The following is a 40,689-nucleotide window of genomic DNA, read 5'->3' on the forward strand; positions in this document are numbered from 1 at the left end:
CCAGCAGCACCCGGTCCGGCAGAGGCAACGCCCACGGCCGTCCCGGCCGCCCGTCGGCGATCCGGTCCCCGCCGCGCTGGGCGACGAGACGGACCAGTCGGCGGAACTGGGTCGGCTTCAACCCGGTGAACGGGAAGATCCACTGAGGGTCGGCGGCGGAGATGACCTGCACCCCAACATGATCTACCAGGCAGCCCCGAGGCCCGGCATCCGGGTTACGAAACAGCCTTTAGAAGCAAGACTATTCATTACCGCAATCAGTCAGAACAGTTCCCGGCCACCCAGACGCATGTTTGGAGAATCGCATGACCATGGTGATGCAGGGTATTCGTGTCCTGGAGGTCGCCGAGCACACGTTTGTCCCGGCGGCCTCGGCACTGCTGGCAGACTGGGGTGCCGATGTCCTCAAGATCGAACACGTGGAGCGCGGCGATGCGATGCGGGCGCTGGCCTCCACCGGAGTCGCGGTGGTGCCCACGGACGTACACGCGCTGCTGGAGCATTCCAATCGAGGGAAACGCAGCCTGGGTCTGGACCTGACGTCACCGGATGGGCTGGACATCCTCTACAAGCTCGCAGCGACGGCCGACGTCTTTCTGACAAACAAATTACCGGGGGTGCGGAAGAAGCTAAAAATCGGTGTGGAGGAGATACGCGGGCACAACCCGCGAATCGTCTACGTACGAGGCACCGGGCAGGGCGAGCGGGGGCCGGATGCGGACAGGGGCTCGTATGACTCGCTCGCGTTTTGGCCCGCGCCGGAACCGCGATGGGGATCATGCAGCCGGAGTACGGGCATGTGCCGGTTCCTCCGGCGCCGGGGTTCGGTGACTCGCTCGGCGCCATGACCATCGCCGGCGGCATCATGGGTGCGCTGCTCCACCGGGAGCGGACCGGCGAGGCCACCGTGGTGGATGTGTCGCTGCTGGGCACCGGTATGTGGGCGATGGGCCAGGCGTTCGCTCTGTCGATGCTGCTGGGCATCCCGTGGACGCCGCCACCGGTAGACGCGCCGAGGGCCAACCCGTTGGTGGCCAACTATCTGACCAAGGACGGCCAGTGGCTGGCGTTCTGCTGCTTGCAAGCCGGCTACTACTGGCCGCCTCTGTGCAAGGTCATCGACCGGCCGCAACTCGCCGACGACCCCCGGTTCGCCAACCACGCCGCTCTGACGACCAACAGTGGTGAGGCGATGCGCATCCTTCAAGAAGCATTCGCCAAGCGGACCGTCGACGAGTGGCGACAGCGGCTGGCCACCTTCGTCGGCCAGTGGACCGTGGTTCAAGACACTCTGGCGGCCGCCGCCGACCCGCAGACGGTCGCTAACGGTTACATCCAGGACTGCCAGACCGCCGCTGGCGTCCCGTTCCAGCTGGTCGCCGCGCCCGTGCAGTACGACGAGAAGCCCGCTGTCCCGGGACGGGCGCCGCGTTTCAACGAGCACGCTGACGAGATTCTCGCCAACCTGGGTCTGGACGAGACCGCGGTCCTGGACCTGAAGATCCGCGGCGTTGTTGCCTGACTGACACGGTCCGTCAGCATGGCGCGCTTCAGGCGGTAGCTCGTCGAGGACCCGTGGGTCGACGGGTGCCGTATCCGCGATGACCTTGACCGGCCGGTGGGCGCCGGCCGGTCAAGGTGGTCACCTCTCAGTCCGGGATCGGGGTGGTCCCGCGTACCTCAAAACCTGTGGGCTGGCCCTGGCCATCCAGCGTGGTGGACAGCCCACCCCGCACGCAGACCGCTGGAGCTTCGGGGTTGGCCTTTCCGTTGCACCGGAACCGCAACCCTGCCGCGCCCGGCAGCTCCGTCTCCGGCATTGCTTTGATGGCGGCGATCACTGTTTTCGGCGTAATCTCGCCGGAGATGTCCTGAAGTGCCGCCTGGAGGCCGGCGAGCGTCATGAACATGCTCCTGCCGGTCGTCGAGCCGATGTCGATGTTTTTCCCGTAGGTCTTCATCGCGGCCTGGTAGAGGACGGCGGACGGGTCGGTACCGCCGGCCGGTGCGAGTGCGGCAACAACCATCTCAGCGAGAACGTCCGAGGGCACGGCCTTACGGGTCGCGTCTGTGATGCACTGCGAGATGGCGCTGATCTGGCCGTCGTACCCGACCGCCTTCAGACCGTTGAACGCGCTGATGCAGAAGGAGTCGTTCCCCACGACGAACACGAGCCCGGGATCCCCATCGACGGCGCTCTGCATCTGCGGCGTCATGTCGGCGGTGCCAGGTGGTACTCGCACGAGCTCGTAGTCGAGGCCCGCATCCTCGAACACCTTGGGCGCGAGATTCTGCTGGATGTCGAGCGCCGCGGGCACGTCGATCACGACGGCGGTGACCTTCCTGATGCCTTTGTCCTTCGAGAGGTCGATCGGCAGCTGAAGCACCGAGAACATCGGATCGCTCAGAGTGAAGGTCGATTCCGTGTCAGCCAGGAGCGCTGGGCTTCCGGCGGCGAAGAACATCACCGGTATGTTCGCGTCAGCCAACGGCTGCCAAATGCTCTCGGCGACGCCTGACTCGGCGACGGTCACGGCCACCACATCTTCTTCGATCATCTGGTTCGCGCAGTCGGCGCCCTTGGCCGGATCCGCCAGGGTCTCGCACTCCACCAGTTCGATGGGCCGGCCACCGATGCCCGAGCGGCGCTCATTGAGGTAGCTGGCGGTGGCTTCGGCGACGTCGAACTGGATGGAGTTGTCGATCGCGGCGGACTGCCCGTCCGAGATCACTCCGATTTTGACGGGAGCTCCCGTGGCCTGTGCTACCGGTCCAAGCGCGTCGGCGTTTGCCACCGGGTCTGGCGATGTGGAGGTTCCGGAGTCGTCGGATCCACACGCGGTGGCGACTAAGAGGACGGCCATTAGCGCGGCTAAGAGTGCGCTCGCCGAGCGCCGTCGTCGTGGATGTCGTGGCGATCGGCCGATCGAGCGCAGTGGATTCCGCATGGTGCTCTGCCCCCCAGAGTTGTCAGCCCCGCAGCGTGATGCCTGCCGGGGCGCTGTCGTTGTTGTCGTGATCTCGTCAAGGCCCGGAATATGCCGCGGGTCCGCGCTCTGCATCCCGGCCGTCCAGCTCCGCCTCACCACGACCGCGGGCGGGATCCGGAGTCAGAAGGCGGGTGGAGCCTTGAGCATGGCGCCCGCGTCGAGGCGAATGTTGAGCCCGGTCATGTATCGTGACTCGTCGCTGGCCAGGTACACGATCAGCGCGGAGACGTCTTCGGGCTCGATGTAGGGAATCGGCATCGCCTGCATGACGGGGAATGCGAGCTCGGCGTCTTCCCTGGTCGGGTTCTCCAGGTCTGGGCGGAACGCCCGGTAGATGTCTTCGTTGTGGAGCAGCCGGGTGTTGACGTTGGTGGGGTGGACCGCGTTCAGGCGGATGAGGTGGGGGGCCAGCTGTAGCGCCAGCACCTCGATGTAGCGGGCGATGAGCTGCTTGGCCAGTGAGTAGCCGACTCCGCCCGGGGAGCCCATCGCGTCCGTCGTTCCCTTGATCATTCCGGCGGTCGAGCCGGTCACGATGATCGATGAGCCCTTTCCCAGCTGTGGCAGGGTCACCGCGACCGTGTTCTGGACGCCGACGAGGTCGACGTCCATGGCATCGATGAAGCTGCTGCAGAGCGTCTCGTCCTCGGTGGGGCAGATTCCCGCGTTCGCGCACACCACATCGAGCCGGCCGAGTGCGGCGAGGCCCTGGTCCAGGGCGGCCCGCAGCTGAGCGCGGTCACGGACGTCGGCCTGGACGGCCACGATGCGGCGGCCGAGCGCCTCGACCTCCTTGGCTGTCACGGCCAGGTCGTCGGGCGTGGCGAGGGGGTAGCGCACGCTGGCGATCGGCCCGCAGATGTCGATGGCGATGATGTCGGCGCCCTCGGCGGCGAGCCGGACCGCGTGGCTTCGGCCCTGTCCTCGTGCCGCACCCGTGATGAGGGCGACCTTGCCGTCTAGCTTGCCCATTCGCTGCTCCTGTTCGTAGGCACTACATGGTTCCTGGTTCGGCTGACCGGTCTCCGCTCGGAGTACCGGGTTTCAGACAGTGGCCGGGGCGGGCCGCCGTGGAGGTAGTGGGTTTGGCCTGACCGGCGGCTGGTGGCATCGAAGGTGAAGAAGGGACCGGCGTAGCCGATTTCCCAACTTCTCCGAGGTGTCCAGGGAGTGTCGATCATGCCGATCACTTCCGGGTCCAGGCATCGCGGCCTGCACGTGGTCAAACGCCGTGCCGCCGCGGCCTGATCTACGACGTCCCACCTGCCCCGCGGCCGTGCGCACACCTCGTACGCGCAGGTCGGAGGCTGCCTTCTCCGCCACGTTGGCGTCCAGGTCAAGCATCGCAACGTGTGTCGCACCTAGCTGGCCAGGTGCTTGCAGATCGACAGGCCCCGCGCAGACGCGCCCCCGGTCGCGACCGCCACCCGACTCAACCGTTCCTCCGTTCATGCAGCACGACCGCTGACCGCCGGACAGCGCCTGAGCCTCCCTCAACCTCTATACGGATGTATGACACAGTGCTATACATCTGTAAAGACCACGCGAGGAGGGGCCGTGACCCAGGACGATCTCTACTACGATCCGTACGACGTCGAGATCGATGTCGACCCGTACCCCACCTACCGGCGGCTGCGAGACGAGGAACCGCTCTACTACAACGAGCGCCTCGACTTCTGGGGCCTGAGTCGCTTCGCTGACGTCGGGGCCGCCCTGAAGGACCAGAAGCGCCTCAGCTCGGCGAAGGGGGACATCCTCGAGGTCATCAAGGCCGATCCCGTCATGCCGCCCGGGGTGTTCATCAACGAGGACCCGCCGCTACACACGGTGCACCGCGTCCTGGTGTCGCGCGCCTTCACTCCGAAGAAGATGAAGGCGCTTGAGGACAAGATCCGTGCCTTCTGTATCGCCTGCCTGGAGCCCCTCGATGGAGCGGACCGGTTCGACTTCGTGGCCGACCTCGGTGACGAGCTTCCGATGCGCGCCATCGGCATGCTCGTCGGCATCCCCGACGCGGAGCAGCCGACGGTCCGCGACCACGCGCAGCGCGGGCTACGCAACGAGCGGGGCAAGCCACTGACGGTTACCAAGGACAAGTATTTCGACGGCGACTTCTACGCCGACTACGTCGCCTGGCGGGAGAAGAACCCCTCCGACGACCTCATCACCGAGCTGCTCAACGTCGAGTTCGAAGACGTCTCAGGGACCACCCGGCGGCTGACCAAGGAAGAAATCCTGATCTTCCTCGCTGTGATCGCAGGCGCCGGGGTCGAGACCACGGGCAACCTGTTCGGCTGGCTCGGCAAGGTCCTCGCCGAACATCCCGACCAACGCCGGCAGATCGTCTCCGACCGCTCGCTCATCCCGAACGCAATCGAGGAGCTGCTGCGCTACGAGCCGCCCGGCCCGCACGTCGCGCGCTACGTCACCGAGGACGTCGAATACCACGGACAGACGGTGCCGGCCGGAAGCGCGCTGCTGCTCATGCTGTCCTCGGCCAACCGCGACGAGCGTCAGTTCACCGACCCCGGCCGCTTCGATATCCACCGCTCCATCAGCCAACACGTGACCTTCGGTATCGGCGCGCACTTCTGCCTCGGCGCCGCCCTCGCCCGCATGGAGGGACGCATCGCCCTCGACGAGGTCCTCAACCGATTCCCCGAATGGGACCTCGACATGGCCAATGCCCGCCGGAAACCCACCACCACGGTGCGCGGCTGGGACTCCATGCCGGCAATCGTCGGCTGACCCGGTACGGCCTGACCCACGACCTCCCGCACCACGACGGGCGCCACCCGCGCTCCTGTCGGCACATGACCCCGCGCACGACACGAAAGGGCTCGGCCTCGTGACCCGCTGTCCGGGCCCCTTCCCGGACCATCGAAAGGATCACCATGCGCTACGACGACATGATCCTTGTCAGCATCGACGATCACATCATCGAACCGCCCGACATGTTCGCGGACCACCTCCCCGAGCGGTACAAGCAGGACGCGCCGCACGTGGTGCGCCTGCCTGGTGGCGCCGACGCGTGGAAGTTCCGGGACACGGTGATCCCCAACGTCGCCCTCAACGCGGTGGCCGGCCGACCCAAGGAGGAGTACGGACTCGAACCACAGGGCTTAGACGAGATCCGTCCGGGGTGCTACCAGGTGGACGAGCGGATCAAGGACATGAACGCGGGCGGCATCCTCGCGTCGATGAACTTCCCGTCGTTCCCGGGGTTCGCGGCCCGGCTGTTCGCTACCGAGGACCCAGACTTCTCCCTCGCGCTGGTGCGGGCGTACAACGACTGGCACCTCGACGAATGGTGCGGCGCGCACCCAGGCCGGTTCATCCCGATGGCACTGCCCGTCATCTGGGACGCCGAGTTCTGCGCGGCCGAGGTACGCCGGGTCGCCGCGAAGGGATGCCACTCGCTGACCTTCACCGAGAACCCCGCGGCGCTGGGATACCCCAGCTTTCACGACGCCTACTGGAACCCGTTGTGGCAGGCAGTGTGCGACACGAACACCGTGCTGTCGATCCACATCGGCTCGTCAGGCCAGCTGACCATCCCCGCTCCCGACTCGCCGCCCGACGTGCTGATCACACTCCAACCGATGAACATCGTCTCGGCCGCCGCCGACCTGCTGTGGTCACCGGTACTCAAGAACTTCCCCGACATCAGGATCGCGCTGTCCGAGGGCGGTACAGGGTGGATCCCCTACTTCCTGGAGCGGGTCGACCGCACCTTCGACATGCACGCCACCTGGACGATGCAGGACTTCGGCGGCCGGCTCCCGTCCGAGGTGTTCCGCGAGCACTTCCTGACCTGCTTCATCAGCGACCCGCTCGGGGTCGAACTTCGCCACCGGATCGGCATCGACAACATCGCCTGGGAGTGCGACTACCCGCACAGCGACTCGATGTGGCCGGGCGCTCCAGAGGAGCTCGGCGAAGTGATGAACCGACTCGCCGTGCCGGAACCCGAGATCAACAAAATGACCTACGAGAACGCCCTGCGCTGGTACTCCTTTGACCCCTTCGCCCATGTTCCGCGGGAGCACGCCACGGTGGGGGCGCTGCGGGCCCAGGCCGCCGGGCACGACGTCTCCATCCGGGCTCTGAGCCACCGCACCTACGAGCGCGGCGAGAAGCTTGCGGCCTACCAGGCGATGGCAGCCTCCGCACCTGAGCGGTAGCCAGACCCCTAGCGGTCGAGCGCGACGCTGGTACAGCTCCGGTCGGCGGTGGTACCCAGGTCAGGTGGTGGCGGGAGCTGTTCCGGCCGCTACGACGGTGCGTGGCTGGGAGCGACGGGTGCGGGGGCCGACATCGACGGTGCGGTGGGGGGTGGCACCATCGGTGACCACGTCGAGCTCGGTGGCGATGGTGCGGCGGATGGTGGCGAGGAGGCGGACGCCTCCTTCGGGACCGGCAACATCGCGGTGACAGCGAAGCCCCCCTCCGCGTCGGGACCGGCGTCCAGCCAGCCACCGACGGTCCGCGCTCTTTCTCGCATCCCCGCGATACCGTGGCCACCTGGAGTGCGTCCCGTTTCCGCCGTCCCGTCCCAGCCGGGGGTCATGAGGCGTGAGTAGCCGACGGTAGGTGCGACGCCGCCGGGCCTCGTGTTGTGGATGCGCAGGCGCACTTCGGCGCGGAAACGGTCGACCTGGACCGACGTCCGGGCATCGGGAGCGTGCCTGCGGATGTTCGTCAGCGACTCCTGCACGATCCGATAGGTGGCGAGATCCACCAGTGGGGGCAACCCGGATCCCGCCGCGGTCACGGTGCAGGACACCGTCATGCCGATCGCTTGAAAGGCGGAGATCAGCTCTGGAAGCCGGGCCAGCCCTGGAGGCGGCTCGGTGGATGTCGACTCGGGGGTGTCGCGCAGCACGCTCACCAACGACCCCAGCTCGTTCAGGACGGTGCGGCTGGACAGGCGGATGTGTGCCAGCGCCTCGTCCGCCTTGGCCGGCTGCTCGTACAGCAGATGCGAGGCGACGGCCGCCTGCGACTTGACGAGAGTGATGTGGTGGGCGACAACGTCGTGCAACTCCCGGGCGATCCGCGTCCGTTCCTCGACCACCCGGCGCCAGGCTTCCTGCTCGCGGCTCTGCTCGGCGCGCAGCGCCCGGTCCTCCACCGCGGCCTGATAGGCCCTGCGATCACGCACCGAGCAGCCCGCGGAGGTCACGGTGACGACCCACAGGAACGCCCCCGCGACGGCCTGGATGACCGCGTCGTCGCGCGTCAGCGCAGGCGGCAGTAGTAAAGCGATGGTGCCCGACGCGGCGATCCACGCAGTCTTCCGCGGCCGGTACGCCGCGACGCTGTACAGCGCGACCCAGATCGCGATCAGCGACGGCCCGTCACCCTGCCTGCCAACGACGACAGCCACGAGGGAAGACCACCCAAGGACGAATCCGAGGACCACCAGCGGCCTGCACCGGCGGGCCACCAGCGCAGCGCAACTGATCGCACCTGTGACCAGATAGAGCCCGCTCGACCAGGAGTGACCGGTCGCGGTCTGGGTGGCGATCAGGACTCCCAGGCCGAAGGTCACGAGCGCGACAAGAACGTCAGCCAGACTTGGACGCCGCCACAGGCCGCCCTGGCAGACATCCCGAAACCGTGAGAACCAGCCGAACACGAACCCACAGTACCGAGGGAATGCGATTCCTGCCGTCGAACCTGCCCCAAAGTACCGCCGTCTACTGCGGACGCAGTAGACGGCGACAGGGAACCCGGGCAGCCAAGGCAAGATGACCGTCACCGTCCGGCACCCTCCCGCACTGCCGCACAGTCGGCAAGTCGACTCACAGGGCAGAACCGTGGGATGGATAGCCCGACGCCGTAATGACATCGGATCGTACCGTACTCGGCCCGATCTATTGGATTCATGCTACCCCGGCGTTAACCCGTCGCCCCCGCGGCCTGACGAGCGGTTACCTAATATCGTCGCAGCGTCCCCAGCGCATCGACGCGTCCAGATTCTTCCTGCACACCGTCCATTACGATCTTCGTTTTGATCACGGCTTCTTTGGCAAGAAAACGATCTTCCGAAGGTCGTTTCACGCTACGGCTACACGCCAACCCGCCTCGCACCATCAGCAGGTATCACACGGCGCGACAGGTGGCGAGCGGAGACAACTTTTTCAGCAACGGCAGTAGAGGCGAGAGCCGTAGACGCGACAATCCAAAGTCCGAGCCCATTGGGCTACACGAGCCCAGTGCAAGAATGGTACACTTGTACAGCACCAAGGGGAAACCCGCGGGGCCCACTCGGCGACAAGTAGTTGCGATCATCTTCGTGCTCGTCAAGCCCCCTGGTGTCGGGCTTTCTCCCGGGCGGAGGAGTAGCGCATCGAGGGAAACTCCGCGCACCCGCTTCCCGTCGCCCCGTCCGCCGGTTCGCCCGTGGCTGGCTGGGCTACAGGTCACCACTCCACGGTCCTTTCATCACCGTCCCCGCCGAGGTTTTTGAGGAGAAAGCCATGCGGAATACAAGACCCACCCCAGCGCGTCCACGAACACGGTCGTCGCGATGGTTGCTTCCGTGCCTGGTGGTAGTCCTGGTGGCTGTTCCCGCGTGTTCGGACTCGAAGAAGGACAAGCCGGCCGCCGCCGAGGCCCCGGGCGCAGCAGTCCCCGCGCCACCGAAACCGGAACCGATCTCCGTGCGTGAGCTGCCGCTGCCGCCAGTGGCACCCAGCGACGAGCCGGGCGCGTGCACAGCCGCCATCAATCCGCACGGCACGGGGTGTCATCAGCAGGAGCGGGGGCTTCCAGTCAGGCGGCTACCTGCCGGACGGTGAGCATGTCACCGCACGGGTCTCGTTCGTCGGCGCGCCTGCCGCGCCCGATCCCGCGAGCGTCTACAGCGGGGACCAGCTGATCATCGTGAGGACCGATGGGAAGACCTTCCCCGACGGCGACGCGTGGAAGTGCGTCACCTGCGGGGTACCGGCAGCGAACGCGAGGAGCACCAACCAGGCGATGGACTACCCGCAGCCGTTCCGCGACGGCAGGCGGGTGCTGGTCGGCACCAACATCATCGATTGCGGGGACCATTCACTCACCGACGATGCATGCACCCCGGCCAAGACCCACATCTACCCGATCCGGTGGAACGACACTGCGGACGGCGCTGGCAAGGGGGAAGTCTCCGGGAGCTGCGCATTCACCCGGACGGCGTGCACCTCGGCTTCAACAGCTTCACGATCGCGAACGGACGGTTTGGTCAGTTCGCCTACCTCGGGCGTCTGGAGTTCACTCCGGCACCGACCACCGGTACACCGCTGGCGCCACGGTATGACGTGGTCAACGTGACCCGGCTGTTCGACCCCACCGACATCCAGCCGGTCTCCGTCGACCCGAAGAACCCCGGGGTGCTTGTGTACGACCGTGACGCGCTGTCCGTGGGTGAGCTGCGGGGCTTCAGCGCGGATGGCAAGGAGGTCACTTACATCGGGTACCCGGAGGAGTCGTCCAACATCGACGTGTTCGCCGCCGACCTAACAACGGGCACGGTGCGCCGGCTGACCGCGAACCCGGAGTACACCGACCCAGTAGACCTCTCGCCCGACGGCAACTGGACAGTCGCGATGGACACCTGTGGCTCCGACCGCCAGATGTTCCTGGCCGCCATGCGTGACGTCCCGCCCATCACCGACGTGATCGCTACCAGTGTGACGTCGTCGACCCGCAACAACGGGCCGCGGCGGTTCTTCCAGCCGATCCTCATCGACCGCTACGGCGACCGCGGCGACTACCAGGGCCAGCGGATCAACGCCTCCGGTGACGGAAGCCCGGGAAGCGTCAACGACCCCAACTGGAACGGCATGGCCGACCCGAAGTGGTCACTCGAGGGCACCAGCATCGTCTACTGGCAGGCCCTCGCCGTCTCACCGGCCTGTGGCGGTGAGAACCCGCTGCCGTGCGAGACGCCCACCGCGCAGGGCGGCCGGACCTACCGGATGATGATCGCCGAGCTCACCAGCCGCAAGCCCACGCCGGCGCCGAAGGTCACGCCGATCTCGGACGATGTCCCGTGGGGCCTGAAGTACGAGCCAGGCAGCGAGATCCCGACCCCGCTGCACGTACCCGCGGGCGCCTACACCTTCGCCGGCGCCAGGGGCGGCTCGGCGAAGGTAGTGGTCACCGAGACCGCGGACAAGATCGCGATCGAGACCGTGGAGATCACCTACACTGCCTACACCGATAACGGTGTCAGCACGCTCAACGGCACCGAGAAGGTGACGGCGACAGTCCCGGCCCTGACCACATCGAAGGTCGACTGGTACTCCGACCTCACCCAGACCGTCCACGCCAAGGACGGGACCACCACGACGAACACGAAGAAGACCAGCTCTGACGGCTTTCACCTGAGCATCGACGTCCTGACCAACATCTTCGACGCCACCGGCACGCTCACGACCATCATCGATGGCAAGGCCTACCGGCAACCGGCGAACCACAGGTAGAACCGTCCGGCGCGCCTTTGATCTCACCGAAGGCGGACTTCCCACCTCGTGTCGAGGGCGGCCCGTCGACGGTGGCGCCGCGACTTGCCAGGCGGTGTCTCCTGGGTCTCGGCGCCCCGCCCGTACCATGGGCTGCGGGCGGGTGCTCCTCGTCGAGGCGGTACCGCTCGACGGGATGTTCCGGGACCGCCCCGGGCCCTGAGCGCAGGGTAGGCCCGTACGGTGCGGCGCACCGTCCTGCTGGCATGGGAATGGCCGTAAAGTGGCGAGAGATCAAGCGACCACGTCGAACCGCCGAGTCGGTTCCCCCACGTCCAAGACCCGGAACACCCTGCTTGACTGCACCCAGTCAATGATGATCGATCAGGGTTACGCGGCCGTTAGCTATCGCGCCCTGGCCGCGCGGGCCGGTGTTGCGTCGAGCCTCGTCCAGTACTACTTCCCGACACTTGACGACCTGTTCCTGGGCCTCTTGCGCAGAAATACCGACGCGCTCCTGCGCCGACTCTCCGACGCCAGCGAGACCGACCAGCCGCTTCGCGCGGTGTGGAAGTACGCCAACAGTCGCGCCGGCGCCGTCATACTGCTGGAGTTCATGGCTCTGGCCAACCACCGCAAGGCCATCCACACCGAGATCGGTCGCGGAGGCGAGCAGGTCCGTCAGGCCCAGCTTCAGGCCGTCGTCAGAGCGTGGGCGCGGTACGGGCTGGACGAAGAGGACATCACGCCGGCGGCGCTGCTGTTCATGATGAACGCTATCCCGCGGATGATGCTGTTGGAGAAGACGTTCGGCACCCACACGGGCCACGCCGACGCCGTCCAGATCATCGAGCGGTTCCTCGATCGGATCGAACCCGCTCCCCGCGCGGCGGCGGAGGGCTGATCGCCTCGCCCCCGGGCGCCGGGGCTGGCCACCCCCGCCTCTTGGCCCGTCGCCGCCGCGGCACGACCGAATCGGCGGCCTACCCGTACGCCAACTGATCGCGTCCAGTTGTCGGCTGCCGCGTTCTGGTGCGTCCGCGATATCCCTGCTGTACAGTCGTACCTACTCTAGGTACGACTGTACAGCGACATACTGCGGAAGCCTGGGAGCGTCATGTCCGTCACTGTCACACCTCTCGGCCCCCACCTGGGCGTGGAGATCACCGGTATGTCCGGTGGTGATCTGCCCACCACGGCAGCCGCCGCCGCGTGCCTGGAGACCCTGGCGCGGCACGGTGTCGTCATCTACCGGGAAGCTCACATCAGCGACAGTGACCTGGTCTCCTTCAGCAGGCTCCTCGGTCGGGTCGTTCCGAACCCGACCGGCGAACACGAGCGCGCCGAGATCGCCACCATCACCCTGGATCCGGCGAAGACCGATGCGACCCTCGCGTGGTACCGCAAAGGCAATTTCCTCTGGCACATCGACGGAGCCACCGACCAGCTACCGCAGAAAGCGACGCTGCTGACGGCACGCGAGGTGGACGAAACCGGCGGCGACACCGAGTTCGCCAGCACATACGCCGCCTACGAGGCCCTGCCCGATACCGAGAAGGTGGCGCTTGCCGAACATCACGTGCTGCACAGCTTCGCCGCCGCGCAGAGACGCGCCCACCCCGATGCCACGGACGAACAGCAGGCCAACTGGGACCGCGTGCCCACGCGGAAGCACCCCCTCGTCTGGACCCGGGGCAACGGCCGCAGATCGCTCCTCCTCGGCGCGACCGCTGGTGAAGTAGTCGGTCTGCCGCCAGCGGAGGGCGAGGCGCTACTGCAGCGCCTGCTCGAATGGTCGACCCAGCCACAATTCGTCCTGCGGCATCGCTGGCGCGCCGGTGACCTGGTGATCTGGGACAACACCGGCATGCTGCACCGGGCTCTGCCGTTCGCCGCCACATCACGCCGGCTCATGCATCGGACGACGCTTGTGGGCGAGGAGGCCGTTGCGTGAACCGCGTGCCTCGACAGCGCTCGAACGCCGCGTGATCCGTCCACGTGATCGACGCCATGAACTGGTCGGACAAGGGCAGCGTGACGCTGGCACCGCACGGCCGGGTGCAAAACCTCGAAGGAACTGTTGCATACGTCGAGGTCGGTCGATCTTGACAGCAGATCTTCCCGCGAGCGTTCCTTCTCGTGGCCTCGTCAACTTGGTCACGAGATCACTCTTAGATTCGTATCCAAACACGGCCGAGTGTGACGGATGTGCGCGGCTGACGCCAAAATTGAAGGAGTCATACGCTAATATTCCGGGGCAATATCACGGAAGCGCCGTACGCGCCTGATCTTCCTTGAAATCGACGCCCACACTACCAGCGATCTTCGCGCCCTTTTCGGCTCTCACCCGATAGATCGCGCTGCAGAGTCGGATAAGTACGGGGCGCACACTTGAGATCGAGGACGGTTAGATCTATGGCCTCCCTGCGCCACCGAACTTCATATCGACCGAAAGTCACGGCAACGCTGCTGACCGTTGTTGTCGTGGCCGTTGCGGCCTCGTGTTCATCTGATGAAAAGGCTGCAGCCGCCAAGTCACCACCCCCAACGAAAGCCGACGCAGGGCACTCGCTGAAGATCGACTCGAAACCACTCTCGGGACCAGTCTGCAAGACGGGCGAGGGTGGCACGCTGTTCGTCACCACGTCGTGCGACGACCCGCTTCTCAACCAGCCGTACGTAGATAAGGACGAACGGCGAACTGTCACCGATAAAGACACGGGTGTCACGGTTGGCTACCGGTATGTTCACGGTGGATTCCGAGAGAGTAAGGGTAAGTTCTCTTTCTATTTCCCCAGCGAGTACCAGGGACGCTTCTTTCAGCCCACCTACCCGACCGTTTCTGTCGAGGATGCGGCGCCGAACGACATCGCGTTCGCCATCTCGAATAACGCCTACCTGGTGACGACCAACAACGGTGGGGGTCTCCCGCAGGCCGGCGAGATCGGGGGCGTCCGCGTCAATGCGGCGGCCGCGAAGTTCTCGCGCACCGTCGCGGCGCAGGTGTATGAGGACTCTGCCCGGTCACGGGGTTATATCTACGGCGCGAGTGGCGGTGCCTACCAGACTCTCGGCGCTCTGGAGAACTCCGAGGACGTTTGGGACGGTGGCGTGCCCATGGTCCCCGGTACTCCGAACGCCATCCCGAGCAGCCAGACGGTGTCGCTCCTCGGCCTGCGTGTGCTTCACGACAAGCTCCCCCAGATCGTCGATGCGATGGAGCCAGGTGGCAGCGGGAAGCCCTACGCCGGGCTCACCGACGAGCAGCAGGCGGTACTGCGGGAAGTGACCCGGATGGGCTTCCCGCCGCGCGGCTGGTGGGACTACAAGAACATGAACACCGACTCGTTCGAGGCGGTGGCCGGAGGCGTCCGCATCCTCGATCCGACCTATGCCGACGATTTCTGGACCAAGCCCGGTTATGCCGGCACGGATCCGGCCTCATCCGTCGGCGCCTCCCGAATTCAGGCTGAGGCCGACGTCAGTGGCATCACTGGCAGCCCGGTCACTGGGCTGACCCTCTCCAGCGTGCCCCAGGGGGACCTGACGGGTGTCGACCTCGTCGTCCTCACCGGAGCGGCAGCCGGGAAGACCATCCCGTTCGTGAAGGTGAGCGGCACCGAGGCCACCTTCGGTAACGGCGCGGACACCGCTGTCACTGGTGCGCTCAAACCGGGCGACCGGGTCCGCCTAGACAACTCCTGGTTCCTCGCGATGCAGTATTACCAGCGCTACCAGGTCCCCTCGAAGGACATGTACGGCTGGAACCAGTACCGCGATGTGAACGGGAAGCTGCTATATCCACAGCGGCCGATACTGGCCGGCCCGACCTTCGCCTCCGCGGCCAGTGGCGGCGTACCCACCGGAAAATTCCACGGGAAAATCATCATGCTGGCGTCACTGCTGGACACGCTGGCTTTCCCCTGGCCCGCCGACTGGTACCACCAGCAGGTAAAATCCTACCTCGGGGCGGAAACGGACAGCAACTACCGACTGTGGTACATGGACAATGCCTGGCACGGTCCCACACCCACCAGGCAGGAGTCCACACCCGACAAGGGGGCCGAAACACACGTTGTCGGCTACTGGGGTGAGCTCCAACAGGCCCTGCTCGACCTCGATGCCTGGGTCGCCCAGGGAACCCCACCGCCGCCCAGCTCCGCGTACACAGTGGACGGCGATTCCCAGGTGCGGCTGCCGGCCAGCGCGGACGAACGCCACGGCGTGCAACCCGTCGTCAACCTGAAAATCGATCAGGTGGGGTCCCGCGACATGAACGCCGCCGTACGCGTCGACGCCGGAGTCGGCCAGGAGGTGACGTTCGCTCTGACCGCGGAAGCGCCATCGGGCACAGGAAAGATCGTAGGGGTGGAATGGGACTTCGCCGGGACCGGCGAATACGCAGACCGTTCCACGGTCGACCAGCCAGACCGCTCGGCGCGGCTGACCGCCAGCCACATCTTCAGTCAGCCCGGGACCTACTTCTCGACGGTGCGGGTCACCTCCGAACGCAACGGTGACCCGAAGACGCCATTCGGTCTAGTGAAGAATCTTGGCCGTGTCCGAGTCATCGTGAAATAGCTGAAGCGATCGCGGCGCCGGCCGGGGCGGAAATGTTCAGTACCAATCGTCCGGTCGACGCCGCGATCCGTCTTCTAGCATCTACGCACAGTTCCGTTGTGGCCACTCATTAATTCTGACGGATCGGCGCCGGCCGTGGCGCGGAGAACCGTCTAAGAGGGTGTCTCATGTGGGGTGTGGGAGTTTCTTCCAGCAGGTGAGCGCGGCGGCCAGGGCGAGGAAGCCGAGGAAGTTCCGGCCGTGGCGTTCGTAGCGCACGGTCAGCCGGTGGTACCCGACCAGGGTTGAACTCCCCTCTGGGAAACGACCCAAGGCACTGCTGTGGACGACAGAACGCGTCGCCCGCTGGCACGCCACCGGCGAGGTCCCCTCACCCGTGATGGTCTGGACCCCGGCCCAGACCGGGGCTTTCCTCGACCTCGCAGAAACACGGAACGACCGCTACTACGAGCTGTATCACCTCATCGCGCACCGCGGTCTTCGCCGGGGCGAGGCCTGCGGTGTCCACTGGACCGACCTCGACCTCGACGAGGGCAGCCTCACCGTCCGCTGGCAAATCACCCAGCACGGCGGGGAAACCGTGATGGGTGCCCCGAAGTCCGACGCCGGAGACCGGCAGATCTCCCTCGACGCCGACACCGTCACCGTTCTCCGGCACCGCCGCTCCCGCCAGAACGCCCACCGTCTCTCCCACGGGCGGCACTGGACCGATAACGGCCTGGTCTTCACCGAGCCGAACGGTGCGCCGCTCATCCCCGACGACGTCACCTCCCACTTCAAAGAACTCGTCACCGCCGCCGGTCTACCTCCGATCCGGCTGCACGACCTCCGTCACGGCGCCGCCACACTCGCCCTCGCAGCCGGCGCCGACATCAAAACCGTGCAGGAACTCCTCGGACACGCCAGCATCGCGATCACCGCCGACACCTACGCCCACATCCTCCCCGAACTCGCCCGCGAAGTAGCCGAGAACGTCGCCCGCCTCATCCCCCGCCAGAAAAACGCACGCCCCATCAAGGCATAGACAGAAAGGGCCGAGGGCCGGGTACCACGCCAGGTGCCCGGCCCTCGGCACGCTGCCCATCGGCAGACCCCACCCGTGCAGGACGAGCCACCGTGGGATGGGTTGTGTGTCACGGCGGCACCGATCCCCCCGGAAGGAGGTGCGGCGCGGGCCCCGGCCCGGTCAGGCCATCAACGGGTGCGTCAGGAAACTGCACACGCGCGGCGGCGGAGCTGCCAGGATGGTGACCATCCAGGTACCGCGGCGCAAGGTGATCGACCTGTCATCACCGATCCTCGCGTGAGCGCCGAGGAACGGACTCCTACCGTGGCGGAGCCAATCCTTCCGGACCTCGTCCAGGATGACCCAGAGCCGGCGGGGCCCACCCTGCTGCACCGTCGGTGGTTCGACCCCGACCGCAGTGGCGCGGGCCCAGGATCCGTCCGGGTGGGCCATCAACGCGGCGTGCCGGCCACCGCAGTCCCGCAGTGGTCGTTCGGGCGATGGGCCTGGCGAGGGATTCCTGTGACACCGGTCAGGCGCGAACGGGACGATCCGACCGGCCGCAGACCGCGCGGGCACCACGAATACCTTCCACGCTGCGGGAATCTTCGGCATCCGACCAGCTCCGCCGCCCTGTTCACACCCACGCCACCACCATCGCCCCTGGACGCGCCGCGAACGTCCGATCGCCACCCCGGCGGAACACGGGATGGGACGGCGCAACAGCCGCCGCCAGCCGGCACGCATCGCTCTTACCGGCCCCAGCCGGCCACAGAACCACAGATGATGACGGAGCGTGACCATCCTCCGAGTGGTATCGCAGCCACAGGTTCCGCCTCAGGCGCCCGAAGAGAACGCCCCATTCATGATCTTTTGAGCACGAACCTGCCGAATGCGCTCACAATGCGCTCACAAACCCATTTCGATCTTGAAAAGATGATCTCTGACTTTGCAAAACCGCAGGTCAGGGGCCATCTGTCTGGAGCCGGCGAGGGGACTCGAACCCCTAGCCGCTCGATTACAAGACGGATCACCGCGTATCGGAGCATACCGGAACGTGCCGCCCCGTGCCGCAAAATCCGAGGTCGGGGCGTTTTCCGTGCCGGAACGTGCCGGCAAATGCCGCGCCGTGCCGGGACATCCGCGCACACAATGCGCACACGCGCGGCCGGCACCCCCCACATAACAGTCATATCAGTTGATACAGGACACAGAAAGCGTGTCGGTTACAGCAGGTAGTCGATCGCGAGCCAGGGAGAGTCGGCCTGGTCTGTCCGGGACAGACCCAGCGGGCAACCGACGACCGCGTGCGGGCCGGGCTGCATCGACGGTTACTGGTTGAACTCGTCATCGGCGCCCCCGGCGAAGGCGTCCAGCTCACCGGCGGGCGTGAAGACCAGGACGGGGACCGCAGTGCCACGCCTTCCGCGTCACGCTCAGATGCGGCGCCCGCTGGACCCTCGCGAGTTCTGGCGCCGCAGTCCAGCGCGCCGGGTGTGAAGACCACAACAGAGCCTGCGATGTTACGGGATGTAGACAAGGGCCTCGGCGTCGGTCGGGCCGTCCGGGGAGCGCCCGGTCGTCCCCGCACGCGGCGGATGCGAGGGCGACTGGTAATTCGTGGTTTCGAGGTCCGACGTCACCCCTGCGCCCTTGCGGCCTGCGGCGGCGGGCACGATGAGGTGTGTACGAGCCGACCACGAATGAGGAATTATATGGTTCCCCGGTCCGCCCGCCGCCCCGCCGACGCCAAGATCGCGATGCCCGTCGCGGATTCGGGCGGGAGGACACAGTGCTCAGCGTCGACTTGGCGCGGCCCGGCGTACCAGTCAGAGGCAGGCGATCAGGCGGAACCCGTCACCGTTAGAGTTGCTGCCACGCGGATGATCGGGGGGATCATGAGGCAAGGCTGCTGCGTGACGCTGGCGACGATCGCCGGCACGGGCTTGATAGCTGGCTGTGGATCGTCGCCGGCAGCTGGGACACCGCCAGGGGCGCCGAGAACGACCGCGACGACGTTGATCGTGGCAGCGGCGGACCAGCCGGGCTTGGAGGCCGCGGTCCGGGCATACTCGCAGGCATATCTGGGCGGGCAGGGGTCTGCCGCATATGGCCTTCTGTCACAGCGTTGCCAGGCACGTATCAGCGCCACGGACATGGAAGCGTTGACCGCAGCGGCCCAGACACAGTACGGCCCTGAGCCCATCACCACTCTGACTGTGAACACCCATGTGGATACCTTGGCCCGGGTCAGCTACACCTACCCCGACCCGGCGATCAACCAGCGTGAAGAACCATGGGTTTTCGAGAACGACGCCTGGCATCAAGACGACTGCTAACCGCAATAGCGCGATACTTGGTGGTGGCCGTCGTGGCCAAGCCCTACGGGGATCGACCGCGACCAGCTCCCGGTCCGTTTCCTGGACCGCCCACCATGCCGGGGAGGTACTCGCTCAGAGCGCAGGATTGCTGGAGTAGTAATTCTCGAGCTTGAAGGATCGAATTGACTATCGCAACGGGCCAGGATCTGGACGCTGCGCCGATGGCTACTGAAATGCGATAGTCTGATCGCCGCAGCGCGGCGCCGAACACAGAGCGGTAGGGATCAATGAGGATTTCACGGCTGCAGATCACGAATCATCAGCGTGTCACAGATCTCGACATCGAGGTTCGGCGCCATCTTGTGCTCGTCGGTGCCAATGACATCGGCAAGACAACGATCTTGCGATGTGTGGACTCGGTGCTGCGGGCATCGATGAGTCAGCTACACGCATGGTTTGGGGCGGACCATTTCCGAGACCCAGCACGTCCACTGGTGGTCGAAACATCACTAGTCGACATCAAGGGGCAGGACCTGGGAAGATTCGCCGACGACATCGAGGTCATCGGCAGCGGGGGTGAGGCGGTGCATCGCCTCACTGTACGATTGACTATCAACCTGGATCCAGAGGACCCTGAGTCGAAGTCGGTGGTCCGGCATTTCGTGAAGCCGGGTGTGGAGCGGCCAGTCCCTTACCGGGACTTGGAGGCGCTCGGTTGGACATATCTACCCGCCGGCCGCTCCGCCGACCACGAGCTAGGATCCGGACGAACCGGGGCGGTACAGGCGCTGCTCGGCGAAGTCGATCTCGGCGACGACGAAGAGGTGCTGCGTACCGCCTTGGTCGACTACCAGACGGGCCTGAACGAGGCCAAGTCGCTGGCCGAGCTGCGAAACGATGTCGCGACTGCGTTGACTGCGGTGTATCCGCGGTCTGTCAGCGACGACGCTGTATTGGTAAAGGCGCGAGATGCCAGTGACACGCTTCTCGGCCACGTGGACATTCATGTCGGCACGCCACGAGGTCAGGTGCGGTTAACTGAGCAGTCGGATGGCATCCGAGCGTTGACGACGATCGCGCTGCACCGCCTCGCCCGCCGGGCTGCCGGTATTATAGCGGTCGATGAGCCGGAACTACACCTTCACCCCCGCAGCCAGGCGCGTGTCGGTGCGGTGCTGGCCGCCGGGCCGGGCCAGACTGTAGTAGCGACCCACTCGCCGCAGGTTCTGGCCTCCTTCCTGCCGTCCGACGTGGTGGCATTTGCGCCTGGCGGGACCAGCAGGCAGGTCGCCTCTACGGGGCTCGACAGAAACTTGAAGTTCCTGCAACATCATTGGCTGGACTCGGCGCTGGAACCACTGACGGCCCGTGCCGTGGTGGCCGTCGAGGGCCCCTCGGATCGGACCATGCTTCATGCGGCGGCTCGGGCGCACGGCCTGGATCTGGACCAGTCTGGTGTCAGCGTTGTCGTGGTTCGTGGCGCAGATAACTTCTCGAACGCGTACCGATTGTTCGGACCAGCCGGCTTCGACGTCGCCTTGCTCACGCTGGTCGACGAGCAGGAGGCGTCGATAGTCGCGAATGATCTGGGTTGCACCGAGGCGGACCTCGACAGTCGTGGGGTACTGATCTGCCGAGCCGATCTGGAAGACGAGTACGTGCGCGGGCTCGGCCCCGTGCGCTGTGTCGAGCTACTGGCCAGGTCGGGCCTGTACCAGGAACGGCAGATTCTTGGGGCATGCCATGTAACGACCGCCGACACGATCCCTGCCGACGTTCTGGCCAGATGGTGCCGAAAGCAAAAGATTAATACCGCTATGGCTCTTGCCCAGGAAATCACGATGAGCGACGCGGAGCAGATTACCGTTCTGGTGGACCTCGTTGCCCGGCTGGCTGCTCTGTGAACCTGCTGATTCCGACGTCCCGGCAAGCCAACGCCTCCGAAGTTGATCAGCTACCCGCAGGCGACGTCCTCCTCCTCTCAGCGCCAGGTTGCGGAAAGACCGAGCGCCTCGCCCGGCACGCGGCGGCGCTGGTCCGTTCTGGTGATGTCGCCGACCCACAGAAGATCCTGGCCGTCACATTCAGTATCCGCGCCCGGAGCAATCTGGCCACGCGGATCCGGACCCAGTTGGGTCCGAGGGCCGCCCGCCGGCACGTCGAGATCGCGACGTTCCACGGATTCGCCCATCGTCTGTTCCGTAACCACGGTCGGGCCGTTGGCGTGGATCCACTCCTCCTCGTGGCTCCGCAGCGCGGCTGGGTTGAGCAGCTCCGGTCCGAGGTGGCCCGGGAATACCGCGTCCTCAGGAACGACCTCGATTCCATTCTGACAGCTGTCAAGCGCGACGTGATCTCCGACGAGGAGATGCGGAAACGACTGGTCCGCAGCGGGTCGCCGGCCGCCGTCGCCTACCAGGAACGCTTGGACGGGGCCAGCCGGATCGACTTCGATGACCTCCTCCGGTACGGAACGCGGCTACTCGCAGTGCCGGCGGTTCGCGAGCTGTACCAGGCGCGGTTCGCAACCGTCCTGGTCGACGAGGTTCAGGACCTGGGCCGTCTGCACTACATCCTGATCGCTGATCTCGGAACCGGACGAACTGTGTTCGCTGGCGACCACGCCCAGGGGATCTACCGGTTCGCCGGTGCTGAGCCTGACTGGGTGTTCGCCCAGGTCCATGCCCGCAACCCTGCGATCGTGCCCCTAGGCCACTCCCACCGCTCCTCCCCACCAGTGTTGAGAGTCGTGGGTGCGTTGGCTACCGAGCTGGGTGGCGGCCCGCTCGAGTCCGCGGATCCGGCCCGGTGGGCCGGCCGAGGACACGTCGAGGTACTTCGCTTCCGGAACGTCCAATCTGAGGCCGCCGCGGTGGTGCGCCTAGTTCAGGAGTGGCTGGCGCAGGACCCCACGCCATGTGTCGGGGTCATGGCCCGCACCGCCGCCCGCCGTGCCTACATCGATGACGCGGTACGCGCCGCCTCCATCGCGGCAGAAGTATGGGACGACCCGATCAGCACGGCTCGAGTCGTAGACCTGCTGCACGCCCACGCATCTGGTGCGATCGCCGCTGCCGACAACGACGCCAGCCGCATCGATGAACTACATCGACGCTGCCAGGCTGCTCTGGATCCTGACGATATCGAGGCCCGCGACGATGTCACCTCGGCATGCGTGTCCCTACGTGAACGGACCGCCGTGGTGTCGCTTGTCGACGCGCTCGACGGGATCCGCGTCGCAAGCGACCCGGACGAGCCCACTTCCCCTGGGTTACACCTCCTCAATGGCCATCTCGGCAAGGGTCAACAGTTCACAAAGGTAATCATTGTTGGACTGGAGGAGGATTTTATTCCTCACTTCGCCGCCATTAAGAAGAACGATCCTGCCGAGATCCGTGATGAGTTGGCGGTGCTGCACGTTATGGCCTCACGCGCCGAAGAGGAACTTATATTTACCGTGACCGAAAACGTGCCCACCCGCAATGGCTATCCTCGACTCCGTCAACCATCTCGTTGGTTCAATTCAATTCTTCAAGCTACTACAGTCGTGCCGAACGGCACCCAGCGCCCCTCCGTCACGTCGGACGGCCAAGCCAGCACTCTTCAAGATCAACTACGCTAGCGGTGCTGGGAGGGTCCGACGACAGTAGCGGGCACCGGGTCGAGTCACGTTGTCGCGATCCAGCAGGTCAGGTGAATGTCGGATTCTTCGATCTGGGGTAGTGGTTCCGGGGCAGGTTGCTTGGTGAGGCCGAGCTGGTCGGCTAGTTCGGATAGGCGGTCGACGCGGGCTTTCGGGTGTGCGTCGCTGATCAGGACTTTGCGGATTTCGGTTTGGATGCGAGGGCTGTAGGGGGCTTCGAGGCGATCGACCAGGTCGTCCTGGTGGTCGAGGTGGGTGCCGTGGCGGCGGACCAGGGCGGCGGCCTCGCGCATGGGCTTGGGGATGTTGACCTGGTAGTTGGCGGGGTCGGTGTTGCGGGTCCAGGCCTCGTAGATGTGGCGGCGGGCGTGTTCCCAGGCGCCGAAGACGGCCTGCCTCAGCGGTTCGGGCAGGTCGACGGGCGTGGCCTCGTCGAGGGGGTCTGCGGCGGAGAGGCAGGAGAGGGTGTCGTCGACGATTTCAACGTTGCCGTTCTGGTCGCGCTGGACGTCGAGCGCGGCGGTGAGGGGGACGTAGCGGAACCAGGGGCGGGGATGGTCGCCGATCCGGGCGCAGAAAATCAAACCTGGCTGGGTCCCACCCGCAGATCCGCCGCTGCTTCCTACGGCCCCACCACCTGCTGCCTGAGTGCGGATGAAGCCGGTGCCGCTGCCCCAGGGGAGGCCGAGGACGGCGTCGGCGAAGGTTGGGCTGGCCATGGCCTTGCGGAGGCGGCGGCGGTATTCCTCACCGGAGAGCGAGGATGCGCCGCCCGATTCGAACAGGGTGGCGTCTTCGTGGCGGAGGCTGTCGATCTCGTCGCGGCCTTCGGTGAGGTTGACCTCGTAGCCCTTGAAGCCGGGGAGGACTTCACCAACGCCGGTCGCCGCGGCGGCCTGCTTGAGCTTCCGCTGAAGACGTTCCTCCAGGCCGAGAAGCCGCTCGAGTTGCTCGTCGGGAAAGAAGCAGCGCAGGAAGACTTCGGCGTGTTCGGAACCGATGCGGTCGATGCGGCCGTGGCGCTGGACGAGGCGCATCGGGTTCCAGGGCAGGTCGTAGTTGATGATGTGTCGGGCCTGCTGGAGGTTGACGCCCTCGGCGAGGACATCGGTGGCGACAATCAGGTCGTAGAGGTCGGGCTCGACACCGGTCCCGGCTGTGCGAGGCGCGAAGCCGGTGATGACGCTGGCACGGCCGACTCGGTCGGGGCCGGCGGCTGTGGCGACCCGGCCGCGGTAGGCAGCGAGGCGAGCATCCGTGGCGATCGCGGCGGTGAGCCGGTCGTGGACGAGCGTGACAGTGTCGGAGTAGTAGGAGAAGATCAGGACCTTGCGCCTGTCGCGGGTGTTCTGTTCGCCGATGCCCTGCGCCGCCGCCTCGGCGGCGATCGTGGCGAGCTGTTCGACGAGCACGTCAATCTTCGGGTCGATGCCTGCCTGGTAGGGGACGTCAGCACCGGGCTCGGTCGCGTGTGCAGCGACGTCCTGATGAAAGGCGGCCAGCAGCGCCAGGTCGGCCTCGACGGCAGCGGTCAGCGCGGCCACGTCGTAGAGCGTGGCGTCGGCGACGCGGTCGGCCGCTTCCTCGCTGAGCGACTCCAGAAACTCGTCGATGTCATCGGTGTCCGAGACCGCCCATTCGCGCAGCGCCTCGCCGGTCATGACCTTGCCCTGGTCGAGTGCGTGCAGGAAGAACTTGTGGCTCTCGATCATCTTGTCGACGGTCCGTCCGAAGGCGTAGGCCGACGACTCGAACCGTTTGAGCAATGCGGAGCGAAGCAGGCCGGCGTTCTGCTGCTCGTACTGCTCCTCCGTCGCGTCACCAAGGCGGAATCGCGACGGGACGTAGCGGGCCAGGGTGAGGACCTTGCCCGGGTCGTCGAGGTAGACCGCATGCGGTTCACCCTCGTCGTCGGGGAGGTGGGCACCTAGCGCGGTTGCCAGCCGGTCGAACATCCCCGGCAGGGCCTCGTCGAGGTTGTAGTCGACGCGACGCACCCGCGGAGTCGGGAAGGCGATCTGTCGTTCGACGCCGCGGATCCGCACGGTGTCGCCGACGTAGTGGTGGCGGACGAAGCGGCGGGTCCGGCGGACCGCGACCTTGTCGAGCACGTCGAACAGGTGCTCCGGTGACAGGTCGTCCGGGTTCATGCGCATCGCCCGGTCGAAGTAGGCCTTCAACGAAGGCACGCCGCTGTCGGCGAACGTCGCGTCGTTCGTGACGAAGTACGAGATCAGGTTGTAGAGGTCGTACAGGCTGTTGTTGACCGGTGTCGCCGTCAGCAGCACCAGCCGTTTGGGCACTTTTCCCGTCAGCAGCAGCCGCATCGCCTCCGCGCGCTGGGTCCCGAGGCTACGCAGCGCGTGTGCCTCGTCGACGATGACCAACGCGTAGGCGTCCGGGTCCTGCAGGGCCGCGCCCTGCTGGCCGGCGGCCGGCATGCCGCGGGTGAGCTCCTCGTAGGAGACGATGTCGGCCGGGAGGTTCGTCTCCCGCAGGAACGGTTTCCAGGTCGAGTCCCGCAGCGTCGCCGGCGCGACGACCAGGGCCTTTTGCCGGTTGAGGATCACCGCTTCGTGGAGCAGTTCGCCAGCGATGTACGTCTTCCCGAGACCGACCTCATCGGCAATGATCACGCCTTGGAGGTGGTCGAGGATACGCTGTGCCCGCCACACCCCGTCCGCCTGGAAGTCCGTCAGCCCCAGATTCGACCGGCGTGGATCGGACTGCTCGGCGGCCACGTCCACGCCATAGAGCTCGTGGAGCATCCGTAGGAACACGTCCCATGGCCGGTGCGGCTCGAACCGCGACTCGTAGATCGCCGCCAGGTCGAACGGCGCTGACGCCGCCCACGCCTCCTCGAACCATTCCCGCACCGCCACGACGGTCTCCGGCTGGTACTGGCCGAGGTTGAGCTCCTTGTTCAGCGCCAGCCCGGCATAGGTGAAGTTGCTCGACCCGGCGATCACGCCGGCATACGGGCCCTCGACGATGAACGCCTTGCCATGCAGGAACCCGGCCTCGTAGCGGCGGACCTCGACGTTTCCCGCGCGCAGCCAGCTGACCAGCCGGCGGGCCTGAGCGTCCGCCTCCATCGTGAAGCCGAGCAGGTCACGGTCCTGCGACAGCCGACGCAGATGCCCTTCCATCGCCCGGCGCATCCGCTGTTGCTCACCCCGACGACCCGTCCGAGTCCCGAGGGGTCGCACCGTGGGGCGGTCCTGACCTGGCTCAGCGCCCAGCAGAAGGCGTACCGGCCCGAACTGTTCCAGTTCGTCCGCCAGCAGGCCGAACCCGCCCGGGTTGAAGTAGGCCGACGCGATAGACACGCCGGGCACCTGGACGAGGTGCTGCCGCATCCCGCCAAGGAGCGTGTTGATCGCATCGACGACCCGCTCCGTGGCGCCAGGCCGGTTAGTTGCGAAGGTGGGCTGAAAACTTCCCAGCGTGGTCACGTGGCCTTCCTCTCAGCCCAGGAGTCGAAGTGGTGGAGCGTCGCGGCGAGGGCGTCCACGTGGCCCCAACCCCGGTGGAACGTCTCGAAGATGTGCTCAACGGCCGCCCGGCCGAGGCCGTAGAGCAGCGCGACAACCGCGTCTAGTTCGGCGATGAGGTCGGCCTTTTCGCTGGCCGTACGTACGGACCCGACTAGTACACCGACCTCCCTAGCCCAGGCGGCGTAGCGGTGATCCACCGCCGCGAGCCGACCCGCTATCTCGACGGCGCGGCGGCGCAACGGATCGTCGGCGGCGGGCCTCGGGATCGGCAGCGACGACATGATCCCCGCGGTGAAGTGCAACTCGACGTAGCGACGGGAGTACCAGTCCAGGATCCGGCTGGACAGGACACCCAGCAGGTAAGCCTCATCGGCCGCGGTCCCGGCACGGCGGAGGAGGTACGGGGCCGAGTGAACGGTGGTGGTCCCACCGGGCACGAGCGCGACGATTGCCGTCCGAGAGTCCACGGCTCGGGCGGTGTCCCGGAAGACTATGCGCGGGTGTTTGGCCGGCAGAGTCTCGGGGTCCGCGGCCCAGGCGGTGGGCATCCCGAACATGGCGCTATCGGACTTCCTGACCTGCTTCCGGCGCCGTGGTTGCAAGTAGGCATAGACGTCGGTGGACTTCGCATACGCGTACGGCAGACCGAAGTAGGGATCCCACAGGTGGAACGACCGCACGGTCAGCACTGGCATGTCACCGCGCGGGTGGTCCAGGTCGAAGTCGAACAGCTCCTTGTTGCCGGTCGAGTGAAGCTCGCGGAGCGGCACGAAGTGCCAGTCGCCCGGAGTGTCGAGCCGTGGGTGGGAGCGCAGCGTGAGGAAGACATCGAGGCTGGCCGGCGTCGGCAGCACTGGGAACGCGGCGTCCTCGGACCAGGACGCGAAGGCACCGGCCTCGATGACATGCCCGGTCCGGTGAGCAGCACCGTCGAACTCGGTCAGCGAGAAGAATGGGCCACGCAGCTCCACGGTACGAGGATGGGCTCGGCCCTTTACCAGCGTCGTAAGCCCGATTGTGTACTGCGGGTGCACCTCGTCGAATACCCACCGGCGGCTGTTGACCAGCATCGTGACGGTCGCAAAAGCGCCGTTCTCAAGGACTGTGTGCCTGAATTTGGTGCCACCTTTGCCGCCGAGGATCGTACGCGGCAGGACGACGCCGACCCGTCCGCCGGGCCGCAGTACCTGCCAGAACCGCCAAGCGAAGGCAAGTGACAGTTCGGTGTCGGTCGCGGCCCGCAACCCGGGGAACGGCCCCTTTGCTAGCAGATCCTTCAGGTCCTGCACGGCCGTGACCTCGGTCTCGTACTCGGCCCGGAGATCCGGCCGCTCGCGCCGGTACTTGGCGATCGCGGCGTCTCGCTGCTTCTGCGGCATCGAAGCGAGGCCGGGGAACCGAAGGCCCCACCACTGGTCCTGCTCGACCTTGACCTTCTCCCACGGCGGGTTGCCGATCAGCACGTCGAACCCCGGCCGCTCCCGCAGGAACACCTCCGGGAAGCGCAGCGGGAAATGCGCGACCCCGAGCCTCGCTACCGCGTCGCGGACCTGGTCGGTGTGGCCCATCTCGATCGCCTGCTCCGGCGTTACCAGGGACACTCCAATTCCCAGCCGGACTGCGATCATCGTGTCGAACAGAGCCTGGGCGTCGGCCGCCGCCTCCAGCGCCGCGGTGTAAGCGAGCGCGGCCTCTTGGACCTCCTTCTTGGTGGCCTCCAATGTCCGTGCGACCCGCGCCAGCTGCTTGCTTGCCTCACCTAGCGTCTCCCGGATCGCGTCCTCATAGAAACTTCTGACTCCCACCCCCTCGGCGCTCGGGTCGAGCGTGGTGACCACTTCGTCGATCGTGCCGATGCCCGTGAGGCTGTTGCCAACAATCAGCCCGTGGTCGAGCGACGACATCGGCAGTCCGGGAACGAAGGTGTGGATCCAGACGGCCAGCCTGGCGAGCTCGACTGCCATCAGGTTCAAGTCCAGGCCGTAGATGCAACGCCTGGCGATCTGCCGCCGTAGCAATGACGACGTCTCAACTTCGACCCCCTCGCCCGAGGTTCCCAGCGCGTCACGGGCTGCCTGCGCCAACCGCGCAAGCTCATCTCCAACCGCGGCGATCGGTCTTTCGCCGAGGAAGGCAGTGAACCGCGTTTCGATCCGGTCGATGGCCGCGATCAGGAAATGGCCCGATCCCATCGCCAGGTCCGCGACCCGGAAGTCGAAGAAACTCTCGCCGGCCGCCGCGTCGTCGCCGACGTCCAGGAGCGTCCTGACTCGGTGGAGGTGCTCCTTGATCGCAGGTTCGAGGGCGGTGTCTAGCAGATGCTCGACTGCGAACGACTTGGTGAAGTAGGAACCCGTGGCCTTGCGTTTTCCCGAACGGTTGTGGGAGTAGACCTCGCCGACCTTGACCTTTATGAGATCCCGTTCACCGGCTGGGACATAGCTTCCCTCGCTGTTGATCGTGAGCGGCGACGACGCGATCGACAGCGATGACTCAAGCAAACCCTCGTAGAGGGTACCGAACTCGCGGACAGACAGGGACCGGAAGTCAACCGGGCCTTGCGTACCGTCCGGTCCGGCATCGACGAGTAGGGCACGTAGGACGGGGCCGAACTCGGCGTCGGTCAGCTGCGTCCTGCGCAGCGCGGCACCGGACGGGCTGGTACGCGGATCGTGGGTGAACAGACCGCCGTTGTACGCCGGGACGTCCCAGCCGGTGTTGCCGCTGTCGACGGCTTTCCAGACGGCCTGCATGTCGTCCCAGAGCGAGGTCGCCTCGCGGTCGAAGACCAGCTTGGGCTCGTCGGCGAACATCCTCGCGAACGTCTTGAGAGCGTGCCGGTCGTAGCTACGGTTCCGGCTGTACGGAAGCAGCGCCCGGTCCTCGGCGTATGCGACGAACAGCAGCCGGAACAGGACCATCAGGGTGCGGTGGTAGGCCTCCTGAAGGTCAGCCTCGCTGGTTGCGCGCATCTGCCGGGCGATCGCGACGGCGAGGCCGGGCACGACCTCCGTGTAGACCCGCTCGCGTAGGCGACTACCGAGATCAGCGGCGAAGTTCGCTGAGTCGCGGAGGATCTCGATGACGGAGCCCTCGGGAGCGAGCGCTGTCGGCGAGAACAGCAGGTACAGGAAGGCGGCATGCTCGGCAGAAAGCACGTCCAGATCGAGCTCGGTGAAGGTCTCACCCTGACTCTTGCGTCCGACGCCGATGGTCGGGTTGACCGGGTGCAGCCGGATCTGGCTGCCACGCAGCACGATGACCCAGGGCAGGTTCTCCCGTGCAGCCACCGAGATCGCGTGTGACACCGGTGAGACCGCGCCGAATCGCAGCGACGGCCGGTCGAACGTCTCCCCAGCTTCAAGAAGCACCGCGATCGCCCGCGACGTCCCCTGGTGCGTTAACAGCGTCGCGGTGGAACCGCGCTCTGTGGTGCCGTAGCCCAACGCGCGGATCAGCGTCATACCCCGCAGGCCGAGCAGCGGCCGGGCCGCCTGACCAGCCTCAGCCCACGCCTTGCCCGCCGGGACACCATTGCGGAGTTGGTGCTCTGCAAACAGGCCACGGTTGTCCAGCCCTGAAATTCCCTGCCCGTTACTGATCGCGGCCAGCAGCCGCTCGAGCTTGCGCTGGCCGTCGTGCCGGTTGGGCTCCCGCAGCGCTGTCGCACACACCCGGTCGAGTTGGCCAGGGTCCAGTGACATGAGCGGGTTCTCGACGATCCCGCAGGTGGCCGCCTTCGTCGCGGTGCCCTCATCGTAGAGCGCAACCAGTAGGACCGGTGACGCCCGGCTGCCCTGCCGCAGCTTCCACAGCAGGCGCAGGTCTGGAATCCTCGGCGGACCCGCAGGGCTGACCGCGACCGCTACCTCAAGCGCCGCGTCACCGTTTCCGAACAGGAACCGCTTGGTGACGAGCTCGCGCGGTGCGCCGGCCGGCGCGGCCCACTCCCGCTCCTCGGCATCGGCGTCTTCCAGGAACCGTTCCACCGCGTCTGCGAGCACGCCCCGCGCCCCATCTCTCTGAGGCGGGATCGCCTGTCGCGCCCACCAGGCGCCGCTCCCCCGACCAGCCCCACCCGCGTCAATAGCGGAGGCAAGCTCGCGCCGACAGCAGGATCTCAAAATACCGCGACCCAGACATCAGGATCACCACACTTGACTCAAGGCCCAACAAAAAGCTGATCGCGAGTGAACTGCTGCGCGCATCGGCCACTCTTCGGAAGATTGATGGCGCGACAGCCGACGAGACGGTCCGGTTCGGGCTGGACGGCGGGACTGTGTCGCCAACGTGCGGACGCATGACGGTCCGTTGTTGGAGAGATGCGCCAGCCGGTGCCAGAGTAGGTCGCCGTGGGTGAAGATGCGATCACAGGGGTGGCGTGGTGCTGCGGGATGCTGATGTCCGAAGAGTCCTTCTGGGTGGTCTCGCTCCTCACCTCGACGCGGACACCCTCGTGGTCGACGAGCTCGACTTGTGCGGACTGACCCGGGTAGATGTCGCGGTCATCAACGGCCATCTGTCTGGCTTCGAGATCAAGGGCTCCACGGACACACTGCGTCGACTGCCCGGCCAGGTCGCCGTCTACTCCCAAGTGCTCGACTTCGCTGAGCTGGTCGTGGCCGAGAACCACTACGAGCGCGCCCTGGATCTCCTTCCGGCCTGGTGGGGCGTCCGCATCGCCTCCGGAATCGAGCAAGTACGTCTCGACAGCGCGCGTCCACCTCAACCGAACGACACGGTCGATCCGGGAGCGCTCGTACAGCTGCTGTGGCGGGACGAGGCTCTCGCCGAGCTCGCGGTGCGCGGCCTGGATCGCGGGGTCCGGTCCAAGCCACGGTGGATCATCTGGGAGCGTCTCGCCGCCGAGGTCCCTCTCGAGGAGCTGAAGACCGCGGTGCGCACCCGGCTCAAGGGCCGAACAGGCTGGCGAGCTGCTCGCTGACCGTCGTCAGGTGGTGCAGGGTTCCGTACCGGCGCCAGGTCTTCCCGTTCCCGCCCTTCGCGCCCTTGGCTACCCCCTCGATCCAAAGGTCGGCAGGACAATGCTCCCGCCCGGCGAAGTGGGGCGAGGTATGAAGCAGGTCAGCCACCGGGTTCATCGCGGCCCCGCCTATGCCCTCTCTGTTACGACCCCGGAACAACGCGGCACTCCGGCCGATGATCCAATGACCTTCACTCGTGTAGCGCAGTGAGGCCTTCTGGGGAGCCCATGGCGGAGGTGGGTCGGCGTCCGCATCCGGGTTGGCAACGGCATAGTCGCCGAACGCTGGAGGCAGGTCAGGCAAGCTCGCCACGAGTTCGCGGTAGGCAGCCCACTCCGTCCGTTCGATGAGAGAGAGGCCGTCGGGTGCCCCAGACAGGCTCGCGGGGAAGGCGGTACCCGCAACCGTGGCACTGCGCCAGCTGTGGGGAAACGGAAGGTCAAGCAGCTCGGACCTGAACGCAGCCGATTGTTGGCCAGGGCCACCCTGGGGGTGTGTGCCCAGGTCCAAGACGAGGTCGACCTCGCCAGGTGGGACCCGCAGAAGCGCCAAGAGCTCCGTCAGTCTGGCCCCGCCGTCGATGGAGGGCCACTCGTCGGGGGGCAGTCGGAGGCAGACGCCCAGCCCGTGTCGGTGGTGCAGCTCGGCGACGGCCGCGTTGTAGAGACCGGGTCGTTTCAGGGACGTCGTGGGGATGGGGGCAAGGCCGAACTGCGCGAGGTCGTCGACAAAGGCCTCAAGTGGGTGGCTGCCGGCACCCGACTGTTCGTCCTGGAAGTACCGGAGATCGATGAACGCCGGCCCGGTCCAACTGTCAGCGATGCCCTGGACCAGGCCATCGAGGTGCTTGCCGACAGTCGTCGTCGGTTCCTTCGTCTTGAACTCTGTCGGCACCGGCGGGGCCACCAGCATGGGGAACATCCCCGAGCGTGTCTGGGAGGACACCTCCTGGAGAGCTGCCCGTTCGCCACTTCTTGCCAGCAGGATCGGCACATAGCGCAGGCCACCAGTCACCAGGAGATCTCCCGTCACGTTCAGGGATCAGGATCACTCAACCGGTAACACCATCTCATACCTTCAGCGACAGGACTGCCACTTTATGGCACTTGGGTAGCAGTTTGCTCTACGACACGGGCCAGCATGTTACTGCTGGTGGGCGAGTCTTCCCCACGCTCGCCGGGGTGATCCGGCACCCTACCGGGCCCACCCGAATAACCTGGAGTCTTCTCGCGCTCGCGGAGGGTAATCCAAAGCCGGAGAGGCAGGATCTCAGAACGGCGCCTGGAGACACCGGACGACTGGTAATAGCGTCTTTCGTGGTCGGCCTGGTGCGGAAGGTAGGATGATCGTGCCGTAGGGGCACATGTGGACTGGGGGGTCCGATGCCGGCGACCTATTAGCTCGCCTGGTGGAACCTGGAGAACCTCTTCGAGAGAAACGTATGGTGACACCGCAGTACGTATCGCGTCCTCCGCGTGAGCGGGGGCGTGTCGTCGATGGTGATGAGTACGTTGACGCCGGGGGCCGGGGAATGCGGATGCTGAAACGGAGGCGCCTGCTCGCGAAGGTGCGGGCACGGGTGAAACAGTTCGACGGTGACCGGAATCCGGCCACGGTACTGGCTGCCGAGGCGGTCGCCGAGGTAACCGCCCTGCTGGAGTCGGTTCCGGACCCGGCCGCCGACCTTCAAGTCGCCCACGCGGCCGGGTGGCTGTACTGGTTCCGTTACCTCGTCCTCGACCGCAGCGACGACGACTACGAGCAGGATCTTGCCGCGGCGTTGGCTTTGTTCGTTCCGGTGTATCAGGCACATCCGGGCTCCGTGCCCCACCGGGTCCGCACCCGCTTCGACAGAGGTCCGCTCACCTCTGCCGGCGACTCGGAGGCGTTGGCAAGCCGTGGTATCAGGCTTCTGGAGGAAACGCTGCGGTCCGGTGACCGTGCCGTATTGGACACATCCATCGGGCTGCTCCGGCAGGCAGTGGCCGCCACCGCGCCCGACCACCCCAACGTGGCCGCGATGCTGTCCAGCCTCAGTAGCGCGTTAGTGACCCGGTTCGACAGCACCGAAGACCAGGCGGACCTGGACGCAGCGGTCGACGCCGGCCGGCAGGCAGCGGCCGGCGCTCCTGCCGGCCACCCCGACCGGGCTGCAATGGTGTGGAACCTCAGCATCGTTCTGCAGACCCGGTTCGAGCGACTTGGGGACCAGGCGGACCTCGACGAAGCGGTCGACACCAGCCGGCAGGCAGTGGCCGCCACCCCACCCGACGACCCCGACCGAGCTGCGAGAGTGTCGCACCTCAGTAGCGTCCTGCGGACCCGGTTCGAGTTCTCCGGGGACCAAGCGGACCTCGACGCAGCGGTCGACACCAGCTGGCAGGCAGTGGCCGCTACCTCATCCGACGACCCCGACCGAGCTGCGAGAGTGTCGCACCTCAGCATCGTTCTGCAGACCCGGTTCGAGCGACTTGGGGACCAGGCGGACCTCGACGAAGCGGTCGACACCAGCCGGCAGGCAGTGGCCGCCACCCCACCCGACGACCCCGACCGGCCCGGGGTGGTGTCGAACCTCGGTTACGTCCTGCGGACCCGGTTCGAGCGATTTGAAAACCAGGCGGACCTCGACGAGGCGGTCGACACCAGCCGGCAGGCAGTGGCCGCCGCCCCACCCGACCACCCTGGCCGGGCCGCGATGCTCTCCAACCTCAGCGCCGCCTTGGGGACCCAGTACCGCCGCTCTGGGGAGCAGGCGGACCTGGACGCAGCGGTCGACACCGGCCGGCAGGCAGTGGCCGCCACACCATCCGACCACGCCGGCCTCGTCCTAAACCTCTCCAACCTCGGTCTCGCCCTGCGTATCCGGTTCGAGCGACTTGAGGAGCAGGCGGACCTCGACGAAGCTGTCGACACCGGCCGGCAGGCGGTGGCCGCCACCCCACCCGACCATGCCAGTCTCGCTACTACCCTCTCTAACCTCGGTAACGCCCTTCAGCTTCGGTTCGAGCGCTTCGGAGAGCAGGCGGACCTCGACGAAGCTGTCGACACCGGCCGGGAGGCGGCATCGGTGGAGGCGGCGTCGCCTCGGGTACGGGCAACGGCCGCACGCAACTGGGGGCGCGTCGCCGCGGCGAACGGGCGGTGGCTGGAGGCCGTGGACGGTTTCACGGCGGCAATCACGCTGCTGGACCGGGTCGCGCCGCGCAGCCTCGCCCGCGGCGACCAGGAACATCTACTCGACGATCTAGGCGGTCTGGGGTCGGATGCGGCGGCGTGCTGTGTGCACGCCGGGCTGACACACCGTGCGGTGGAACTGTTCGAACAGGGCCGCGGGGTACTGCTGGGCCAGGCGTTGGACAGCCGCACCGACCTGAGCGCACTCACCGAGCTGCACCCCGATCTGGCCGGTCGGTTCAGCGCCCGACGCGACGAACTCGACAGCGCTGATGACCGGAGCCGACCGCTGACAATGACAGGTACCGACGGGCCCGCCCTCCCTACTCGGGCCGACCTGGCCCGCGAGACGGCGCGGCGGCGGCGGGCCGCCACAGCGTTCAACCGGGCAGTCGCCGAGATCCGGAAGTTGCCCGGGTTCAACGGTTTCCTCCAGCCGCCTCAGGCACGTGAGCTCACAGCGGCGGCCAGCGGCGGCCCGGTTGTCATCGTCAATGTCTCCCGTTTCGGCTCGCACGCCCTGATCCTGACCAGTGGCGGTGTTCTGGAACCGGTGCCGCTCACCGCGCTCACACCGGAGGTGGTGTACGAGCGGGTACTCGGTTTCCTTCTCGCGCTCGACGAGGTGTCCTCACCGTTTGCTCGTGCCAGCAGCCGGCTCGCGGCGGAACAGTGGATCACGGACACGTTGGGCTGGCTGTGGGACGCGGTCGCCAGTCCGGTCTTCGGCCGTCTGGGGATCACTGCCCCGCCCGAGAAGGATGAGCCGTGGCCGCGAGTGTGGTGGTGTGTGTCGGGGTTGCTGTCGTTCCTGCCGTTGCACGCCGCCGGCCGTCATGACACCCGCTACGACGCCGCCCCCGCCACCGTGATCGACCGAGTGGTGTCCTCCTACACCCCGACCGTCCGGGCGTTGAGCCACGCTCGACGCGACAACCCACACAGCACCAGCGGCCGTGATGATGAGGGCATGCCTGCCGGGGGTCGCGTGGTGGCGGTGGCGATGCCCCACACCCCCGGCGAGTCCGACCTACCAGGGGCGGCAGCCGAGGTCGCCGGGTTGCAGCGGCGTCTTCCCGGCCAGGTCAGCGTGCTGACGGGGCCTGCGGCCACCCGGGGGGCGGTGCTTGCGGCGTTGCCGGGTGCGCGGTGGGCGCATTTCGCCTGCCACGGCGCGGCCAACCCGGCCGACCCGTCCGCCAGCCATCTCCTTCTGGCTGACCATCAGCAGCGGACATTAACCGTGGTCGACGTCGCCCGGCTACATCTGGACGGTGCCGAGCTGGCATTCCTGTCCGCCTGCGAAACAGCCCGCCCAGGTGGCCGGCTGACCGACGAGGCGATCCACCTGACCTCCGCGTTCCAACTCGCCGGCTACCGGCACGTGATCGGTACGCTGTGGCCAATCGGCGATGTGCACGCGGTCGCGATCGCCGCCGACATCTACACCACCCTCACCAATAGCGGGGATGTGGCCGGTGCGGTCCACACCGCGACCCGCCGGCTGCGCAATCGGTGGACGGACACCCCGTCAGTATGGGCATCGCACATCCACGCCGGCGCCTGACCGGCCGCCACCACGCCCAACACACAATGATCAGCATCGTACGAACGCCAAGGGGAAGCCGATGAGTACGGGAGACGACGGGGTACTTGAAGCTGCGCGGGCCATCCGCCCCTACCTTCAACGCCTCGTCGCTCCCGCAGCCGCCGCGAGCCTTGACCACGAGATCGCCCACCAGCTCGCCGGCACACCTGAGCTGCCAGCGGCCGCTCGACGGTTACGGGACCTCCTCGACAGTCATGAGGACACAGCCTGGTTCCTCGCCGAGGTGCTGGAAGACGCACCGGACTATCGACCGCCCTATCAGCAGCCCCATTACCTCCATCGCCAAACAGGAGGTACAGCCTTCCCCGCAGGGGACCCCGGGCCGATTGCTGCGGTCCGTTACGCCTGTCCCCACGACGACTATGTGTGGTACCGACCCGACGTCGGCACCCCAATCCCGGTCTGCAGGACCCACCACATCGCGCTGATACGTACCTGACGTGCTCACCGCGTTCTGGGAGGCGGTCGGCAGCAAGTTCGCCGACCGGTGGGCCGCCGTGTCCGTTCCGGCGCTGGTGTTCTGGCTGGGGGGACTGGCCACCTGGAGCTACCACCGCGGCGGGCTACACACCCTGACCACGCAGACCCAGTGGCTGGACCGCCAAACCACCGCCATCCAGCTCGCGGCCATCGGGACCGTCCTGCTCGCCGTCGCCGCCTCCGGAATCGTCATTGCCGGCGCCGCAACCCCGGTCCTGCGGCTGCTGGAAGGCTACTGGCCGTCATGGGCCAGTCCGCTACGCCGCCGCCTCATCGGCTGGCTCGCCGCACGGGCCGCCGCCGAAGCAGCGGCCTGGCAGGCCGCCCACGAGCTCGTGCAGCCTCCCGCCATCCCCACCGACGACGACATCGCCACCTACACCCGGCTGGAACGTCGCCGCCGCCGCCGGCCCTCCGCAGCCGGTTACTTCCTGCCCACCCCGATCGGCAACATCCTGCGCGCCGCCGAACGCCGCCCATCGGACAAGTACGGCCTGGACACGGTCGCCCTGTGGCCCAGGCTCTGGCCCGCGCTTCCCGACACCCTTCGCCAAGACCTGCTCGCCGCCCGCAGAAGCCTCGACAGCGCTGTCATCACAGCGATCTGGGGAGTGCTGTTCTGCGCGTTCACCCCCTTCACCCCCCTGGCCATCCTGGTCGGACTCACCGTCACTCTCACCACCGTCACCGTGGTCATCCCAGGCCGGGCGCAGGTCTTCGGAGACCTGATCGAAGCCGCCTACGACCAGCACCGCACCGTCCTCTACCAGCAGCTCCGCTGGCCACTCCCCAGCAACCCCCAACAAGAACAGATCTACGGACAGCAGCTGACCGCCTACCTGTGGCGCGGCTCCGATGACACCACCCCTACATTCACCCCACCCAACTAATACTCCGACGCGACCTTTGTGATCAGTTGAGTTCTGCGGCCGATCTCGGCATTGTCCTTCTGTCTGCCCCTGGTGGCCACCGAGCCGACGCAAGGGCCGCCGGGCTGATCATCGGATGACGATGAACGGGATCCCGTGGAAAACCGGTGACGGACACGGCGGCGTTTCCGCGGGTCGGAACTCCAGCGAACGGGCTCGACGCGGACGGTAGGGTGATCGTGCCATTGGGGCACGTGTGGACTGGGGGGTCCGATGCCGACGACCTATTACCTCGCCTGGTGGAACCTGGAGAACCTCTTCGACGAGGAGAACTCACCGCGGCGGACCGAGAAACTCGCCCGCACCCTCGGTGACGACCTCGCCGGCTGGTCACCACAGCTGCGGGACCGCAAGATCTCCCAGCTGGCGTCGGTGATCGCGCGGATGAACGGCGGTGCGGGCCCGGACCTGCTCGGGGTGTGCGAGGTGGAGAACCGGTTCGTCCTCGAGCTCCTCGCCGCCGCGGTCGCCGACCGGTTGGGTGGGCGGCGCTACGAGATCGTGCATGCCGACACCGACGATGCCCGCGGGATCGACGTCGCGTTCCTCTACAACCCGGCCCTGCTGACCGCCCCGACGGGGCAGGTGTTCTTCCACGTGGTGATGCGCCGCAACGCCACCCGCGAGATCGTCCAGGTCAACTTCCAGACCCACACCGGGCGGACCTGGGCGGTGTTCGGGAACCACTGGCCGTCACGGTCCGGCGGGCAGTACGAGTCCGCCGGCTACCGGGCCATCGCCGGGGAGACCCTGGCCTACTTCCACCAGCGGGTCCGCGAGGAACACGGCCAGGACACCCCGGCGCTGGCGATGGGTGACTTCAACGACGAACCATTCGACACCTCCCTCGTCGCCCACGCCCTCTCGACCCGGCAGGCCGTCCGGGTGATCAACGCCGACACTCCGCGGTTCTGGAACCTGATGTGGCCCGCCGCCGGCACTCCCGAGGGCACGTTCTACTTCCAGAACGAACCGAACCTGCTCGACCAGTTCCTCGTCAACGCCACCATGGCCCACCCCACCAGCCCCCTGCACGCCAACCCCGACAGCGTGCAGATCCTGCGGTTCCCCGAACTCGTCCACACCGGCGACTACCCCCGGCCCCGTCCCTTCGGTGGGATGGGCGCCACCGTTGATGAGACCGGCTACTCCGACCACTTCCCCATCGGGATGACCGTCACCGAAAGCGACTGACCTCCAGGGCCGCCATCACGCTCGTGGTGATTGGCTTTCGCTGGCCATGGGGCATGATCGGCGCGGGCCTACCCTCAAGGGCGGGATGCATCAGTGATGCCGGCGACTTGTGGGTGAGGGTGCCGTTTCACTCTGGAGGCGGTCCAGTCTCATGAGCCACCCAAGGGTTCTCCACAATCCAGATGTGGTGCTCCTACGAGGAAAGCCTTCCTGTCATGTTTGACGGCTTTGGATGGCTGCGGCGGGCCGGTTTGGGCGGTCACGCGATACGGTACGGAATACATCGCGGATGCACGATCCACGGGTAGGAACGGGGAACTCATGGCACAGAAGACTATCGTTTCACTGATCGATGACCTCAGCGGAGAGACCGCGGATGAGACCGTTCGGTTCGGGCTGGACGGCGCCCAGTACGAGATCGACCTGTCGGAGGCGAACGCCACGAAGCTGCGGGAGGCACTGGCCTCGTTCGTTGCGGCGGGTCGCCGTTCCGGTGGCCGTGCGGCCGGTGGGCGGCGCGGCGCGCGTACCGCCTCACCGCGCTCCGCGAGCACGGACCGTACCGCGGACATCCGGGAGTGGGCGCGGAACAACGGCTACACGGTGAGTGACCGGGGTCGTATCGCGTCGAACATCGTCGAAGCGTTCGACAAAGCTCACTGACCGCACCGACTCGGGGGTCTGGTGGTGCCCCACCCCGGGACGCCACCAGACACTCCGACCTCGAAACCGCGGGTTATGCGGTTCGCCGGCGGACCGGGCCGGCGTGGTCACGGCCGTGGGCGGGAGCGATGTGCGCCGGGCCGAGCCCCCGCGGTGGCCCGGCGCCTGGCCACCGTAGGCCGCGCAGGAAGGCCGTGGTGTTGACCTTCCGTGAACGGATCATCTTCGGATTGAACGGCATGACCGTGAGACGACGGCCTGGCAGTGGGCGGCGGAGAACAGGGTGACCGTCTACCAGCTGTGGCCGGCCGAGGTCCCGGGCGGACGCGGCTTGCGTCGCTATGGGTCCCACCGGCCGGGTGTCTGCGGCGTGCCGCGGGCATCATCCCGCGGTGTTACGGGAGGCGGGCGAGTGCGCCGTACACGTTGACCTCGGCGTCGGTCGGGCGATCCGGCCCGCTGGTGTCGTCGGGCCGCCAGCGGTGCACGGGCCGCACCCCGGGCTCGACCAGGTCGAGGCCGTCGAAGAACCGCGCGACCTCGTCGCGGGAGCGGACGGTGGCGGGGATGCCCTGGCTCCGGTAGACCTCGACGACACGCGCCCTGCACTCGGCGGAGGGGTGTGGGTCGAGCGCTCCGGGCTGCGTCACGCTCAGGAGGCGCGGCTGCCGCTGTATGAACGGCAACGGCAACCGGCCGCTGACGGAAGGCAACGGCGCCCGATAGCTTCATCGTGAACGATAGAGGCGTCCGCAGTCCGACCAGATGGGAGGGACCCGCGTGCCGATCAGGTCGGTGTTCTTCGACGTAGGCGAGACGATCGTGGATGAGTCCCGGGAGTACGGGACGTGGGCGGACTGGCTGGGGGTGGCGAGCTCAACCCGTCAGTGCATCAACCGCTCTGCGAGAGTAGCAGGTGATTGAGTCTTTCGGCGGGTGTATCCCAGTCCAGGGTCTGACGCGGGCGGCGATTCAACAGGTCGGCGACACGGTCGAGTTCCGCCTGTGTGTGATCCGACAGGTCGGTGCCCTTAGGGAAATACTGGCGGAGCAGCCCGTTGGTATTCTCGTTGCTCCCACGCTGCCATGGTGAATGCGGGTCGCAGAAGTAGACAGGGATACCGGTCGTGACGGTGAATCGGGCGTGCTCGGCCATCTCGGTGC

The 40,689-nt window shown here is 66.7% G+C and carries 25 protein-coding genes and 3 pseudogenes; 17 read left to right on the forward strand and 11 right to left on the reverse strand.

Features of this window, described 5'->3' with window-relative positions:
• Positions 1-172, reverse strand: a pseudogene (locus tag B056_RS37780) (IS5/IS1182 family transposase); the annotation flags it as partial.
• A gap of 133 nt (positions 173-305) precedes the next feature.
• Between B056_RS37780 and B056_RS37785 the strand changes: the two are divergent.
• Positions 306-1,522 (forward strand): annotated as a pseudogene (locus tag B056_RS37785) (CaiB/BaiF CoA transferase family protein).
• Between the two features lie 127 nt (positions 1,523-1,649).
• On the opposite strand, the gene B056_RS0123990 reads toward B056_RS37785, so the two are convergent.
• Together B056_RS0123990 and B056_RS0123995 are read right to left on the reverse strand one after the other, a co-directional pair.
• Positions 1,650-2,948, reverse strand: a complete 1,299-nt coding sequence (locus B056_RS0123990; RefSeq protein ID WP_026240074.1) for an ABC transporter substrate-binding protein — start codon at positions 2,946-2,948, stop codon at positions 1,650-1,652.
• A 162-nt stretch (positions 2,949-3,110) separates the two neighbouring features.
• Positions 3,111-3,962: a mycofactocin-coupled SDR family oxidoreductase gene (locus B056_RS0123995; protein WP_018504400.1), complete on the reverse strand. Its 852-nt coding sequence runs from the start codon at positions 3,960-3,962 to the stop codon at positions 3,111-3,113.
• 585 nt (positions 3,963-4,547) lie between these two features.
• Here B056_RS0123995 and B056_RS0124000 point away from each other — a divergent pair.
• Together B056_RS0124000 and B056_RS0124005 are read left to right on the forward strand one after the other, a co-directional pair.
• Positions 4,548-5,738 (forward strand): cytochrome P450, encoded by a 1,191-nt coding sequence (locus tag B056_RS0124000; protein ID WP_018504401.1) that lies wholly within the window; start codon positions 4,548-4,550, stop codon positions 5,736-5,738.
• Between the two features lie 146 nt (positions 5,739-5,884).
• A complete protein-coding gene (locus tag B056_RS0124005) occupies positions 5,885-7,174 on the forward strand; it encodes an amidohydrolase family protein (protein WP_018504402.1) in 1,290 nt (429 codons plus the stop codon).
• 89 nt (positions 7,175-7,263) lie between these two features.
• On the opposite strand, the gene B056_RS0124010 is transcribed toward B056_RS0124005, so the two are convergent.
• On the reverse strand, positions 7,264-8,631 hold the full coding sequence (locus B056_RS0124010) for a sensor histidine kinase (protein WP_456095369.1): 1,368 nt from the start codon (positions 8,629-8,631) through the stop codon (positions 7,264-7,266).
• Positions 8,632-10,105: 1,474 nt separating this feature from the next.
• On the opposite strand from B056_RS0124010, the gene B056_RS40985 reads away from it, so the two are divergent.
• The 4 genes from B056_RS40985 (at position 10,106) to B056_RS0124030 (ending at position 16,024) form a co-directional block, all read left to right on the forward strand.
• On the forward strand, positions 10,106-11,464 hold the full coding sequence (locus B056_RS40985) for a hypothetical protein (protein WP_230203161.1): 1,359 nt from the start codon (positions 10,106-10,108) through the stop codon (positions 11,462-11,464).
• A gap of 262 nt (positions 11,465-11,726) precedes the next feature.
• Complete coding sequence (locus B056_RS0124020; protein ID WP_020464494.1) at positions 11,727-12,347, forward strand: TetR/AcrR family transcriptional regulator; 621 nt, start codon at positions 11,727-11,729, stop codon at positions 12,345-12,347.
• A gap of 213 nt (positions 12,348-12,560) precedes the next feature.
• The gene (locus B056_RS0124025) at positions 12,561-13,397 is read left to right on the forward strand and encodes a TauD/TfdA dioxygenase family protein (RefSeq protein WP_020572672.1); all 837 of its coding nucleotides are present in this window, start codon (positions 12,561-12,563) and stop codon (positions 13,395-13,397) included.
• Between the two features lie 461 nt (positions 13,398-13,858).
• Entirely contained in the window at positions 13,859-16,024 is a 2,166-nt protein-coding gene (locus B056_RS0124030; RefSeq protein ID WP_230203162.1) for a PKD domain-containing protein, read from the forward strand.
• Positions 16,025-16,189: 165 nt separating this feature from the next.
• On the opposite strand, the gene B056_RS43700 is transcribed toward B056_RS0124030, so the two are convergent.
• The gene (locus B056_RS43700) at positions 16,190-16,336 is read right to left on the reverse strand and encodes a hypothetical protein (RefSeq protein ID WP_195905949.1); all 147 of its coding nucleotides are present in this window, start codon (positions 16,334-16,336) and stop codon (positions 16,190-16,192) included.
• Positions 16,337-16,403: 67 nt separating this feature from the next.
• On the opposite strand from B056_RS43700, the gene B056_RS37800 reads away from it, so the two are divergent.
• Complete coding sequence (locus B056_RS37800) at positions 16,404-17,048, forward strand: site-specific integrase (RefSeq protein WP_018504410.1); 645 nt, start codon at positions 16,404-16,406, stop codon at positions 17,046-17,048.
• Positions 17,049-18,553: 1,505 nt separating this feature from the next.
• On the opposite strand, the gene B056_RS44695 is transcribed toward B056_RS37800, so the two are convergent.
• Positions 18,554-18,706 (reverse strand): hypothetical protein, encoded by a 153-nt coding sequence (locus B056_RS44695; RefSeq protein ID WP_230203163.1) that lies wholly within the window; start codon positions 18,704-18,706, stop codon positions 18,554-18,556.
• 348 nt (positions 18,707-19,054) lie between these two features.
• Here B056_RS44695 and B056_RS0124055 point away from each other — a divergent pair, with 348 nt between their 5' ends.
• The 3 genes from B056_RS0124055 to B056_RS0124065 all read left to right on the forward strand — a co-directional run bounded on the left by B056_RS0124055 (position 19,055) and on the right by B056_RS0124065 (position 22,973).
• On the forward strand, positions 19,055-19,369 hold the full coding sequence (locus B056_RS0124055) for a hypothetical protein (RefSeq protein ID WP_026240077.1): 315 nt from the start codon (positions 19,055-19,057) through the stop codon (positions 19,367-19,369).
• Positions 19,370-19,638: 269 nt separating this feature from the next.
• On the forward strand, positions 19,639-21,255 hold the full coding sequence (locus tag B056_RS0124060; RefSeq protein ID WP_230203164.1) for an ATP-dependent nuclease: 1,617 nt from the start codon (positions 19,639-19,641) through the stop codon (positions 21,253-21,255).
• Positions 21,252-22,973: a UvrD-helicase domain-containing protein gene (locus B056_RS0124065; protein WP_018504415.1), complete on the forward strand. Its 1,722-nt coding sequence runs from the start codon at positions 21,252-21,254 to the stop codon at positions 22,971-22,973. The genes B056_RS0124060 and B056_RS0124065 overlap by 4 nt, the downstream gene beginning before the upstream one ends.
• A gap of 44 nt (positions 22,974-23,017) precedes the next feature.
• Here the strand turns inward: B056_RS0124065 and B056_RS0124070 are convergent, their stop codons facing one another.
• Positions 23,018-26,449 carry a helicase-related protein gene (locus B056_RS0124070; protein ID WP_026240078.1) on the reverse strand — a complete coding sequence of 1,144 codons (3,432 nt, stop codon included), beginning with the start codon at positions 26,447-26,449 and terminating at the stop codon, positions 23,018-23,020.
• Positions 26,446-30,495 (reverse strand): Eco57I restriction-modification methylase domain-containing protein, encoded by a 4,050-nt coding sequence (locus B056_RS0124075; protein ID WP_018504417.1) that lies wholly within the window; start codon positions 30,493-30,495, stop codon positions 26,446-26,448. Before B056_RS0124075 ends, B056_RS0124070 begins: the two co-directional genes overlap by 4 nt.
• Positions 30,496-30,875: 380 nt before the next feature.
• On the opposite strand from B056_RS0124075, the gene B056_RS0124080 reads away from it, so the two are divergent.
• Positions 30,876-31,436 carry a sce7726 family protein gene (locus B056_RS0124080; RefSeq protein ID WP_051105730.1) on the forward strand — a complete coding sequence of 187 codons (561 nt, stop codon included), beginning with the start codon at positions 30,876-30,878 and terminating at the stop codon, positions 31,434-31,436.
• Here B056_RS0124080 and B056_RS0124085 read toward each other — a convergent pair.
• Positions 31,402-32,469, reverse strand: coding sequence for a beta family protein (locus B056_RS0124085; protein WP_018504419.1), 1,068 nt, complete (start codon positions 32,467-32,469; stop codon positions 31,402-31,404). The two genes, B056_RS0124080 and B056_RS0124085, sit on opposite strands and share 35 nt — an antisense overlap.
• Before the next feature lie 586 nt (positions 32,470-33,055).
• On the opposite strand from B056_RS0124085, the gene B056_RS0124090 reads away from it, so the two are divergent.
• From B056_RS0124090 to B056_RS0124110, 4 genes are all read left to right on the forward strand, one after another.
• Entirely contained in the window at positions 33,056-36,217 is a 3,162-nt protein-coding gene (locus B056_RS0124090) for a CHAT domain-containing protein (protein ID WP_230203165.1), read from the forward strand.
• Positions 36,218-36,699: 482 nt separating this feature from the next.
• Positions 36,700-37,629 carry a hypothetical protein gene (locus B056_RS0124100; protein WP_018504422.1) on the forward strand — a complete coding sequence of 310 codons (930 nt, stop codon included), beginning with the start codon at positions 36,700-36,702 and terminating at the stop codon, positions 37,627-37,629.
• Between the two features lie 252 nt (positions 37,630-37,881).
• On the forward strand, positions 37,882-38,862 hold the full coding sequence (locus tag B056_RS0124105) for an endonuclease/exonuclease/phosphatase family protein (RefSeq protein ID WP_018504423.1): 981 nt from the start codon (positions 37,882-37,884) through the stop codon (positions 38,860-38,862).
• Between the two features lie 321 nt (positions 38,863-39,183).
• A complete protein-coding gene (locus B056_RS0124110) occupies positions 39,184-39,525 on the forward strand; it encodes a histone-like nucleoid-structuring protein Lsr2 (RefSeq protein ID WP_018504424.1) in 342 nt (113 codons plus the stop codon).
• Between the two features lie 395 nt (positions 39,526-39,920).
• Here the strand turns inward: B056_RS0124110 and B056_RS0124120 are convergent, their stop codons facing one another.
• A complete protein-coding gene (locus B056_RS0124120; protein ID WP_018504426.1) occupies positions 39,921-40,175 on the reverse strand; it encodes an SAM-dependent methyltransferase in 255 nt (84 codons plus the stop codon).
• A 115-nt stretch (positions 40,176-40,290) separates the two neighbouring features.
• On the opposite strand from B056_RS0124120, the pseudogene B056_RS46165 reads away from it, so the two are divergent.
• A pseudogene (locus B056_RS46165) lies at positions 40,291-40,407 on the forward strand (haloacid dehalogenase); the annotation flags it as partial.
• Between the two features lie 10 nt (positions 40,408-40,417).
• On the opposite strand, the gene B056_RS42095 reads toward B056_RS46165, so the two are convergent.
• Positions 40,418-40,689: IS30 family transposase (locus B056_RS42095; RefSeq protein ID WP_018502681.1), on the reverse strand; the 272-nt coding region annotated here is incomplete at its 5' end.

The sequence above is a fragment of the Parafrankia discariae genome, from assembly GCF_000373365.1.
Classification (GTDB): domain Bacteria; phylum Actinomycetota; class Actinomycetes; order Frankiales; family Frankiaceae; genus Parafrankia; species Parafrankia discariae.

Coding starts and splice junctions, on each gene's coding strand:
- B056_RS0124005 (WP_018504402.1), top strand. CDS start 5,885: ATGCGCTACGACGACATGATCCTTGTCAGCATCGACGATCACATCATC.
- B056_RS0124025 (WP_020572672.1), top strand. CDS start 12,561: ATGTCCGTCACTGTCACACCTCTCGGCCCCCACCTGGGCGTGGAGATC.
- B056_RS0124060 (WP_230203164.1), top strand. CDS start 19,639: ATGAGGATTTCACGGCTGCAGATCACGAATCATCAGCGTGTCACAGAT.
- B056_RS37800 (WP_018504410.1), top strand. CDS start 16,404: ATGGTCTGGACCCCGGCCCAGACCGGGGCTTTCCTCGACCTCGCAGAA.
- B056_RS0123995 (WP_018504400.1), bottom strand. CDS start 3,962: ATGGGCAAGCTAGACGGCAAGGTCGCCCTCATCACGGGTGCGGCACGA.
- B056_RS0123990 (WP_026240074.1), bottom strand. CDS start 2,948: ATGCGGAATCCACTGCGCTCGATCGGCCGATCGCCACGACATCCACGA.
- B056_RS0124110 (WP_018504424.1), top strand. CDS start 39,184: ATGGCACAGAAGACTATCGTTTCACTGATCGATGACCTCAGCGGAGAG.
- B056_RS0124105 (WP_018504423.1), top strand. CDS start 37,882: ATGCCGACGACCTATTACCTCGCCTGGTGGAACCTGGAGAACCTCTTC.
- B056_RS0124030 (WP_230203162.1), top strand. CDS start 13,859: ATGGCCTCCCTGCGCCACCGAACTTCATATCGACCGAAAGTCACGGCA.